The sequence below is a fragment of the Chryseobacterium sp. GTID13 genome, assembly GCF_056172655.1.
In genome coordinates, this window is the sequence record NZ_JAOCMB010000002.1 from 576,716 (window position 1) to 634,386 (window position 57,671).

48 protein-coding genes and 8 pseudogenes (2 of these 56 running past the window's edge) are annotated in these 57,671 nt (G+C 38.8%); 22 read left to right on the forward strand and 34 right to left on the reverse strand.

The window, feature by feature from the left end:
* From sufD to N4G44_RS02940, 6 genes are all read right to left on the reverse strand, one after another.
* Window positions 1–129 carry the start of a Fe-S cluster assembly protein SufD gene (sufD, locus tag N4G44_RS02915; protein ID WP_474925039.1) on the reverse strand. The gene continues 1,179 nt to the left of window position 1, outside the view, so only the first 129 of its 1,308 coding nucleotides appear in the window; it begins with the start codon at window positions 127–129; its stop codon lies beyond the left edge, outside the window.
* A gap of 113 nt (window positions 130–242) precedes the next feature.
* On the reverse strand, window positions 243–986 hold the full coding sequence (gene sufC, locus N4G44_RS02920; protein ID WP_474924552.1) for a Fe-S cluster assembly ATPase SufC: 744 nt from the start codon (window positions 984–986) through the stop codon (window positions 243–245).
* A gap of 2 nt (window positions 987–988) precedes the next feature.
* Complete coding sequence (locus N4G44_RS02925) at window positions 989–1,510, reverse strand: GNAT family N-acetyltransferase (protein ID WP_474924553.1); 522 nt, start codon at window positions 1,508–1,510, stop codon at window positions 989–991.
* A gap of 13 nt (window positions 1,511–1,523) precedes the next feature.
* On the reverse strand, window positions 1,524–2,972 hold the full coding sequence (sufB, locus tag N4G44_RS02930; protein WP_474924554.1) for a Fe-S cluster assembly protein SufB: 1,449 nt from the start codon (window positions 2,970–2,972) through the stop codon (window positions 1,524–1,526).
* A gap of 35 nt (window positions 2,973–3,007) precedes the next feature.
* Window positions 3,008–3,373, reverse strand: coding sequence for a four helix bundle protein (locus tag N4G44_RS02935; RefSeq protein WP_474924555.1), 366 nt, complete (start codon window positions 3,371–3,373; stop codon window positions 3,008–3,010).
* Between the two features lie 40 nt (window positions 3,374–3,413).
* A complete protein-coding gene (locus N4G44_RS02940; protein ID WP_040993267.1) occupies window positions 3,414–3,743 on the reverse strand; it encodes a HesB/IscA family protein in 330 nt (109 codons plus the stop codon).
* Window positions 3,744–3,956: 213 nt separating this feature from the next.
* Between N4G44_RS02940 and N4G44_RS02945 the strand changes: the two genes are divergently transcribed.
* The 3 genes from N4G44_RS02945 (at window position 3,957) to N4G44_RS02955 (ending at window position 5,745) form a co-directional block, all read left to right on the forward strand.
* Window positions 3,957–4,223, forward strand: a complete 267-nt coding sequence (locus N4G44_RS02945; RefSeq protein WP_474924556.1) for a hypothetical protein — start codon at window positions 3,957–3,959, stop codon at window positions 4,221–4,223.
* Window positions 4,224–4,290: 67 nt separating this feature from the next.
* Window positions 4,291–4,884, forward strand: a complete 594-nt coding sequence (locus N4G44_RS02950; RefSeq protein ID WP_474924557.1) for a GLPGLI family protein — start codon at window positions 4,291–4,293, stop codon at window positions 4,882–4,884.
* 9 nt (window positions 4,885–4,893) lie between these two features.
* Window positions 4,894–5,745 (forward strand): GLPGLI family protein, encoded by an 852-nt coding sequence (locus tag N4G44_RS02955; RefSeq protein WP_474924558.1) that lies wholly within the window; start codon window positions 4,894–4,896, stop codon window positions 5,743–5,745.
* Window positions 5,746–5,795: 50 nt separating this feature from the next.
* Here N4G44_RS02955 and ypfJ read toward each other — a convergent pair whose 3' ends face one another.
* Complete coding sequence (gene ypfJ / locus N4G44_RS02960; protein ID WP_474924559.1) at window positions 5,796–6,653, reverse strand: KPN_02809 family neutral zinc metallopeptidase; 858 nt, start codon at window positions 6,651–6,653, stop codon at window positions 5,796–5,798.
* A gap of 77 nt (window positions 6,654–6,730) precedes the next feature.
* Between ypfJ and N4G44_RS02965 the strand changes: the two genes are divergently transcribed.
* From N4G44_RS02965 to N4G44_RS02975, 3 genes are read left to right on the forward strand one after another with little or no spacing between them, the layout of a single operon-like run.
* On the forward strand, window positions 6,731–7,051 hold the full coding sequence (locus tag N4G44_RS02965; protein WP_474924560.1) for a hypothetical protein: 321 nt from the start codon (window positions 6,731–6,733) through the stop codon (window positions 7,049–7,051).
* Window positions 7,051–7,377 carry a hypothetical protein gene (locus N4G44_RS02970; RefSeq protein WP_474924561.1) on the forward strand — a complete coding sequence of 109 codons (327 nt, stop codon included), beginning with the start codon at window positions 7,051–7,053 and terminating at the stop codon, window positions 7,375–7,377. The genes N4G44_RS02965 and N4G44_RS02970 overlap by 1 nt, the downstream gene beginning before the upstream one ends.
* A 3-nt stretch (window positions 7,378–7,380) precedes the next feature.
* On the forward strand, window positions 7,381–8,508 hold the full coding sequence (locus N4G44_RS02975; RefSeq protein WP_474924562.1) for a glutathionylspermidine synthase family protein: 1,128 nt from the start codon (window positions 7,381–7,383) through the stop codon (window positions 8,506–8,508).
* Here the strand turns inward: N4G44_RS02975 and N4G44_RS02980 are convergent.
* From N4G44_RS02980 to N4G44_RS03035, 12 genes and pseudogenes are all read right to left on the reverse strand, one after another.
* Window positions 8,498–10,575, reverse strand: a pseudogene (locus tag N4G44_RS02980) (LTA synthase family protein). The gene N4G44_RS02975 and the pseudogene N4G44_RS02980 sit on opposite strands and share 11 nt — an antisense overlap.
* A gap of 184 nt (window positions 10,576–10,759) precedes the next feature.
* A complete protein-coding gene (ribH, locus tag N4G44_RS02985; protein ID WP_474924563.1) occupies window positions 10,760–11,275 on the reverse strand; it encodes a 6,7-dimethyl-8-ribityllumazine synthase in 516 nt (171 codons plus the stop codon).
* A 3-nt stretch (window positions 11,276–11,278) separates the two neighbouring features.
* Window positions 11,279–11,986 (reverse strand): YfgM family protein, encoded by a 708-nt coding sequence (locus N4G44_RS02990; protein ID WP_040993274.1) that lies wholly within the window; start codon window positions 11,984–11,986, stop codon window positions 11,279–11,281.
* Window positions 11,987–12,229: 243 nt separating this feature from the next.
* Complete coding sequence (locus tag N4G44_RS02995; protein WP_474924564.1) at window positions 12,230–12,766, reverse strand: adenine phosphoribosyltransferase; 537 nt, start codon at window positions 12,764–12,766, stop codon at window positions 12,230–12,232.
* The gene (locus N4G44_RS03000) at window positions 12,766–13,965 is read right to left on the reverse strand and encodes a hypothetical protein (protein ID WP_474924565.1); all 1,200 of its coding nucleotides are present in this window, start codon (window positions 13,963–13,965) and stop codon (window positions 12,766–12,768) included. The genes N4G44_RS02995 and N4G44_RS03000 overlap by 1 nt, the downstream gene beginning before the upstream one ends.
* A 123-nt stretch (window positions 13,966–14,088) precedes the next feature.
* A complete protein-coding gene (locus tag N4G44_RS03005; protein WP_474924566.1) occupies window positions 14,089–15,108 on the reverse strand; it encodes a hypothetical protein in 1,020 nt (339 codons plus the stop codon).
* 157 nt (window positions 15,109–15,265) lie between these two features.
* Window positions 15,266–16,597: a hypothetical protein gene (locus N4G44_RS03010; RefSeq protein WP_040993278.1), complete on the reverse strand. Its 1,332-nt coding sequence runs from the start codon at window positions 16,595–16,597 to the stop codon at window positions 15,266–15,268.
* A gap of 8 nt (window positions 16,598–16,605) precedes the next feature.
* On the reverse strand, window positions 16,606–17,322 hold the full coding sequence (locus N4G44_RS03015; protein WP_040993279.1) for a c-type cytochrome: 717 nt from the start codon (window positions 17,320–17,322) through the stop codon (window positions 16,606–16,608).
* Window positions 17,315–17,836 carry a DUF3341 domain-containing protein gene (locus N4G44_RS03020; protein WP_048501389.1) on the reverse strand — a complete coding sequence of 174 codons (522 nt, stop codon included), beginning with the start codon at window positions 17,834–17,836 and terminating at the stop codon, window positions 17,315–17,317. Before N4G44_RS03020 ends, N4G44_RS03015 begins: the two co-directional genes overlap by 8 nt.
* Window positions 17,823–19,220, reverse strand: a complete 1,398-nt coding sequence (gene nrfD, locus N4G44_RS03025; RefSeq protein ID WP_048501388.1) for an NrfD/PsrC family molybdoenzyme membrane anchor subunit — start codon at window positions 19,218–19,220, stop codon at window positions 17,823–17,825. The genes N4G44_RS03020 and nrfD overlap by 14 nt, the downstream gene beginning before the upstream one ends.
* Before the next feature lie 25 nt (window positions 19,221–19,245).
* A pseudogene (locus N4G44_RS03030) lies at window positions 19,246–22,304 on the reverse strand (TAT-variant-translocated molybdopterin oxidoreductase).
* A gap of 23 nt (window positions 22,305–22,327) precedes the next feature.
* Window positions 22,328–23,692, reverse strand: coding sequence for a c-type cytochrome (locus N4G44_RS03035; RefSeq protein ID WP_474924567.1), 1,365 nt, complete (start codon window positions 23,690–23,692; stop codon window positions 22,328–22,330).
* Window positions 23,693–23,874: 182 nt separating this feature from the next.
* Here N4G44_RS03035 and N4G44_RS03040 point away from each other — a divergent pair, with 182 nt between their 5' ends.
* Window positions 23,875–24,423 (forward strand): SPOR domain-containing protein, encoded by a 549-nt coding sequence (locus N4G44_RS03040; RefSeq protein ID WP_474924568.1) that lies wholly within the window; start codon window positions 23,875–23,877, stop codon window positions 24,421–24,423.
* Window positions 24,424–24,472: 49 nt separating this feature from the next.
* Here N4G44_RS03040 and N4G44_RS03045 read toward each other — a convergent pair whose 3' ends face one another.
* The 5 genes and pseudogenes from N4G44_RS03045 to N4G44_RS03065 form a co-directional block, all read right to left on the reverse strand.
* Window positions 24,473–25,750 carry a DUF6080 domain-containing protein gene (locus tag N4G44_RS03045; RefSeq protein WP_474924569.1) on the reverse strand — a complete coding sequence of 426 codons (1,278 nt, stop codon included), beginning with the start codon at window positions 25,748–25,750 and terminating at the stop codon, window positions 24,473–24,475.
* A 75-nt stretch (window positions 25,751–25,825) separates the two neighbouring features.
* On the reverse strand, window positions 25,826–27,367 hold the full coding sequence (locus tag N4G44_RS03050; protein ID WP_474924570.1) for a protein adenylyltransferase SelO: 1,542 nt from the start codon (window positions 27,365–27,367) through the stop codon (window positions 25,826–25,828).
* A gap of 75 nt (window positions 27,368–27,442) precedes the next feature.
* A complete protein-coding gene (locus tag N4G44_RS03055; RefSeq protein ID WP_474924571.1) occupies window positions 27,443–29,821 on the reverse strand; it encodes a penicillin-binding protein 1A in 2,379 nt (792 codons plus the stop codon).
* A 6-nt stretch (window positions 29,822–29,827) separates the two neighbouring features.
* Window positions 29,828–30,292: a gliding motility lipoprotein GldH gene (locus tag N4G44_RS03060; protein ID WP_040993286.1), complete on the reverse strand. Its 465-nt coding sequence runs from the start codon at window positions 30,290–30,292 to the stop codon at window positions 29,828–29,830.
* Window positions 30,285–31,687 (reverse strand): annotated as a pseudogene (locus N4G44_RS03065) (PSP1 domain-containing protein). Before N4G44_RS03065 ends, N4G44_RS03060 begins: the two are co-directional and overlap by 8 nt.
* Window positions 31,688–31,964: 277 nt before the next feature.
* Between N4G44_RS03065 and N4G44_RS03070 the strand changes: the two are divergent.
* The 6 genes and pseudogenes from N4G44_RS03070 to N4G44_RS03095 all read left to right on the forward strand — a co-directional run bounded on the left by N4G44_RS03070 (window position 31,965) and on the right by N4G44_RS03095 (window position 38,758).
* Window positions 31,965–33,202, forward strand: a pseudogene (locus N4G44_RS03070) (OmpP1/FadL family transporter).
* Window positions 33,203–33,211: 9 nt separating this feature from the next.
* Complete coding sequence (locus tag N4G44_RS03075) at window positions 33,212–34,774, forward strand: SGNH/GDSL hydrolase family protein (RefSeq protein WP_474924572.1); 1,563 nt, start codon at window positions 33,212–33,214, stop codon at window positions 34,772–34,774.
* 85 nt (window positions 34,775–34,859) lie between these two features.
* The gene (locus N4G44_RS03080; RefSeq protein WP_040993290.1) at window positions 34,860–35,798 is read left to right on the forward strand and encodes a ribose-phosphate pyrophosphokinase; all 939 of its coding nucleotides are present in this window, start codon (window positions 34,860–34,862) and stop codon (window positions 35,796–35,798) included.
* Between the two features lie 55 nt (window positions 35,799–35,853).
* Window positions 35,854–36,507 (forward strand): 50S ribosomal protein L25/general stress protein Ctc, encoded by a 654-nt coding sequence (locus N4G44_RS03085; RefSeq protein ID WP_474924573.1) that lies wholly within the window; start codon window positions 35,854–35,856, stop codon window positions 36,505–36,507.
* Between the two features lie 212 nt (window positions 36,508–36,719).
* Window positions 36,720–37,940, forward strand: coding sequence for a cysteine desulfurase (locus tag N4G44_RS03090; RefSeq protein WP_474924574.1), 1,221 nt, complete (start codon window positions 36,720–36,722; stop codon window positions 37,938–37,940).
* 185 nt (window positions 37,941–38,125) lie between these two features.
* Window positions 38,126–38,758 carry an NAD(P)H-dependent oxidoreductase gene (locus tag N4G44_RS03095; protein ID WP_474924575.1) on the forward strand — a complete coding sequence of 211 codons (633 nt, stop codon included), beginning with the start codon at window positions 38,126–38,128 and terminating at the stop codon, window positions 38,756–38,758.
* A 169-nt stretch (window positions 38,759–38,927) separates the two neighbouring features.
* Here N4G44_RS03095 and hemE read toward each other — a convergent pair whose 3' ends face one another.
* From hemE to hemA, 8 genes and pseudogenes are all read right to left on the reverse strand, one after another.
* Window positions 38,928–39,959, reverse strand: coding sequence for a uroporphyrinogen decarboxylase (gene hemE / locus N4G44_RS03100; RefSeq protein ID WP_474924576.1), 1,032 nt, complete (start codon window positions 39,957–39,959; stop codon window positions 38,928–38,930).
* Window positions 39,960–40,025: 66 nt separating this feature from the next.
* A complete protein-coding gene (locus N4G44_RS03105; protein WP_474924577.1) occupies window positions 40,026–40,151 on the reverse strand; it encodes a hypothetical protein in 126 nt (41 codons plus the stop codon).
* A 5-nt stretch (window positions 40,152–40,156) separates the two neighbouring features.
* Window positions 40,157–40,696: a uroporphyrinogen-III synthase gene (locus N4G44_RS03110; protein ID WP_474924578.1), complete on the reverse strand. Its 540-nt coding sequence runs from the start codon at window positions 40,694–40,696 to the stop codon at window positions 40,157–40,159.
* Window positions 40,697–40,700: 4 nt separating this feature from the next.
* Window positions 40,701–41,108: a peptidoglycan recognition protein family protein gene (locus N4G44_RS03115; RefSeq protein ID WP_474925041.1), complete on the reverse strand. Its 408-nt coding sequence runs from the start codon at window positions 41,106–41,108 to the stop codon at window positions 40,701–40,703.
* On the reverse strand, window positions 41,084–41,356 hold the full coding sequence (locus N4G44_RS03120) for a hypothetical protein (protein WP_474924579.1): 273 nt from the start codon (window positions 41,354–41,356) through the stop codon (window positions 41,084–41,086). The genes N4G44_RS03115 and N4G44_RS03120 overlap by 25 nt, the downstream gene beginning before the upstream one ends.
* Before the next feature lie 6 nt (window positions 41,357–41,362).
* Entirely contained in the window at window positions 41,363–41,953 is a 591-nt protein-coding gene (locus N4G44_RS03125) for a DUF1287 domain-containing protein (protein WP_474924580.1), read from the reverse strand.
* A 32-nt stretch (window positions 41,954–41,985) separates the two neighbouring features.
* Complete coding sequence (gene hemC / locus N4G44_RS03130; protein ID WP_474924581.1) at window positions 41,986–42,894, reverse strand: hydroxymethylbilane synthase; 909 nt, start codon at window positions 42,892–42,894, stop codon at window positions 41,986–41,988.
* A pseudogene (gene hemA, locus N4G44_RS03135) lies at window positions 42,881–44,154 on the reverse strand (glutamyl-tRNA reductase). The gene hemC and the pseudogene hemA overlap by 14 nt, the downstream one beginning before the upstream one ends.
* A 353-nt stretch (window positions 44,155–44,507) precedes the next feature.
* On the opposite strand from hemA, the gene N4G44_RS03140 reads away from it, so the two are divergent.
* The 6 genes and pseudogenes from N4G44_RS03140 to N4G44_RS03165 all read left to right on the forward strand — a co-directional run bounded on the left by N4G44_RS03140 (window position 44,508) and on the right by N4G44_RS03165 (window position 50,766).
* Complete coding sequence (locus tag N4G44_RS03140) at window positions 44,508–45,533, forward strand: rod shape-determining protein (protein ID WP_034700899.1); 1,026 nt, start codon at window positions 44,508–44,510, stop codon at window positions 45,531–45,533.
* A 28-nt stretch (window positions 45,534–45,561) separates the two neighbouring features.
* Window positions 45,562–46,416: a rod shape-determining protein MreC gene (gene mreC, locus N4G44_RS03145; RefSeq protein ID WP_474924582.1), complete on the forward strand. Its 855-nt coding sequence runs from the start codon at window positions 45,562–45,564 to the stop codon at window positions 46,414–46,416.
* A complete protein-coding gene (locus N4G44_RS03150; RefSeq protein WP_040993300.1) occupies window positions 46,409–46,915 on the forward strand; it encodes a hypothetical protein in 507 nt (168 codons plus the stop codon). The genes mreC and N4G44_RS03150 overlap by 8 nt, the downstream gene beginning before the upstream one ends.
* Window positions 46,912–48,939, forward strand: a pseudogene (locus tag N4G44_RS03155) (penicillin-binding transpeptidase domain-containing protein). The gene N4G44_RS03150 and the pseudogene N4G44_RS03155 overlap by 4 nt, the downstream one beginning before the upstream one ends.
* Complete coding sequence (rodA, locus tag N4G44_RS03160; protein WP_474924583.1) at window positions 48,914–50,143, forward strand: rod shape-determining protein RodA; 1,230 nt, start codon at window positions 48,914–48,916, stop codon at window positions 50,141–50,143. Before N4G44_RS03155 ends, rodA begins: the two are co-directional and overlap by 26 nt.
* Window positions 50,144–50,193: 50 nt before the next feature.
* A complete protein-coding gene (locus tag N4G44_RS03165; protein WP_474924584.1) occupies window positions 50,194–50,766 on the forward strand; it encodes a pentapeptide repeat-containing protein in 573 nt (190 codons plus the stop codon).
* 223 nt (window positions 50,767–50,989) lie between these two features.
* On the opposite strand, the gene N4G44_RS03170 is transcribed toward N4G44_RS03165, so the two are convergent.
* On the reverse strand, window positions 50,990–51,700 hold the full coding sequence (locus tag N4G44_RS03170; protein WP_474924585.1) for a C40 family peptidase: 711 nt from the start codon (window positions 51,698–51,700) through the stop codon (window positions 50,990–50,992).
* Between the two features lie 338 nt (window positions 51,701–52,038).
* Window positions 52,039–54,234 carry a glutamine synthetase III family protein gene (locus N4G44_RS03175; protein WP_040993305.1) on the reverse strand — a complete coding sequence of 732 codons (2,196 nt, stop codon included), beginning with the start codon at window positions 54,232–54,234 and terminating at the stop codon, window positions 52,039–52,041.
* A gap of 292 nt (window positions 54,235–54,526) precedes the next feature.
* Here N4G44_RS03175 and N4G44_RS03180 point away from each other — a divergent pair.
* The 3 genes and pseudogenes from N4G44_RS03180 to N4G44_RS03190 form a co-directional block, all read left to right on the forward strand.
* A pseudogene (locus N4G44_RS03180) lies at window positions 54,527–56,216 on the forward strand (DUF6909 family protein).
* A gap of 199 nt (window positions 56,217–56,415) precedes the next feature.
* Window positions 56,416–56,895: a DUF1572 domain-containing protein gene (locus N4G44_RS03185; protein ID WP_474924586.1), complete on the forward strand. Its 480-nt coding sequence runs from the start codon at window positions 56,416–56,418 to the stop codon at window positions 56,893–56,895.
* A 155-nt stretch (window positions 56,896–57,050) separates the two neighbouring features.
* Window positions 57,051–57,671: pseudogene (locus N4G44_RS03190) on the forward strand (M1 family metallopeptidase) (it continues 1,217 nt past the right edge of the window).

Here is a 57,671-nt window from a genome sequence, read left to right on the forward strand (position 1 = left end):
TTTTTTTGTCGGAAAACCTAAGTTTTCGAACTTTTGAAGAGCAGCTTTTCTATCTCCATCCAGAAACCTGTGACGAAGACTCTCCAAAAATTCACCGTGATTGTCAATAATCTGATCGTATAAAGCCATTACTGATATTTCGGCCATCACACCTTATTTTATATATTTAAAAATACTAATTTACTGCGGGTTTTCCGCATTTTCAGAAGGATTGATAAAATTCCTGCTGAAAGGGTTTCTTCTTAGTTAAGAAGCCAGTCGTAACCTTTTTCTTCAAGCTCTAAAGCAAGAGATTTATCACCGGTTTTGATGATTTTCCCATTAGCAAGAACGTGAACGAAGTCAGGCTGGATATAGTTAAGCAATCTCTGATAGTGAGTGATCAGAAGAACTGCATTTCCTTCATTTTTGAAAGCATTTACACCATCTGCAACGATTCTCAACGCATCAATGTCCAATCCTGAATCGGTTTCATCAAGAATAGCCAGCTTAGGATTAAGCATCATCATCTGGAATATTTCGTTTCTTTTCTTCTCACCTCCGGAGAAACCTTCGTTCAGTGATCTTGAAAGGAAATCCTTTTTTATACCTAACTGCTCAGATTTTTCACGGATAAGGCCCAGCATTTCTTTTGCCGGCATATCTTCCAAACCGTTTGCTTTTCTTGTTTCGTTTAAAGCAGCTTTAATGAAGTTGGTTACAGAAACACCGGGAATTTCCACAGGATACTGGAAAGAAAGAAAAATTCCTTTATGTGCTCTTTCTTCAGGAGCATCCTCAACGATATTTTCTCCTCCGAAAATAATTTCTCCGTCTGTAACTTCGTAATCTTCTTTTCCTGCAATTACAGAAGAAAGTGTAGATTTTCCAGCTCCGTTAGGACCCATGATGGCATGAACTTCCCCAGGTTTTATTTCAAGATTAATCCCTTTTAAAATTTCTGCGCCATCTTCAATTCTGGCGTGTAGGTTTTTTATTTCTAACATTTTTATTTGCTAAACAAATTATTTTTTTGAATTCTATATACTAAACTTTCAGGCTGACCGGGTACGTCATTAAGAGTCCCGATTTGCGTCATACCTGCCTTTTCCAAAACTTTAACAGAAGCTATATTATCCGGGCGGATCACTCCAAATATCTCTTCTTTATTAAGATCATTAAATCCGAAATCTACAGCCTTTTTCGTGAATTCTGTTGCATATCCTTTTCCCCATGCTTCCACTGCAAAGCGGTAACCAAGATTTAATTTTTCTTCTTCTCCATATTTTTTATAGCTCAGACCTCCGAAACCTACAATGCTTTCATCTTCTTTCGCTATAATGGTCCACGCCCCGAAATGGTGCTGATCCCAGTGTTCCTGCATTCTTTTGAATGTATCTTCAGCTTTTTCAAAGCTCATCGGGCCACCGGGGTTGTACAGATTAGTCTCAGGATCTTTATTAATCTCAAAAAATCTTTCGAAATCTTCTTTTTCGGTTTTTCTTAAAATTAATCTTTCTGTGACTTCCATACGTAATTTATAATTATCCTACAGATCCTTCCAGAGATATCTCTAGTAATTTCTGGGCTTCAATGGCAAATTCCATAGGAAGTTTGTTCAATACTTCCTTGCTGAATCCGTTCACAATCAATGCGATAGCTCTTTCAGTGTCAATCCCTCTCTGGTTGCAGTAGAAGATCTGATCTTCACCGATTTTTGAGGTCGTGGCCTCATGTTCCAGTTGTGCGGTAGGATCTTTAATCTCAATATAAGGGAAGGTGTGTGCACCACATTCATTACCCATCAGCAGGGAGTCACACTGTGAAAAGTTTCTCGCTCCTTTTGCAGAAGGCATCACTTTTACCTGTCCTCTGTATGAATTCTGAGATTTACCTGCAGAAATACCTTTTGAAATGATCGTGGATTTGGTATTTTTTCCAATATGGATCATTTTGGTTCCCGTATCTGCATATTGGTGATTATTAGTCACGGCAATAGAGTAGAATTCACCAATAGAATTATCTCCTTTCAGGATACATGAAGGATATTTCCACGTTACGGCAGAACCTGTTTCCACCTGCGTCCATGAGATTTTTGCATTTCTTTCGCAAAGTCCTCTTTTTGTTACAAAGTTGAATACCCCTCCTTTTCCTTCTTCATTTCCAGGGTACCAGTTTTGAACGGTAGAATATTTGATTTCTGCATCTTCCATTGCAATCAGTTCCACTACTGCAGCATGAAGCTGGTTTTCATCTCTTGACGGAGCCGTACAGCCTTCAAGATAAGAAACGTAGCTTCCTTCATCTGCAATAACAAGAGTTCTTTCGAACTGGCCTGTTCCTGCCTGGTTGATACGGAAATAGGTTGAAAGCTCCATCGGGCATTTTACCCCTTTCGGAATATAGCAGAAACTTCCGTCAGAGAAAACTGCGGAATTTAGTGCTGAATAAAAATTATCCCCTCTTGGAACAACTTTTCCTAAGTATTTTCTTACTAAATCAGGATGATTTTTAATCGCTTCAGAAATGGAACAGAAAATAATTCCTTTTTCCATCAAGGTTTCCTGAAACGTAGTCTTTACAGAAACCGAATCTATAACAATATCTACAGCAACTCCTGAAAGTCTTTTCTGCTCTTCGATATTGATTCCCAGTTTCTCAAAAGTTTTTAAAAGCTCAGGATCTACCTGATCCAGGCTTTCTAATTCCGGCTTGGCTTTTGGAGCTGCATAATAACGGATAGCCTGAAAGTCAGGTTTTTCGTATTTAATGTTGGCCCAGGTAGGTTCTGTCATTTTCAGCCAGATCCTGAACGATTCCAAACGCCATTCCGTCATCCATTCGGGCTCCTCTTTTTTCGCGGAGATCGCACGGACGATATCTTCATTCAGGCCGGTTGGAAAGTCTTCATAATCGATCTTCGTTTCCCACCCGAATTCATATTTTTTATTTTCTAGATCGACTCTTAGATCGTCTTCAGTGTATTTTGACATTAATTAAATAATTAAAAAATTAAATGATTAAAAAATTAGTTCTTTCTTATATCGGTTTTCGAGAGATAATCAATAAACTTAGATAGTTGCTTCGAAACTAATTTACAATCATCAATTAAATTTTGCGTATCCTCTTCATGTAATACAGAGCAAAGGTGTAACATATTTCTTACTTCGGCACAGCTTCCTTTAGAATACTTCAGAAATCTAATGAATTGTGCATTGCTGTTGTACTCACTGCCTTCCGCAATGTTATTTGAAATTGATAAAACTGCTCTTTTGATTTGGTTACTCAATTCAAACTCTTTTTTATACTTGTCTTGGTTTAAAAGATTAAAAATATTGGTTGTAAGTTTAATAGCTAATTGATAAACTTCAAATTTTTCGAATTCAATAGCCATTCACTAATTTTTTAATATATAATCTTTAATCTTTTAATGCTTACAAGCTAAAGCTCTCTCCACACCCGCATGTTCTGGATGCATTAGGATTGTTAAAAACAAATCCTTTTCCATTTAATCCTCCTGAATATTCAAGAGTAGTTCCTGCTAAATAGAGGATAGATTTTTTATCAACAACAATTTTTACATTATTGTCTTCAAAAAGCTGATCAGTATCTGTTTTTAGGTTGTCAAACTTTAAAACATACTCTAAACCAGAGCATCCTCCGCTTTTTACCCCCACTCTTATATAATCTTCAGCAGGGTTGAAGCCTTCCTCTGTCATCAGTTGGATGGCTTTTGCCTTTGCTTGGTCTGATACTTTTATCATTGTATTTATTTAGAATGATTTAATGATGCAAAAATACGAACTAATTTCCGCAATCTCAAATTGATGGTGTCTATTTTCACGATTTTAAATGCCAGCGCGATTCCGGGTGTTAAAAATTAGCCAATATTATGTTTTTGCAAACATGAAGATTGTGTTTTGATTTAACTTTGAATCATATTTTTTATCCTAATGAAACAACCACAAGGAATCATAATGAAGAAAAAATTAGCTGCCTTTTTTTCGCTGCTTTTAGTAATCATCGTTAACGGACAGACCGTAAGATATGTTTATGACACTGCAGTGAATCCTGATTCTATCAATCTGGTGAGCCTTAAGCATGAAAGAACGTTTCTCGATGTAAAAGGAGATAAGTCTTTGTTTATCAGTGAGAACAAGCTGATAAAAGATTCTTTGTTCACAGCTTTCAGGGCGGAAGATAAAGAAGACCACAAAAAAAGGAGAAAGATTTTAAAAGTCTGAACGTAAAGAAAGACCTTGAACCTGCTTTTTTGAAAATTATATTGTTAAAGATATTCCCGGACAAAAAGTGTATTATTACGATAAAGTGGCCGGCAGGGAGATTTTCTATCAGGAAGACAGGCCCTTGAAATGGGAAATTACAGACATTAAAGAAAATCAGAACGGTTATCCTGCTCAGAAGGCTGTTACGAATTTTGGCGGAAGGGTCTGGACAGCCTGGTTCACGAAAGACATCAATGTTTCCGACGGACCATACAAGTTTTCCGGGCTTCCCGGACTGATTGTAAAGCTGGAAGATGAAAATGGTGACTATAAATTTGATCTCGTTAAAAAAATTAAGATTCAGAATGCTTTTGAAAAACCTAACGATCCTAATGCAAAGCAAAGTACAAGAGTGGCTTTCAATGGAGATCAAGCGGCATTGATGCTCGAAGCGGGTAAAAACCGGAGACTGCCGGATGGAAATGCAAAAGGAGGAATGAATTTCGGAAATGGCGGGCATGGCAGAATACGAGGCGGAGGAATGGGCAGAATGGGTGGAGAGAAAGGAATGCATCAGGGCATGGGTAATGATGTTGGAAATTTTCCCATGCGTGATACGGCTCCCGGAAATAGTTCTTTAAGAAATAATGAAAGTCAAAATCCAATTGAATTAAAATAAAATCCAAAAATGAAAAAATTAGGAATTCTTGCTTTGGCGTTGTTTATGCAGCATATTTCTGCGCAAAGCAATCGTTTTGTGTATCAGGTAACTATGAAGCCGGATGCAGAAAACAAAAACGATATTAAAACTGAAAATGCCTATTTAGATATTTCCGCTGAAAAGTCTCTTTTTTATTCTGAAAACAGGTATAAAAGGGATTCTATTCTACAGAAAGCGTTTCAGGGCGGCGGGGGAAGAGGCTCTATCAGTAGGGAACAGATGGAAGGCGTGAGAACCAACATCAACTATTCCGTTGAAAAGGATAAAGCCAGCCAGAAAACAATCTTTAAGGACAGGATTGGCAGGGATCTTTATTCTTACGAGGAAGACCGTCCCCTGAACTGGAAAATGTCTTCTGAAACCACAAAGATAGGCGAGTATAAAGTTCAAAAAGCAACCACAGATTTTGCCGGAAGACAATGGACTGCTTGGTTCACAACTGATCTGCCTTATCAGGACGGACCATATAAATTTGGAGGCCTTCCGGGACTGATCGTGAAGGTGGAAGATGATAAAGGGGACTATTCTTTTGATTTAATGAAGAATTACAAAATCCCTGAAATGGCAACACTGAATCAGTTTGGAAATACTTTAAAGGTAAAAAGAGCAGATTACTTAAAGCAGCAGGCTAAATTCAGAACAGATCCGATGTCATTCATGCAGAACAGTGGCGGTGGAGGCGGAGGCTTTCCTGCAGCACCAAGATCCGGCGGCGGGGGAAGAGGTGAAAACCAGAATCCTGCTGATATGAGAAAACGAATGGAGGAACGGGTAAAAGAGGAAGTCAAGAAAAACAGCAACCCGATTGAACTGCAATAAAAAATAAACCCTGAAGAATTCTTCAGGGTTTTTAATTGTATGTAAAAGATTTATTTTAAAAGCTGGTTGAAAGTATCTCCCTGCTTAATATCTCCGGTATTGTAACCTTTCATAAACCATTCTTTACGCTGTGCAGAAGAACCATGGGTAAAGCTTTCCTGATTGACATAGCCCTGGGATCTTTTTTGAATATTATCATCCCCTACAGCTTCAGCTGCTTCAATGGCAGACTCAATATCGCCCGGCTCCAGGATATGTTCTCTGTTATCAGTCTGCTTAGCCCAAACTCCTGCATAGAAATCGGCCTGTAATTCTGTAGCCACTGAAACTCTGTTCAGATCTGCTTCGGAATATCTTCCGCTTCTTCTTAAGGCATCTACTTTCTGGGTAGTTCCTAAAAGAGTCTGCACGTGGTGGCCCATTTCGTGAGCCATGACGTAAGCTATGGAGAATTCTGTCACCTTTGCTCCAAATCGCTGCTGCAATTCTTTGAAAAAGCTCATATCCATATATACCTTTTGATCCGCAGGACAGTAAAAAGGTCCCATTGCGGCTTCAGCGGTTCCGCAGCCTGATTGTGTAGTGCTTTCAAACAGAACGACTACAGCAGGTTGGTATTGCATGCCGTTTTCAGCAAAAATTTTGGTCCACGTCTGCTCATTCTCAGCAGTGACCATCTTTACAAATTCGCGGATTTGAAGCTCATTAGCACTTAATTCTCTCTGTTCGGTGGGAGTAGAACTGCCGCCTCCGGAAGAAAGCAAAGAAGAAGGATCACCTCCTAAAAAGAATATAATTGCGGCGATAATCAGGGTTCCCAAACCACCTCCTACAATTGCGCCACCGCCACCTCCGCCAGTTCCACGCCTGTCGTCTACGTTGTCGCTTCTATCGTCTGTCCATTTCATAAATAAATTTTTTTGCTTTGTAAATTTAAAATAATATCATTACTAAATGACTACTTTTGTGAAAAATTACGACTTACGTGAAAAAAATTAAACTTTCCCTTTTATTAATTGGAGTATTGGCTTTTACAGCCTGTGAAAAAGAAAAAGAAGATGCTGTGAACAGTGTGGACAAGAGCGGTTCTGTTGAAACAGAACTTTCCGTTGAACATTTGGATACTGCAGATATTCTTATTACCAAACACAAAATCTGGAAAGATAAAAAGCTTTTCAAAGAAATCGTTAAAAAAGATACTATTCCGAGTTTGGGAGATACCCTTGTAGGAGGAGAGGACAATGATGGCAATGAGCATATTGCCAAAACAAAAAAGGACTACGAATTTTTTATAACGGTACAATAATGAAAAAGTCCAGCTCTATAAAATTACTTTTCGTAACAGGGGTATTAGCAGCTTGTTCCCAGGAAAAGCCTAAGGATCAGAATGAAAAGAAAGTGTATATGAGGTCTGATACTACGGCTTCCTATACAAGAACTCATGGTTTTATGACAGGACTTCTGCTGTATCATGCATTCAGACCATATGGTGCCTATAGCTACGGATCTTATCAGAAGGCCGGCTATTACAGTGATGCGATAAGTTCCAAGTCCAATATCGGAAGAAATAATTTCAAAGGAAACGTTGTAAGGGGACAGCTGGGAAGAAGCGGTTTCAGTGCATCATCATAAATTATGGAAAGAATTCAGTCACAATTCAGGAAAAACTGGCAGCATAAACTTGAAAATCTGGGTTTCGGATATCACTCTCTTGACGGGCTTTATTGGGATGAAAGTCATTATTACCAGTTCAGCACAGAAGAAATTGATAAGATAGAAAGTGCCACTGCCGAACTATGGCAGATGTGCCTGGAAGCGATAGACTATATTATTACAAAAAACCTTTGGGATAAGTTCAGTATTCCTGAATGGTTCCGCAATTATATTATCACAAGCTGGGAAGAAGATCATCCTTCGATCTATGGAAGGTTTGATTTTGGTTTTGACGGCAAGAATTTGAAATTGCTTGAATTTAATGCAGATACCCCAACTTCACTTTATGAAGGTTCGGTTATCCAATGGTACTGGCTTCAGGAGCTGTTTCCCTATAAAGATCAGTTCAATTCAATTCATGAGAAACTGGTAGGTTACTGGAAACATCTTAAGAATTATATGAATCCGCATCATATTTATTTTGCATCCCTTACCAATATTGAAGATGTTACCAATGTGGAATATATGCGTGACTGTGCTTCACAGGCGGGATTTGATACGGAATTTATTCCTGTTCAGGATATTGGCTGGGCAGAGGATATTTCTGAATTTATAGCCGGAGACCGTTCTATCATGGAATATATTTTCAAGCTTTATCCTTATGAATGGATTCTTGCGGACGGTTTTGGAGAAAAGCTGGTGAAAAACGGTTTCAGATCCCAGTGGATCGAGCCAGCCTGGAAAATCCTTCTTTCTTCAAAAGCTATTCTGCCGGTACTTTGGGAAATGTATCCCAATCATCCTTATTTGCTGGAGTCTTATTTTGAACCGCGTCACCTGAAAGATTTTGCCAAAAAACCTATTTATTCAAGGGAAGGCGCGAACGTAATCCTGCACAAAAATAATCTGCCTGTTGAGGAGAATGATGGTGTATATGGCAAAGAAGGCTTTATTTACCAGCAATTATTTGATCTTCCCAATTTTGACGGGAATTATCCTGTTGTTGGCAGTTGGGTGATAGGGCAGGAACCTGCCGGTATCGGCATCAGGGAAAGCGTTCACCTGATCACCAATAACGAAAGCCGTTTTGTACCTCATCTTATCGGTTAAGCTTCTTTTCTTTAAGCCAGAATGACGTGGACTGATAGGCAGAAATAGCATCATTGACTAATTTTTGTTCTGGATTTTTGATCAGTTTTTCATCGTAATACAGTTTGAATTCAGGAGCAAGACTGCTGGGTTCAAGTTGTAAAGAATATTGTTTTACCTTTTTAACAGGCGAAATAATCGTTAAGTGTCCGTCCTTTACCAAACCAAGGTCCTGGTAAGTGGCAATATAGGCTTTAGGCTGGAATTCTTTTTGAAGACATCCTGGCCGAGGAATTTAGATTGATAATTGAAATTCAGCAGTCCGAAAAGCGTTGGCATTATATCGATCTGGGACATAAGCTTGTCAAACTTCTGAGGCTCAATAAAGCCTTCCGAGAATATCATTGCAGGAATTCTGTATTTATCCATAGGAAGTTCTGTTTTTCCTGCGCTGGATGCACAGTGGTCTGCGATGATCACAAAGACTGTATTTTTGTACCAATCCTGTTTTTTAGCCATTTCAAAAAACATTCTGAGTGAATAGTCTGTGTATTTTACCCCTCCGTCACGGGATTTTGCTGTTCCGGGAATGTCAATCCTTCCATCAGGATAAGTGAAGGGCCTGTGATTGGAAACGGTCATCCAGTGATTGAAGAAAGGTTTTCCGGATTTGGCTTCAGCATTCATGGTCTGGATCGCTTTTTTGGCCATATCTTCATCAGCAACGCCCCAAACATTGGCAAAAGTGATTTCTTCAGGTTTAAAATTATTCCTGTCGACAATATCATAACCATTTCCGGCAAAAAAGTCCTGCATATTATCGAAATAGCTGTAACCTCCGTACAGGAATTTCACATTATACCCTTTGGACCTGAATACGCTTCCTGTTGTGAATTTATTTTTGTTGTCGTCTCTTTTAATAACACTTTCTCCGGCAGTAGGAGGAATGCAGAGGGTAAGTGCTTCCAGTCCTCTTACGGTTCTGTTTCCGGTAGCATACAGGTTGGTGAACATCATTGAGCGGTCTGCAAGGCTATCCAGGAAAGGAGTAATCTTTAAAGTGCCTCCGTAATGTTCCATAAAATCTGCAGATAAGCTTTCTATGGAGATCAAAACTACATTTTTCTTAAGCTCAGGCTGCTCTGAAACCACATTTCTCGGTAATGAAGGATCTGAATACTGGCTTAAAAAGTTCTTTTCTGCCTCTTTCTGTGCAATTTGAGGATAAAACTGGAAGTAATCGAGCTCATTGTGAGTAAAGGCCCAGTAGAATTTTGGAAGTCCATTATTTTCAATCTCATCAGCAAAAACATTGTCTGAACGGATTTGCATTAATGAAGATACTCCCAGGATACTGAGGCTGACCATCACAATAAAAGTTCCCAACAATACCATTTTTTGTTTAAAATTAGGCAGTTCCAGAAGCTCATCTTTGGTTTTTTTATAGATGAACCATGTGATGGCTAGCGTCACAATAAGAATGGCAGAAAACAGTGGGACAACCGGATAGCTTTCCATGATGTTTCCTATGACCTCGTTGGTGTATATTAAATAATCTACTGCGATGAAGTTATAACGTACTCCGAATTCATTATAGAAAAAGTACTCACTTACAGCATTAAAGATAATCAGGAGAACATATAGAAATAGTGTAGTGAAATACAGTATGTTGCGGATCTTAATTCTTTTTGAAGGAAGGAAAAGCATCAGGCCGAAGAAAAGGGTTTTTATTCCCACAAAAGCCAAAGCTATTTCGGAGACAGAACCTCCGTACTGATTGAAAATGTTATTCGGAACGAGTAGAATGTAAAGGAAAAACAGGATTAAAGCTCCAAAGATTATGTAGCCATAAGGCTTTTTATATTTGGAATTTGATAGAAACAGGAAATAAACGGCCAATAATGTACTGGCTATAGTAAAAACGAATATATCATTCAGTAAACCAATGGCCAGGACTTTTATCACTTCAAAAAATCCGAAACTGGCTGTCGTAATAGGGTGGAAAAGAAATACAATCCGTATGATTAACGAGATGATAAGATAAAAAATCCCTAAATACAAGAATGGTTTTATTTTACTTGGAAGCATACGTAATGGACAAATTAATTTTCACAAAGATAGTTTTTTATATAACTTTTAGTGAAAAAAAGTGGAAGCATACCATTTCTTATGATTCTTTTAAATTATTAATGATGAAGCAACCTGATTAAATGTTCCAACAAAAAAGGACTATTAAAAAATAGTCCTGTATACTGTTAAAGTGCATTAAAGATTATTGTCCGAAGCCAATATTGCCTTTTTTGTCAGAAAGTTTTCTTTTGAAATCGATCATTCTCAGAGCTGTCACGGCTGCTTCAACGCCTTTATTCCCTAAATCCCCGCCGCTTCTTGCGATAGACTGTTCTTTGTTGTCATCCGTTAGTACACAGAAAATAGTAGGGGTGTCTGTAAGAACATTACAGTCTTTGATTCCCTGCGCTACTCCGGCACTTACAAAGTCGAAATGAGGAGTTTCGCCACGGATAATACACCCGATGGCAATTACTGCGTCATATTTTCTTTCTTTGCACAGCTGCATGCTGGCATAAGTAAGTTCAAAAGCGCCCGGAACCGGGAAAAGTTTAATGTTTTCTGGTTTTACTCCTTCTTTTTCAAGAATTTCCAAAGCTGCATCACGAAGATTGTAAGTTACAAAATCATTCCACTCAGAAAAAACAATGCCGATAGAAAAATCTTCGGCATTGGTTATATGAAGTGGCTTGTAATCGGAAAGATTAACTGTTGCCATTATTTAAAAATATTTAGTCATTTCAATATAAGAATCAGACATTCCGTTGTCGTAGTCCTGATATTTCTCGTCAATTGCAGAGAAGTATTTCTTAGCTTCCGCATTTTTCTTTAATCCTAATGCTAAAATACCTGCTTTTCTTGTGAAATAGTAAGTAGTATAAGGATCATCAGAAGCAGTTGATGCTTTGTCCAGTAAAGATAAAGCTTCATCATTTTGGTTAAGACCTGATTTAGCATCTGCCATAGCACCGTATTTCAATGCCATTAATGTTTTGTTAGCAGATGAAAATTTGTCCAAAAGATCGTAAGCTTCCTGGAATTTTCCAGCTTTGAATTTTAATAAACCTGCATTGTAAGCAGAAAGTTCACCAACCTTTGTGTTTGAATATTCGTTATATGTTCCTAAAAAACCTGGATTTGCTGCAGAATTTCCTCCCAAAGCTTCTTTGTCTTTCCCTTCGGTCTGGTTTTTTTGAGCAGCAAGGAAACTTTTTACAGCTTCAACATTCTGAGGAGCTACTACAAATTGTTTGTAAGCAAAGAATCCTAAAACACCTAAAACCAATACCCCAAATACAATACCCAATTGCTTTGAATATTTTTCAAGGAATCTTTCAGTGTTTAATGCCTCTCTGTCAAGGTCTTTAAAGAACTCAACCGTTTCTTTACCTTCTTGCTCGTTCTGAGCATTCTTTCCCAATTTTGCCATAAATTCTTAAAAATTGAACTGCAAATTTAATTGTTTCTGAATGATTTACAAAATACTTTGTGAGTATTATTAATGAAATGTTGTGAATTGTTGACCGGGTACGGTGAATTTATTAAAAAGGATGCTTCGGCTCCGCTCAGCATGACATTTCTAATATTATAATCTTATTTTAAAATGGATAAAAAAGATGGCTTTAAAGATGTCATGCTGAGCGGAGCCGAAGCATTTTTATATTCTTTAGAATTAAAATTCTAAAATATGGTAAATCTCTGCATTGAATTTTTTCAGTTTTTCATCTCCGTTCAAACCTTTCAGGCCAATAAGAAAACTGAATTGTGAAACGGTTGCCCCTTGTTTTTCCACAAGTTTTGCCGCAGCTTCTGTAGTTCCGCCTGTTGCCAGCAAATCGTCATGGATCAGAATTCTCTGTCCCGGCTTTATCTGCCCTTCACGGGTTTCTATGACAGCACTTCCATATTCCAGATCATAATTTTCTGAAATAATGGGTGGCGGGAGTTTTCCTGCTTTTCTGATTAAAATGAATGGAACTTCAAGTGCTACCGCAATGGCAATTCCAAAGAGGTAGCCTCTGCTTTCAATTCCGCATACGGCATCTACTTTTCCCTTGCTGAAAGTAACGAGGTCTGCAATGACTTCTTCATATAGCTTTGGGTTCAGGAAAATGGGTGAAATATCCTTAAACTGAATTCCCGGGATAGGAAAGTCAGGAACATTTTCAATGGTTTCTTCCAGTTTTTTAATCAGTTCTTGTGAAGCCATTATGGGTTGATTTTATAGCTGGAAATTTTCCAATCTCCGTTTACATTTTTAAGTCCGAAAGTAACCTTTAAAGAAGTAGTTTTTCCGTTCTTGTCTGTTACATCATAGGTTGCATTTACACTGGCTCCATTGGCCGTTGTTCCGTTGGTTGTAATGTTTTTTACACTTACATTTTTCACCGATCCGAAGCCTGAAGTAGGATTGGAGAATGATTCATAGCTTCCCCAGCTTGGATTGCTGGAAGCATCATATGCTGCCTTAAGGTTTTGTGAACTTACGCTGCTTAAGAATTTACTTACTGTATTTTTAGGGTCTGCTGCCGGCTGTTTTGGGGCGGCAGGAGTAGTTGCAGCAGCGTTTGGATCTGCAGGTGTTGTTGGAGCAGCTGTAGGATTATTAGGGTCAATTACAGCATTAGGATCCTGCGTAACAGCTGTTGAATCAGTTTTAGGTGCAGCAGGTACTTTTAAAGCTGATGCATTTACATCAAGTCCGATTTTGGACATTTTGAATGTCTTAGCTGTGGTTTTTACTGAAACGGTGATATCAATTTTTCCATCTACCACTTTAGCGGCAGGAATTGAAGAGAATTTTAAATTGAATCCTTTAAAGTTATTATCCTGCATAAGGTTTTTAGCTGTAGAAAGCTTTACTCCGTTGCTGAACACTTCTAAAGTAGCTTCCAGACCGGCTCCTGTAAATGATACAGGGTTCCCTGCAGTATCTACAAGCCTTGGTACCACCTGAATAGCTGTAGGTGCTCCGGTGCCGTCATCGCCGGTAGGTCTGGTGATAATGCTTAATGAATTTGCTTTTACATCATTAGGGTCGGTTTCTTTAGCCTTATCATCGCCGAAGATATTCATCTCTCCAAGAGAAGGAGGAGCTGTACTGGCCCATTCAATTCCGTTTTTCTGTGCCACTTCATCAGCCATGGCAAGGATTTCAGGAACTTTTTTCCCGTCAATCAGCTTTCCAAGGGCTTTCAGTTCTTCCACATCGCCGTCTGCTTCTACCCCAAACGTCTTTAGAATGTAAAGCGCTTCGTTGAACTTGATCTGTTTAATGGTTGAAAGGCTGGAAGTCATGTCATTGATACTTGACTGCAGCGTTTTAGTATTCGTAGCATCTACATGATCCTTCTTGCATGCCGTAAAAAGCAACAGACTGAAAACAAGTAGAAAAGAAAACTTTTTCATTTTAATTGGGTTTGCTACAAATTTAATAAAACCTTTATTAATAGTAAGTTTTTATTTCTCTTTTGTTCGGGATAAAAATTATTTATAGGATAAGGCTAAGCTTCTGTTAGTCCGGAAACACCGTTAATTTCCGGCTTTGTTTTGCTGTTCTTTCAGATCATCTTTAAAAAATGAACTGAAAATGGTCTGCATATTGGGGAAAGAAGATTCCTGCCAGTATTTTGTTTTGTAATTGCTGTTGTCTTTGTCAAATTTTACTTTTTCTAAATCGTCATCGTTACTGAAATTAAGTTCTGTAGGATAAAAGTTATTGTAGAGGATGATCTGGTTATAATCCGGCTCACTTTTATGTTTGAGTTTTACAAAAGCAACCTCATTATATTCAAGGAAGTCTTTCAGGGTTTTTTCTGAATTTTTTTCGAAAGACATATTCAGGATAGTACGGATATCAAAAAACCTGAAGCCAAATAAAGAAAACTCTTTCTCCTGAAGGGCAGCCCCTGATACTTCGATTTGGTCCCTGCTAGCTCCTTTTAGTTCTTTGATGGTATTTCTTTTGGTTTTATATTCTTCCGGATTTCCAACATTTTTTAGTTTGGGAAGCTGTAAAGAAGTGCCGTAATCCCATGTTGAGGTCTGCTTTTTCTCATTTTTGATTTCTAATCTGAAAACCCGGTATTGCTCAACGTTGGTACTTTTCAGCTTTTTGGTTTTATTATCAAAAACATAAGAAACTATTCCGTCCGTGTAGCCGTTTAGCTTATTGTTTACCGTTACATACGCGTTAAAATTCCCTTTGATGATAATGTATTTTGCCGGTTTGGTATTCCTGATGACCACGGTTTCTATTTCTTTAACCTGATCATTAATTTTAATGATATCCTGGTTAAGCTCCGAATAGGAGAGAAGGGCAACGGGAAAATTATTGTATACCAGCTGGAATTTTTCCTTGGAAGGAGATAGTGCCTGCTTATCAATTTTGCCGTCAATATCGGAAAAAGCGAGAATGCTTCCGTCATTCCCAAATACAGAAACTTTAGGTAAAGGTTTGTTCGTTTGCTCGGAAACAAAAGTTATGCTTTGTGCCGGAATAAAATTTAGTAGGAAAACAAACAGGAGGCTGATAAGATAATTTCTTTTCATATTATTATTTTTTGATTAAAATAATTCACGGGGTCTCATTATAAAGACACAGAAAACTGAAAATGGTTGCCTGAAGAATTTATAATATTCACTTATCTGCACAAAAAAAGACTGATCATTACAATCAGTCTTTTTATTTTATATCTGTTATAAGTCCTTAGAAAGGATACTCATAAATTTCAGATTCGTGTAAGAATGGGTTTCCTGTAGGAATAAGCTTCAGTTTAGATAAAGCAGTTAATACAGTAAACATAAATAATCCTGCTACGAATAGAACAGCTCCTGCAATTAACAGGAATACTTCAGGCGTTTTCCAGTAAGGTCCTACCGTTCCCGGCATAACCATATTGAAGTAATCTAAAAGGTGACCTAAGATAACTACTACAGCCATTGTTGTTACTACTTTGTAGTTTCTCTTGATGCTGCTGCTTACTAATACCAATAAAGGTAATAAGAAGTTGATGATCAACATCGGTAAGAATGTAGGTCCGTAGTGCTGGAATCTTCCAAAGAAGTAGTTAACCTCTTCCGGAACGTTCGCGTACCAGTAAAGCATGAACTGTGCAAACCATGTATACGTCCAAAGCATACTTGTAGCGAAAAGGAATACTCCTAAATCGTGTAAGTGGTTATCATTGAACTGAGGTAAGAAACCGTTTTTCTTCAGGTAAACACTTAGAAGGATGATCACAGCGATACCACTTGAAAGGCAGCTAACCATTGAATACCAGATATACATTGTAGAATACCAGTGAGGGTCAATAGACATCAACCAGTCCCAAGCCCATGCAGCAGAAGCAAATCCAAAGAATGCAATATATCCTACCGCCCATCTGTAAAGCATCTGATAATCTACTTTAGATTTGGTCTCGTCTACTTTTTTAGACTGAGCTTTAAGTTTCCATGCGAAGAAAGAAGCGCCGATCACATAGATCAAAGTTCTGATCGCATAGAAAGGAATATTTAAGAATCTTTTCTTTTCGAAAAGGATCACATCAAAGTGTGCAGAGTTAGGATCTGTCAATTCAGGATCCATCCAGTGGAATAAGTGGCCATTGTGAGTGATATTCAATATCATCAGAATAACCAGGATTGCACCACCATATGGGATATAAGAAGCAATGGCTTCCATTACTCTTGTAATAATAATAGGCCAACCTGCGTGGGCAGCGTGCTGAATACAGTAAAAGAATAATACAGCACAGCTAATTCCAAAGAAAAATACTGCTACAAAGTGCAGCGATGCCAGTGGCTGGTTGTGAACCTGAAGTTCTGCATGCTCTAAATGAGCTGCATGGTCCTGAGGTCCTACCATTTCACTGGAGTGTGTAGGGGCAGTATGACCGGAAGCGTGAACCGCTTCCATCATGTGCTCTATTTTTTCAGTGGAAAGTCCTTTATTCATAAAGAAACCGATAGCAAATAGAACTAAACCTACAACAAGAAGGATTATAGAAGTTGATTTTAATTTTGGTGAAAAACTATACATTTCTTTTCTTATTTTTTAGTTTCGGTAGTAGTCTCTTTTGCATCTGCGGCCGGTGCTGGTGTAGCAGCTGCCGTTGTAGCTGCTGCAGGTGCTGCCGCTGCTTTTTTAAAGGCACTCATTACATACATTGCTACTCTCCATCTGTCACCAGCGTTAAGCTGTCCAGCATAAGATCCCATTGCATTTCTACCGTTAGTTAATACATAATGAACAGATCCTACAGTAATCTCTCTGTCAGCATAGTTTGGTACACCAGAGAAAGCTCCGCTCTGTACAATCGGACCTTGCCCATCACCACCAGTTCCGTGACATGCGGCACAAGTGTGGTCAAACAAGATTTTCCCTCTTTCAATATCTTTGGCAGCATTCGCTGGGTTAAGAGGTGATGTTGTCATTGTTTTAGAAGCGTCATAACCAGCGTTATATTCATCTACATTTTTAGGCAGAAGGCTTTCTTCAAAGATTCCGTCTTTATTCTGAGCAACTGATCCTTCTACCGGAGCAAGACCTGTTGCAAAACTATTTTTAACGAAAGCAGGAATTTCATTTTCATGATCAGAGTATGCATCCTGAGCTTTCATCAATGGATCGTAGGCTACCGGAAAGTACATATCAGGGAAATATACCAATGGTGTATTTTCTTTTGGTCCGCAAGAATTAAGTAAAACCGTTGTTAAACCTAAAACAGCTGTAATTTTTAATACATTCTTTTTCATTTTAAGCATCTTTAACAGTTATTTCTTCAACTCCGGTTTCAATCAGCAACTGTTTTACAGACTCTACGTCATCAGTTACAAATTCCATCATGAATTTATCATCAGTAGTTCTTGGATCAGGATTCTGAGCCGGAGCTCCAGGATACATTTTGTTTCTAACAAGGAAAGTCAATGACATCATGTGAGCTGCGCAGAATACCATTAATTCAAACATTGGAACTACGAATGCAGGCATGTTGTGTGCCCAGTCAAAAGCAGGTTTACCACCAATGTTTTGAGGCCAGTCGTGATTCATCACATACCAGGTTACAGTAGCACCAATGGTAACTCCGTAAAGGGCGTAGATGAATGCGGCATCAGAAATTCTAGTTTTCTTTAACCCTAAAGCTTTATCAAGTCCGTGAACCGGGAATGGAGTATAAACTTCGTTTATTGCAATCCCTTTATCGTTGAATGCTTTAACGCCGTTCATTAAATCGTCGTCGTCAGCATAAAGTCCGTATACAATTTTAGTGGTGCTCATCTCCTTCTTTTGCTTTATAAGTTTCACCTGAAATTTTCAGAATCGATTTTAATTCAGCCTGTGCAATTACAGGGAACGTTCTTGCGTATAATAAGAATAATACAGAGAAGAATCCGATAGTTCCTAAGTATACACCCACATCAATGATGGTTGGTTTAAACATAGTCCAAGATCCAGGTAAGTAGTCTCTTGAAAGGTTGATAACGATGATATCGAAACGCTCAAACCACATACCGATGTTGATGATCAATGCAACGATGAAAGTCCAGATAATATTCGTTCTCAATCTCTTGAACCAGAATGAAGCAGGAATTACAAGGTTACAGATGATCAATGACCAGAATGCCCACCAGTAAGGTCCTACGGCAGCACCCGGAGAAAGATATGTAAAGTCTTCAAATCTCGAACCTGAGTACCATCCGATGAAGTATTCAGTAGCATAAGCCACAGTTACCATACCTCCTGTAAGGATGATTACGATGTTCATGATTTCGATGTGATACATAGTGATGTATTCTTCAAGGTGACAAACTTTTCTTGCTACAAGCAATAGGGTCTGTACCATTGCAAATCCTGAGAAGATCGCACCGGCAACGAAGTAAGGAGGGTAGATTGTAGAGTGCCATCCTTTAATAACCGAAGTTGCGAAGTCAAAAGATACGGTAGTGTGTACCGAGAATACAAGTGGAGTAGCCAAACCTGCAAGAACCAAAGAAAGTTCTTCGAATCTCTGCCAGTGTTTTGCTTTACCACCCCATCCGAATGCAAGGAATGTATAAATTTTTCTAGTCCAAGGAGTTTTAGCTCTATCTCTGATCATTGCAAAGTCAGGGATTAGTCCCATGAACCAGAATACTGTTGATACCGAGAAATACGTAGAGATTGCAAATACGTCCCAAAGTAGAGGAGAGTTGAAGTTCCCCCAAAGAGAACCGAACTGGTTTGGTAAAGGGAATACCCAATATCCTACCCAAACTCTACCCATGTGGATTACAGGGAAGATGGCTGCCTGTACAACCGCAAAGATCGTCATCGCCTCTGCAGATCTGTTTACAGACATTCTCCAACGCTGTCTAAATAATAATAATACTGCGGAGATTAGGGTCCCGGCGTGACCGATACCTACCCACCATACGAAGTTGGTAATATCCCAACCCCAGTTAATAGTTCTGTTAAGCCCCCATGCTCCAATACCTGTTCCGATAGTATAAGCGATACAGCCAAATCCGTAGATGAATAGAACTAAGGCTGCATATAGTGAAATCCACCATAGTTTACCTGCTCTTTCTTCGATAGGTCGTGCAATATCTTCTGTGATATCGTGATAAGTTTTGTGACCAATAATTAGAGGTTCCCTTATCGGAGCTTCGTAATGTCCTGACATTTTTTACCTATTTATTATTTAAACTTTATTTTTCTACTCTGTTTCTTACTTTAGTATGATAGAACACGTTTGGTTTTGTTCCGATCTCTTCCAGTAAGTAATATCTTCTGTTAGATGCATACTGCTCTCTGATTGAAGAATCTTTATCATTCATGTCTCCAAATGTCAATGATCCTGTAGAACAAGCTTTAGAACAAGCTGTCTGGAATTCTCCATCCTTCACTTTTCTTCCTTCTTTCTTAGCCTCAAGAATAGTATTCTGAGTCATTTGGATACACATTGAACATTTCTCCATTACCCCTCTAGTTCTTACAACTACATCCGGGTTAAGTACCATTCTACCTAAATCATTGTTCATGTTGAAATCGAACTTATCATTCAGGTTATAAGTAAACCAGTTGAAACGTCTTACTTTGTACGGACAGTTGTTTGCACAATATCTTGTACCGATACATCTGTTGTAAGCCATGTGGTTCTGACCTTGCTTACCGTGTGAAGTAGCCGCTACCGGACATACAGTTTCACAAGGAGCGTGGTTACAGTGCTGGCACATTACCGGCTGGAAGATCACATCCGGATTGTCTGCAGGGTGGTTTAATGCACCTCCGTCTCCGAATGCTGTACCGTACAATTCCGGTACTGCCATTCCTTCTTTCAATCCTTCGTATACTTCTACTTTCTGTCTTGAAGAATAGTAACGGTCAATTCTTAACCAATACATATCTCTTGACATTCTGATTTCTTTCTTACCTACAACAGGAACGTTGTTTTCTGCCTGACAAGCAATGATACATGCTCCACAACCTGTACAAGAGTTCAGGTCAACAGAAAGGTTGAAGTGAGGTCCGTCCGTATCATCGAAAGCATCCCAAAGGTCAATCTTTCTTGCAGGAAGGGCTCCACTGATGGTGTGGTACTCCAAAGGCTTGTTCCATCCTTTGTGTTCATCATCAAATGCAACGTTTAAGAATTCTGCCAAAGGAACTTCTTTAGCGATTTCGTAACGTCCCATCAGGGTATTTTGTAACTGGATACCGGCGAATTCGTGATCTTCTCCTGTTTTTTCGATTTTAACTCCTGAAACAACTAAGTTAGAACCGTCAAATAAAGGATAAGCGTTCACTCCGGTATCGGCAGTAGCTCCTGAATCTTTTTTACCGTATCCAAGCGCAAGACCTACAGATCCTTCTGCCTGTCCCGGCTGGATGAATACAGGAACATCTTTTATTGTTACTCCGTTTACAGTAAGGTTTACGATAGAACCGTCCAGCTGCATTCTTGCATTAAGATCGTTATCGATAGCAAACTTTTCTGCATCTTTTGGAGAAATAGTCAGATAGTTATCCCAAGACATTCTTGTGATAGGATCCGGTAATTCCTGAAGCCAAGGGTTGTTGGCCTGGGTACCGTCACCCATTGAAGGCTTGGTGTATAATACCAATTCTAATTCTGAAGGCTTGAAGCTTCCTAATTCAGCAATAGCCTGAGTTGCATTACCTCCTGCATATGACAGTGAAGTTGCATTGCTTGAAGTAGTGAAACCGTTATATAAAGCTTTGTTAAAAGAAGTACCTCCTAAAATAGAAGCTGCACTCGCTTTCAGATAATCATAATAATTGTTGGCAGCATTGTTTTTACCATTCTTCCAAACCAATAGGGATTCTTCGATCTGTCTTGATTTGTAGATTTTCTGGATGGTAGGCTGCATTAATGAATAGGCTCCTGTCTGAGGTTCAATATCACCCCAAGACTCTAACCAGTTAGCTACAGGAATTACAGCTTTCGCTGCTTTGTACATTTCATTTTTCTTATCAGCTACAGCTACTACACAAGCAACTTTAGCTAAAGATTTTTTGAAATCTTCTCCTTTCGGGTGAGAGTAGATAGGGTCTACATTGTTTGCGATCAATACGCCAACCTGACCTGCATTTACCCATCCTAAGAATTCCTCGTATCTTGCTTTATCAAATTCTTTAAGGAAGTTAGCTTTACCTGTGAAAGCTACTGATCCTAATTTTTGGTTGATTAAGTGTGCCAAAACCTGTGCTCCTTTGGAACCGTCAGCAAAAACAACAGCTTTGCTGCCTTTTGCTTTAAGTTCAGCTGCAATTTCAGAAGCGGTTTTATCAGAAGTACCTCCTCCTACGATTGCGTTGTAAACTTCAACTAAAGTTTTGTTTACTGCACTTGGCTTTAATCTGTATCTTGAGTCAGCATTAGCACCTGTTAATGACATGTTGGATTCCACCTGAATGTGTCTCAACATGTTTGCTCCTGGCTTTCTTGCTGCTGCGTAAGATGTTTCTAAGCTTGCCGCGTTGTAATCTCCTAAGAAATCTGCCTGGAAAGAAACTACCAATTCTGAACCTTTAAGGTCGTAAACCGGTAATGCTCTCTGTCCGAATACTTCCTGAGCTGCATCTAAAGCTGCAGAGTGAGGATAAGCATCATACGTTACAAGTTCAGCAGTAGGGTATTTAGCTTTGAATTCTGCAAATAGCTTTTTGAAAGTAGGGGAAGGTAAAGAGTGTGACAAAAGCACGATTTTTTTACCTGCTGCATTGGCATCTGCCAGACCTTTAAGAACAAAACTGTCTACTTTATCGAAAGTTTCGTCTTTACCATCTAGTTTAGGCTGCTTTACTTTATCGTTATCATAAAGAGAAAGTACACTTGCCTGAGCTCTTGCGTTCGTTTTTCCCAAGTCACCTGCTGTAGGGTTTGGTTCTATTTTGATAGGTCTTCCTTCACGGGTCTTTACTAAAACGCTGGCGAAGTCGAATCCGTCAAAATATGTTGAAGCGTAATAGTTCGGAACCCCGGAATAATGTCATGTGGTTTTACCACATAAGGAATCGTTTTGATTACCGGTGCTTCACAGGCAGCTAATGTTACTGCTGCCGTAGAGAATCCTAATATTTTTAAGAAATCTCTTCTTGAAGTACTGGATCCGTTCTGTTCAGCATCTCCAAGGAAATCTTCTACCGGAATTTCTTCCTGAAACTCTTTCTGAGCCAGCTTGTTGTTCAAAGCCGGATCTTTAAGTTCATGAATACTTCTAAATTGTATTTTGTTTGAAGCCATTTATACTTCTAATTTTTTAGTTATTAATAATGACATTTACCACACTCAAGACCTCCAATTGCATCTACAGTGATCTTACCGCCATCCTTAGGATATTGTTTTTTCAACTTGTCATGTAGATTCTTGAAGTATTCTTTATTATAACCGTTGTTCATATCAACCTCAGTAGTTCTGTGGCACTCGATACACCATCCCATCGTGAAGTCATTAGCCATCTGAACAACATTCATTGTATCAATTTTTCCGTGACAAGCTTTACATACAACATCAATTTTGTTGTTAGGATTCTTTTTGTTGAAAGAATTGATGATGGCTTGCTCCCCAGCAATTACGTGCTGAGAGTGGTTGAAGTACACGAAGTCTGGCATGTTGTGGATTCTGGTCCATTCAACCGGCTGTGTTTTTCCAGTGTACTGCTGTTTTGCAGGATCCCAGCCAGTAGCTGCGTAGATCTTCTGGATTTCACCGTCGTAGAATGCTTTATCTTTTCCTGGCTCCATGTAGTGATCTGCATTGTACTCAGAAATAGTTCTGTGACAGTTCATACACACGTTCATGGAAGGTATTTCGGATACTTTTCCGTATTTGGCACTGGAGTGACATAGCTGACAGTCGATTTTCTGTTCTCCAGCGTGAATTTTGTGAGAGAAGTAGATAGGCTGTTCCGGCTTATATCCTTTGTAAACCCCGATCCACATGATCCAGTTCCAAACTCCATAAGCGGCAAGAAGGGCAAGGATACCCAGGATTGCTTTACCTACATAATGGTATTTCTCATAGATTTCACTGAAAGACTTCACTCTTGTTTCGTTCAGTCCTGCAAGGTCTTCAGACTGGCCTAATTTAACCAATTGTCTCAGTTTAATTAAGATCCAAACCAATAAACCTGCTATTGCAATAAGTGAAATGATTACAACGCTTGTTGTGGTATTGTTTGCCGGTGCTACTGATGTTGCCCCTACACCTGTAGTTGCTTTATCGTCAGTTTTGGCTGGCTCGGGAGCCGGAGGATTAGTTGTAAAAGCTAAAATGTCGTCGATGTCCTTATCGGTAAGGTTCGGAAACTGCAACATTTCAGTTTTATTAAACTTTTCAAAAATCTCATTGGCGTATTTGTCCCCAGAAGCTCTAAGAGCTTTGTTGTCTTTGATCCACTTGTGAAGCCAATCTTTGTCTACACCTCCTTCTGTCTTTACTCGTTCTACAACCCCTTTCAAAGGAGGTCCTATTACTTGTTTGTCCAGCGCGTGACATGCAGTACAATTCGCTTTGAAAAGTTTTTCGCCGTTTTTAGGATCGCCGTCTTGCCCGTAAATTGAAGCACTGGTTGATAGCAATAAGCCTATCGCGATCAACGTTTGTTTATAATGCTTTCTCCAACTAATCATTTAAATTATCTTATGTTAGTAAAATATTGAACCAATCAATTCCGCAAAAATAATATTTTTAACAGGAATTTAACGGTATATGGAAAAGGGAAAATATCATTTAAGTTTAATTTGTATTGATTCTAAATAGTGTTGTTTGGTATAATTTTTTAATTTGTATAAATTTGCGGAAACAAGTTTAAATGAGAAATTTAATCAAAATATTTTCAATATTATCGTTATTTGGGTTTTATCGTATTGAAGCCCAGCAGGTTGTTCAAAGGGATACTCTTTCGGGAACGGAGCTTATTATGACTATGGACCCTAAAGTAAGTGCTGCTTTGGAAGGAATTGAAGGGAAATGCTCCAAAACAACCGGTGGTAATTCGGTAAGAGAAAATAATACGGACAGTGGAATTGTGAGTGCACCAAAACCTCCGAAGATCTATGTTCCGAGCAGGGAACTTACGAATGCGGAAATCTGTCGTAAAAATCCAAGGATTTTAGGGTTTAAGATCCAGATCACAACGGTGAAAAGCAATGAGGAGGCTAATGAGGTGAAATCTTACTTCAGAAAAAGATTCCCGAACCTGAAGGTGGAAACGGATGCTTCTTTAAGACCTAATTACAAAATTCTTGCAGGAAGCTACTTTACAAAACAGAGCGCTGCTTCTGACCTTTCCAAAATAAGAGAATACTTTAAATCTGCGATCGCTGTACAGTACAGGATTTTCTGTTCTGAAGCGAAATAAGGATTTAGACAAAATATAAAAGCAAAGCTGAGAATTTTCTCAGCTTTTTTTATTGATAGTAATTTTCCAGAAACTGGAAAAAATCCGACATTCTGAAAAGGTTATTAGCCAATAAAAAGACAAATAAAATGCCAGTCATTATCATCAGAAATGTAAAAGTTCCCGGTTTTGACCTGTAGGCGTAAAACAGCCATCCTAAAAGAATCGGATATACAAAAACAAAGTGGCCTCCATAAATGTACGAGGTATGAAGTCCGAACCTCATCACACAATGAATCACAATGTCAATCAGAAATGAAATCGCAATAATCTGCACCAGCCTGTTCCTGAAGTTTTTCAAATAACTCCACAAAATCAGGATTAACAGTATGATAACAAAAGCGTAGCAAAAAGCAGATGAATAAGGCTCCATGAGAAGACCCTTGAAATCAAATCCTTTCATATTATGCTTATCCGTTGTCATAAAGCTCGGAAACAAAATACTGCCTCCGAAAAAATAAGAAAGCATCATGTCCCAGTCGGGAATTGATTCCACATTCGAGAATTTTTCATACTGCTGGTTGGTCTTTGAGAAGATATTTTCATATTTGAAATCGATCCGGAGCAGATAGAGAAACACAAAGCAGGCTGTGGTAAGCACGACGCGGAAAACAGCATTTCCCAATTTTTTCCAGCTTCTGAAAAGGTCTTTTTCAAATAATACAGGCATAAAAACTTTACTCAGGTTGGTGATGGTAATGCCTCCAATGGAGATTCCGGCAAGGACTAAAGCGGATCCCGGTATTTTTTCATTCTTTTTAAGCTTTACGGCTGCGTAGTAATTGTAAATACTGAGCAAAAGAAGGGTGTAAGTAAAATTTTCCGGAGTAAAAGAAAGGATAACAGGAGTAGAAAACGTTCCAAAAAACAAAACAAGCAATACAGCAACTTTCAACGGCAGTTGTATGATGTTTCTGAGGTATTTGAAAATCTGTAAAATACATAAACTTATTGCCATATTACTCAACCATGCAAGAGTAAGCCTAAATGTAGCATCCATTTTCCCGCCTGACATAAAAAGTGAAAACTCTCTGATCCAGTTGAAAAAATAATAGGCGAGAGGATGTCTTTCAAAACTTCCGCCGGACATTACGATGGCTTTATTGTCAAAACTGAAATAGGCATCCCAGGGAATCCGGATGTCGAAAATGATGCGGTAATGAAGTGCTATATAGGTGCCTAATGTTCCGTAAGAAATCAGAAATAACAGAAAGACAGCAAGTTCTGTATAGGAAGCCGGAAACAGCTGCTTTAAAAGGGCTATAAGTTTTGCTTTAATTAAAGACACGGTTAATTTTTTACAAAAATAGAATAAAAAAACTCACCGGATCCGATGAGTTTAATATTATCATATTCTTAATTGCTATGAGCTGCAGGATAAGGTAGAGCATCCGGTGGTATCATCATAGGTTGAAGGGCGTTTTGCCGAAAACTCAGGAAATAACTCTTCATAAGGATTTTCTAAGGCACGGGTAAGCTTTTCAAGCATTTCAGTTTTCCCGACGTTGATTTCTTCTATACATTGATAGAGAAGATAATTCCTCAGTGTAAATTTCGGATTGGCATGTTTCATCAGGGATAACGATTCTTCCTTTGAAATGGTATTGGACGATAATCTGGCATCATAGCTTTTCACAAAATCTTCCAGCTTTCTTAACTTCTCTTCGTTTAATACGGAATAGGAAATGTTTTCAAAAAGACTTCTGATGTCACTGTTTTCATTTAATTTTTCCAACCGATTGAAAAATAAAGTATAATCCAGATGGAGTTCCTGCATTAATCCCTGCCAGTTGGTAAAAAATTCTTCATCACTCTCTCTGAGTTCATCAAAACCGAATTTTTTGCAGAGCATTTTGTCATGAGCTTCCCAGAAGTAGGTCCCGTAATGATTTAATGTATCCTCTAAAAATTTTTCATCTTTAATAAGCGGATGAAGGGCATTCGCAAGCTGCCAAAGGTTCCACTGGGAAATCTGGCCCTGTTTTCCGAAGGCATATCTTCTTCCGGGAAGGTCAGTGGTATTCGGGGTGAAGTTCAGATCATACTCATCCATCATTGAATAAGGACCGTAATCGATAGTTAAGCCTAAAACGGACATATTATCGGTATTCATAACCCCATGAACAAATCCTATGCGGAACCATTCAACCATAAGATCTGCTGTTCTGGTGCATATATTTTTAAAAAAGTCTTTGTATTTCTGATCGCCGTCCGAAGTGATTTCGGGATAGTAGTTTTCGATGGTAAAATCTGAGAGGTCCTGCAACGTATTGTATTCTCTCTGGGCAGACATCAGTTCGAAGTGCCCGAAACGTAAAAAGCTTTCAGCGGTGCGGATTACCACGGCACCTTTCTCCAGCTGCGGATTTCCGTTATACATCATATCTCTTACCACATCTTCACCGGTAAAGGCAAGGCTTAAAGCTCTGGTAGTAGGAACTCCCAGGTGATACATGGCCTCACTCATCAGGTATTCACGTACAGAAGATCTCAGTACGGCTCTTCCGTCTGCATGCCTGGAATAAGGAGTTGCTCCAGCGCCTTTCCATTGGATTTCTGTTTTTTTTCCGTCTTTGCTGATGATTTCTCCGGCAAGGATGGCTCTTCCGTCTCCGAGCTGTCCTGCCCAGTTTCCAAACTGGTGGCCGGCATAGGCGGTGGCATAGGTCTTTATATTTTCAGGGAGGTGGTTTCCTACGAGAAAATCCAAGTCTTTTTCTTCATATTTTCCCAGTCCTATCTCTTCAGACAGGGATTCATTAAAGGCAATAAGTTTTGGTCCGTCAAAACCTGCCGGCTTTACAGTTGCAAATAAAACTTTTGGGGTATTTCTCTGCATGGTGTTACCGGAGAGGTCTCCCGGAAATATATCGGTAAAAGGTTGTGTGATCTGTTCAATATTCATAGGTCAAAGGTATTAATTATAAAAGAAAAGACCTTTCAGATTGTTGAAAGGTCTTGTGTATTTGTAAAAGAGAATTTATTTATTGAAATCTACCTCATCACCGGAGTGAAGATTTTCATTAACATTTTCTTCTTTTTTCTCTGTATTATGTTTAGGCGTTGGATCTACCGGCCTTGGATTTTTAATCTCGTCAATAGTCTGAAGTCCTCCGTCGTCTCCATATCCTTCGCCGAGGCCTTTCAGGTTGGAACATCCGTCTTTCCAGTCGGAAGGTCTGGTGAACTTATCATCAGGAGTAATTCCCAGAGATTTGTCTGCCCATACTTTCTTCATGAAGATAGCCCAGATCGGTAATGCCATTTTCGCACCCTGACCTTCACCGGTTCCGAAGAAGTGCGTGGCTCTGTCTTCCCATCCTACCCAGGCTCCTGTTGCCAGTTTTGGAGTGATTCCCATAAACCAACCGTCGGAGTTGTTCTGTGTAGTACCTGTTTTACCTGCAATTTCCACTGCTTTTGAAATTCCTTTTCTTCCAAGTTCTCCTGAAGCGGTACCGAATTGTGCCACACCTTTCATCAATTCAATCATGGTGTAGGCGTACATTGGGTTCATTACTTCTTTCGGCTCTACATTTACTTCTTTGATCACTCTTCCGTTGGCATCTTCAATTCTCCAGATCATTTCCGGTCTGTTGTAGTTTCCATAGTTGGCGAAAGTACTGTAGGCACCTAGCATTTCATAGATGGTAATATCTGATGAACCTAAAGCAATGGTATTGTTTCTAGGGATATCTTCTGTTACTCCCAGATCTCTTGCGGTCTGGATAACGGCATCTACCCCTGTCATTTCAATAAGACGTGCTGCTACCGGGTTCTGAGAGTGTGCCAGTGCATCTTTCAAGGTCAGCATTCCGCCTCTTCCCGGAACATGCCATCCTTTGTGGTCGTAAGTTCCGTTAGAAACAGTTGAACATGGTGTCATACCCAGTTTCATAATTGCTGTAGCATAAACGAAAGGCTTGAATGTAGATCCTACCTGTCTTTTACCCTGCTTGATGTGGTCGTACTGGAAATGCTGCCAGTCTATACCACCTACCCATGCTTTGATCTCTCCACTTCCAGGAACCATAGACATTAAGCCTGCCTGTGCAATCTGTTTGTGGTATCTGATGGAGTCCCAAGGTGACATTTCAACCTCTTCTTCACCAGCCCATGTAAAGCGGGAAGTTTTGATAGGCTTATGGAATTCCAGTAAAATAGAATCTTCAGAAACTCCTGCGGCTTTCAGTTGTTTGTAACGGCCGGTTCTCTTCATCGCCTGGGTCATTACACTGTTCACCTGTTTGTCTGTCAGATAGTAGAAAGGTCTGTTTTTTCTGCCTCTCTGCTCGGCATCAAATCTTTTCTGAAGATCTGTTAAGTGTTCCTTGATTGCTTCTTCTGCATATTTCTGCATTTTGGAATCAAGGGTTACATATATTTTTAATCCGTCTTTGTAAAGATTAAGTTTCTTTCCGGTTTCTTTTTCATAGCCTTCAAGATACTTGTCGATTTCTTTTCTTAAATAGAATTTATAGTAAGCGGAGTAATCGTCATTGATGTTTTTGATCGGATGATAATCTACTTCAACAGGTGTGCTGATGGCTTTATCATAAGTGGCCTGATCTATATAACCTGTTTCAAGCATTTGCTGTAAAACAACGTCTCTTCTTCTTTTTGCACGTTCCGGGTTTCTCATCGGGTTATTGGCAATCGGAGCTTCCAGCATGGCTACAAAAACCGCTGCTTCAGGAAGAGTAAGCTGGGAAGTTGTTTTATTAAAATAAATTTTGGAGGCCATTTCAATACCGTTCGCATTATAGGTAAAATCGAACTTATTGAAATAGAGCGTAATAATTTCTTCTTTTGTATATCGCTTTTCAAGGCTTACTGCCACAGACCATTCTTTCAGTTTCTGAATAACCCTTTTGATCGGGTTTTTGGATGGTTCTTTGGTAAATAATAATTTAGCCAGCTGCTGCGTAATGGTAGAACCTCCACCTCTGTCACCTCCATATCTGACCGCTCTTAAAATAGATTTTAAATCGATTCCGGAGTGTTCCTTAAAACGCTCATCTTCCTTTGCCTGTAAAGCATAGATAAGATAAGGAGGTAGCTGTTTGTAAGTGATGGGCTGCGTTTTTTCCTTTTCAAATTTTCCCAGTAAAACACCGTCGGATGAAATGATTTCAGAAGCAACATAGATATCAGGATTCTCAAGCTCTTTTACATCCGGCATTTCTCCAAGAAATCCCTGGGAAACAGCAAAGAAAAGTCCTGAAATACCTAAAATTACTGCAATAAGCCCGATCCAGATGAATCTGACCCATTTTTTCCAAGAGGTATCTTTCTTTTTTTTGGGAGGAAGGGGGAAGGTTTTTCCCTTGTTTCCTGCATTTTGTCTGTTGTCTTCCATTTATGGTTACGGTTTAGCCGTTTCTACTTTTACTCCAACGTCTTCAATTCCCGGAAGGTTATCGTTCCTCATTGCCTGGATAAGGCTGATTTCATATTTTCCTTTTCCCGGAAATTTATAGTTCATTTTATACTGAAATAATGCTTCCTTCGTATCACCAAAACCTGTACCAAGCCATTCTCCGTTTGGTTTTGCTAGAACATAGTTCAGGGTATCTGTTTCCTTCTTTTTGTTCTGGAGATTGGTGAAGTTGACAATAAATCTTATATTACTGTAAGGATAAGTGTTGTTATTTCTTACAACAAATATAATATTTTTAGGATTCTGCGGATCTGAAACTTCAAGATTAAATTTTTGCTCGCTTTTCTTGTTCCATTTGTTGTTCACGGAATTCATAATAACATTCTCTCCTGAGGAAGAATGACAGCTAAAGAAAAGAATAAGAGGTAATAATCCTAAAATTTTACGCATTTTTATCTTTTTTTGGAGGATATTTCTTTTTGAAATTTTTCTTGTTTGGATTCTGCTGTTTTTTTCAGGATCAGAAGAAGTCTCTGTTTTTTCCGTCTGTGCTTTTGGCTGCGGCTTAGGTTGTTGCCTTTGCTGCTGTCTTTGCTGATTTCCGGAATTGGCATTAGGATTTTCTGATCTCTCTGGTCTTTCTGACCTTTCGGGTCTTTCCTGTCTGTTCTTCTTTGGACCCTGTCCTTGTTGTCCCTGAGCTTGCCCGTTGTTGTTCGGTCTGTTTTGGTTTCTGTTCCGGTTGTTTCCTCTGTTCTTCTTTTCGAATCGGTCCACATTGTTTTCCTGGATTAGGTCAATAGTGTGTACAGGGATATCGGGCTGCTTAAGATCTTCTAAAGGAAGGATTTTCTCGCCTCTTTTATTTTTGGCGATTAACTTCTTAACAAGGTCAATATCAAAATCATACCATGCCATAGAACTATCTACATAAGCAAACCACATTTTCTTTTTGAAAACGTCTATTTTAATACAGAATGCTCTTCCTTTCTCTGTGTCCAGAGTGGTTGAAGAAGAAGGGAAGTTACTTAATGCATCAAGGTAACTGTCCAGTTCATAATTAAGGCAGCATTTCAGTTTACCGCATTGTCCTGCAAGTTTTTGAGGGTTAATGCTTAGCTGCTGGTATCTTGCAACATTCGTGTTGACGGATCTGAAATCTGTAAGCCATGTGGAACAGCAGAGTTCTCTTCCGCATGAGCCAATTCCGCCTACTTTTGCAGCCTCCTGTCTGAACCCGATCTGTTTCATGTCGATCTTTGTTCTGAAAGCGCCTGCGTATTCTTTAATTAACTGTCTGAAATCCACTCGGTTATCAGCCGTGTAATAAAAGGTAATCTTTGAAGCATCACCCTGATATTCTACATCAGTGACCTTCATTTCAAGGCCTATTCTGTGAGCGATCTTTCTTGCTTCAAGCTTTACGCTGTCTTCTTTTTTACGGGCTTCCTGCCAGACTTCAAGGTCTTTCTGGTTAGCCTGTCTGTATATTTTGAGTATAGATTCTTCAGGAAATTTTTTCTTTTTCATCTGAATCTTTACTAATTCTCCGGTGAGGCTTACAACGCCTACATCGTGTCCCGGGCTTGATTCTACTGTTACTACGCTACCTATATGTAAAGGGATATTGTTTACGTTTTTATAAAACGATTTTCTGTCATTTTTAAATCTAACTTCCACGATATCGCACCTGTTTGATGCGGGATTGTTGATGTTAGAAAGCCAGTCAAAAACACTTAATTTATAACTATTACCACAGGTATTTACATTTTCACAGCCACTCGCGGTTTTTTTCGGTCCGCATGAATGGGCAGAATCGCCGGATGTTTTGCATCCACAACTCATATAACTATTTTTTATAATCTTGCAAATTTATGTAAATTTATCTTTATGCAATTCTAAAATACTTAAATATTCAATATCGTTATTGTTTAACATTAAACGTGAAAAATATATTGAATGCCAAAAGATGATAAGTTCCTATAGTATATGGATTTAAGCGGATATATTTCAAAGTGCTATTTTAAACATAATTTTCTTTTGGGATATTGTTTAAAATATTAAGAAATATTAACAGACGTATTCAAAATAATTTTATATTTGGGTTATATAATAATAGTCTATGAAAAAAATATTAGTATCAACTGCTTTATTGGCGGGTGTTTTATCTTATGCAGGAGGCTTCAGGGTATCTCTGCAGGGAGTGAAACAATTGGCAATGGCGCATACTAGTGCTCATGCCGAAGATGCAAGTGTGGCATTCTTTAACCCGGCGGGTATGTCATTCATTCCTTCAAAACTGAGTATAGTGGCAGGAGGGTTTGGTGCAAGTAATAAAGTTACTTTTCAAAATCTGAATACTTTGCAGAGTACGGAAACGGATAATCCTATGGGGACTCCGATATATGCTGCGGTAGCTTATAAGCCTATAGAGAATTTATCTGTTGGTTTCAGTTTTACAACTCCTTTCGGAAGTACCATTCAGTGGCCAAATGACTGGGAAGGGAAAGAAATGGTACAGAAACTGGAGCTTAAAAGCTTTTATTTTCAGCCGATGGTATCTGTGAAGCTGGCTCCATGGGTGTCTTTCGGGGCAAGCTATATTTATGCTAAAGGTAAAGTAGACTGGGATAAAGCGGTAACACAGTTTGGCGGTGAATTAAATATTAAAGATGAGAAGGCAAGCGGACACGGTTACGGATTCGGTTTCTATTTCAGACCAGATCCGAAATTAGATGTAAGTATTGCTTACCGTTCACCTCTGGATATGAAAGCTAAAAAGGAACAGCTACATTTAAGTTCCCGTCTGCAGCTATTTATCCTTTGTTAGGACTGGATCCAAGCACAGGACAGGATAAATTTACGGCAACCCTTCCATTGGTAGAAGAATATACAATCGGTTTAACCTATAAAGTGACTCCAAAATGGTTGATTTCAGCTGATTTCAACTATCACGGATGGGAAAGATACAGCAAGCTGACTTTAGATTTCGCCAATGCTCCTGTCGGGAATCAGGCAGATCCTACTGTGTTGGTAGCGCCTAAAAACTTCAGAAATTCCAAAACATTCAGATTGGGAACCCAGTATGCGTTTACAGACATGATCTTTGGACGTCTGGGGGCTTACTATGACGAATCTCCTTATACTGATGATCATTTCATCCCGGAAACTCCATCATTCAATACCTATGTAATTACCGGAGGTCTTGGCTTTAAACTAAAACAGTTCGGAGTTGATATAGCAGGAGGATATGCACTTCCTCAGGCCAGAGATGTAAATAATGCCAATCTTGGATTTTACGGACAGGCAAAAGCCAGAGCATTCTACTTTGGTTTAGGTTTATCGTACAACCCTTTTTAATTGAAGACTATGAAAAAAATTATAATATCAACACTTGCAGTTTCTGCACTTCTTTTTACAACAAGTTGTGAGACTGATTTCGATACTGATGTAAAGGATGTCCAGGTAACCAGTGGAGAAGCAAACTTCTCAAAATATATTTCTTTAGGAAACTCCCTGACCTCCGGATACAGAGACGGAGCGCTTTACAGCAGCGGGCAGAACGAGTCTTATCCAAGTATCATCGCAGCTCAGATGCAGCTTGCAGGCGGTGGGGCATTTAAACAGCCTTTGATGCCGAATGATGTAGGAGGATTTATAGGATTGCCTGGTTTTCCGGGTAAATTAACTCTTCAGGTAGCGGCAAACGGAAGCTTAAGTCCTGTGGCAAGCGCTCCTGCTGCTGCATTGGATAATGTGGCTGCCGGTGGACCTTACCAGAATATGGGAGTTCCGGGAGCAAAGTCTTTCCACCTGATTGCACCAGGATACGGAAGTGCGGCTAACCTTGCATTAGGAGCTGCCAATCCATATTTTGTGAGATTTGCCTCTTCTACAACAGCGAGTGTTTTAGATGATGCAAAAGCCCAAAAAGCTACATTCTTTTCTCTTTGGATTGGTAATAACGATGTATTGTCTTATGCTACCAACGGAGGAACCAATTCTCAGACGGTAGGAGGTGTTACTACGTATACTCCCGCAGTTGTACAGACTAATAATGTAAATCCATTGACTTATAGATCAAATGATATTTCTGATCCTAACCTTGTAGCAGGATCTATTAAAAATGTATTGGATGGTCTTAAAAGCGTAGGAACCACAAAAGGGGTTATTGCCAATATTCCTTATGTTACTTCAATTCCTTTCTTTACAACAGTTCCTTACAATCCTTTAACGCCTACAACTTTAGGAGCAAACTTAGCAACACTTAATGCCAGTTTGTACGGGCCGTTGAAGCAGGCGCTTACTGCTTTTGGGGCCGGAGACAGAATTAACCTGCTTTCTTCTACTTCTGCAAATCCTGTTTTAATAAAAGATGTTGCTCTTGCCGATTTATCAGCACAGCTTACCGCTGCATTGACACCTTCTTTGGGAGCGCCGACAGCAGCAGCATTTGGACAAATCTTTGGACAGGCAAGACAGGCTACATCAGAAGATTATATCCTTTTGACGACAAGTTCTTTAATCGGAACCACTGCACCTGGAGCACCGGCTCCTGTAAATGTTTACGGAATCTCTTATCCATTACAAAACCAGCATGTATTGACAAAAACAGAAGCAGGTTATGTGAAAACTGCTGTAGATGCTTATAACAATTCTATAAAATCACTTGCTGATTCTTATGGGCTTGCTTTTGTAAACAGTAATACTAAAATGGTTGAGCTTAACGGAAAGTCAGGAATCATCTATGACGGGGTAAGATATACAGCCAAATTTGTAACGGGCGGAGCTTTCTCTCTTGATGGTGTTCACCTTACAGGAAGAGGTTATGCGGTTATTGCCAATGAATTTATCAAATCTATTAATGAAAAGTATCACTCTACTTTACCACAGGTAGATATTAACAAATATTCAGGAGTGAAATTCCCGTAATAATACAGGAAAATAAAAACTTAGAAACCACAAGAGCAATTCTTGTGGTTTTTTTTTAAATTTGCAAAATCTTTAAAAAGTAAAAATGGCAGATCAGTTAAGTTATCTATTTTGTACAAGAACCAGTAAGGACTTGGCAGAAAAAATTGCCCAACATTATGGGAAAGAGTTAGGGAAAATCAACTTTCAGGAGTTCAGCGACGGGGAATTCGAGCCTGTTCTGGATGAGTCGGTAAGAGGAGGAAGAGTTTTCTTAATCGGGTCTACCTTCCCGCCAGCAGACAATCTTTTAGAGCTTCTATTGATGATTGATGCAGCAAAAAGAGCTTCCGCAAAAAGCATTACCGTTGTAATTCCTTATTTCGGACTTGCAAGACAGGACAGAAAAGACAAGCCGAGAGCTCCGATAGGTGCCAAACTGGTAGCTAATTTGTTAACTGCTGCAGGAGCAACAAGAATAATGACGATGGATCTTCATGCAGACCAGATTCAGGGATTCTTCGAAATTCCGGTAGACCACCTGTATGCATCTACCATTTTTGTAGATCATATCAAGTCTCTTAATTTAGATAACCTTACCATTGCTTCTCCGGACATGGGAGGTGCAAAAAGAGCAAAAAACTATGCAGGCCACTTAAGTGCTGAAGTAGTAATTGCTTACAAAGAAAGAAAAAAGGCAAACGTTGTAGAAGAAATGTTCCTGATCGGGGATGTGGTAGGCAAAAATGTAATCCTTATTGATGATATGATCGATACGGCGGGTACGCTTTGTAAAGCTGCAGAAATCCTGATGGAAAAAGGAGCAAAATCAGTAAGAGCAATGGCAACGCACGGAGTGCTTTCAGGAAAGGCTTACGAGAATATTGAAAACTCCAAGCTATTGGAAGTTATTGTAACTGACTCAATTCCTGTTAAAAATAATTTGTCAAGTAAAATAAAAGTGCTATCTTGCGCCCCGTTATTTGCGGACGTTATGAAGATGGTTCATGAGCATCAATCAATTAGCAGTAAGTTTGTTATTTAATTGATTTTTAGTAGTTTGCAAAATTAAACTGAACAATTTTTTAAATTTTTTATAAATGAAATCTATTACAATTCAAGGTACAAAAAGAGAAAGCGTGGGCAAAAAGTCGACAAAAGCTTTACGTGATGCTGAATTAGTTCCTTGTGTTGTTTATGGAGGTGAGACGCCTTTAAACTTCTCTGCTGAAGAGAAAGCTTTCAAAGGTTTAGTATACACTCCTGAAGCACACACGGTATCTATTGAGCTAGATGGGAAAACAGTTCCTGCTGTTCTTCAGGATATTCAGTTCCACCCGATTACAGACAAAATTCTACACGTAGACTTCTACCAGTTATCTGATGATAAGCCAGTAATTATGGAAGTTCCTGTAAGAATTACCGGACGTTCTAAAGGTGTTGTAGCTGGTGGTGTTTTACGTCAGTCTTTCAGAAAACTAAAAGTAAAAGCGATTCCTGCAAACTTGCCGGATGAAATCGTTGTAGATGTTACTCCTTTAAGAATTGGTAACAAGCTTTATGTTGGAAGTATCAAAACTGAAGGATATTCTTTCGTTCACCCTGACAATGCAGTTGTAGTGGCTGTTAAGATGTCTAGAAATGCAATGAAAGGTGGTGCAGCAGCAGAAGAAGAGGAAGATGAAGAAGCTGCAGAAGAAGTGGCAACACAATCTCCTGACGTTCCTACAACAGAAGAAAAATCTGCAGAATAATATTTGTTTATTCACAAATAATATAAAACCTGTCAATTTATTGGCAGGTTTTTTTATTGTTTTAGCCCAAAAGGCAAAATAGTGAAATTGCTTAGCTGTTTTGCCATTTCGCCCTTTCACCTTTTTACTTTTTACCTTTCACTCATTCTCAGAAAAAAGCCGTAAATTTGAAGTGTTCTAAATAAGAGCGATCTAATTTAAAAATTTAATAAATGTTTGACATTCAGGAAATAAGAAGTCAGTTTACGATATTAAACCGCGAAGTGAATGGTAAACCTCTGGTTTACTTAGATAATGCAGCAACATCTCAGAAACCGGATTCTGTACTAAAGGTCTGGAATGAATATTATACGGAACTTAATGCCAATGTTCACAGAGGAATCCATACATTAAGCCAGCTGGCTACTGAAGAAATGGAGCTTTCAAGAAGAAAGATTCAGAAATTCATTAATGCCAGGCATGATTTTGAAGTTATTTTTACAAAAGGAACTACAGAAGGTCTGAACCTCATCGCCTATATTTTAACACAGAAGCTTAAAAAAGACGATGAAATCATTATTTCCTATCTGGAACATCACTCTAATATTGTTCCGTGGCAATTGCTTTGTGAAAGAACCGGAGCGAAGCTCAGAGTTATCCCTATTGATGAAAACGGCATTCTTCAGCTGGACTATCTGGATGAATTTTTAAGTGAAAAGACAAAAATAGTTTCTGTAAACCAGGTTTCCAATGCATTGGGCATTGTGAATCCTATTGAAGAGATCATTGCCAGAACGAGAAAAAACTCGGATGCTTATATTGTCATTGATGGGGCACAGTCTGCTCCCCATTTTGAAATCGACGTACAGAAGATGGATTGCGATTTCTTTGTGTTTTCCGGTCATAAAATGTATGCACCGATGGGAACAGGAATTCTTTACGGAAAGCAGGCAATTCTGGAAGAGCTTCCGCCATTTCATGGAGGAGGAGAAATGATTGCAACATGTTCTTTTGATGGGACAACCTATGCAGGACTTCCTTTTAAATATGAAGCAGGAACCCCTAATGTAGGAGGGAATATTGCGCTGGGTGCTGCTGTTGACTTTATTGAAAAAACCGGCAGGCAGAATATTCAGAATCACGAAAATTCATTATTGGAGTATGCACAGAGAAAGCTTTTAGAGTTGGAAAATATAAAAATCTATGGCGAAAAGGCCAAAAGAACAGGGGTAGTTTCCTTTAACCTTGAAGGCGTCGGGATTTCCTCCGATGTAGGGATGATTCTTGATAAAATGGGGATTGCCGTAAGAACCGGACATCACTGTACACAGCCTATTATGGACTTTTTCAATATAGCCGGAACTGTAAGGGCAAGTTTTGCAGTCTATAATACTTTCGAAGAAATTGATAAACTCGTGGAAGGGGTAAAGAAAGCCCAGAAAATGCTCGGGTAATAAAATTTAAAAAAAGCAGCTGATCTGATCAGCTGCTTTTTTATTGGGGCATTCTAAGGAAATAGTATCAGTTGTAATCAATTCGTAAACCAGGTAAATTGATTCTTCCAATCTTTGAAATAGTAATTTTTGTGGTATGGCGTTCCGTTTCTTGATTTAATTTTGTCTGGTCTAAATTTAATTTTATGGATTTAATTGAAAAACTGAACTGGAGATTTGCCACCAAGGCAATGAACGGTCAGAAAGTACCACAGGAAAAAGTGGATAAAATATTAGAAGCCGCAAGACTGGCACCTACGTCCAGTGGGCTTCAGCCATTTGAGATCATTGTGATCACCAATCAGGAGGTAAAAGAACAGATTAAGCCTCATGCATGGAACCAGCCGCAGATTACAGACTGCTCGCACCTTCTGGTATTTGCTGCCTGGGACAATTATACGGAGGAGAGGATCAACAGTATGTTTGATCTTACCAACGAGATCAGAGGCTTTAAAAACGAAGGTTGGGAAAACTACAGACAGATGTTGCTGGGAACCTACCCGCAGAGATCTGCTCAGGAAAACTTTACCCATGCGGCCAAACAGGCTTACATTTCATTTGGTGCAGCCATTATCGCAGCAGCTTTTGAAGAGGTGGATTCTACACCAATGGAAGGCTTTTCTCCTGAAGCTGTAGATGAGGTTCTGAATCTGAAAGAAAAAGGACTGAAGAGCGTGTTACTGCTGCCAATCGGTTACAGAGATGCATCCAATGACTGGCTGGTTAACCTTACGAAAGTGAGAAAGCCTAAAGAAGCTTTTATTACCGAAGTGAACTAATTACTAATTTTTCTCATAAGAAAACCCCTTCAAGAGCAATTGAAGGGGTTTTTATTATTTTAAATGAAATCTCAGATTTTCAAAACTTATGTGATCTTCTTATTTACAAAATATTTAAACTTCAAATAACTTAAGTGTTAAAAATTTTTGTTCCTTTTGTGATTAGAAACTAGTTATTCGGCTTCCAGTCCACAACCGCTCTGATAAATGCTTCTGCATTTTCAACAGGAATATTGGGTAAAATTCCGTGCCCAAGATTGGCAATGTATCTGTCCTTTCCGAAACGGTTAATCATCTCGGTTACCATCTTCTTGATCGTTTCCGGCGTAGAATGTAGTCTTGCAGGGTCAAAGTTCCCCTGAAGCGTCATTGTATGATTCGTTAACGTTCTTGCGAATTCCGGGGTGATGGTCCAGTCAACACCTAAAGCTGAAGCTTTGGACATCGTCATGTCTTCCAGGGCAAACCAGCATCCTTTTCCAAACACCACAACATGGGTAAGAGGACTTAGAGCCTCAACGATCTGATTGATATACTGCCAGGAGAATTCCTGATAGTCTGCAGGAGAAAGCATTCCTCCCCAAGAATCGAAAACCTGAACGGCAGAAACGCCTTTTTCAACTTTTCTCTTTAAATAAGCAATCGTAGTATCCGTAATCTTCTGAAGAAGTAAATGAGCAGCTTCCGGCTGCTGGAAACAGAAAGATTTTGCAATATCAAAAGCCTTGCTTCCTTTTCCTTCTATACAGTAGCACAGGATCGTCCATGGAGAACCGGCAAAACCGATTAACGGAATTTCGTTATCTAATTTAATTAATGTAAGCTCAATAGCATCAAAAACATATCCTAAAGTATCATTCACATTAGGAACCACAACATTCTGAACCTGTTCCATCGTTCTGATCGGATTATCCAGCCACGGTCCTACATTTTCCTTCATTTTGAAATCGATTCCCATAGCCTGGGGAACTACCAGAATGTCAGAAAACAGGATCGCTGCATCCAGAGGAAATCTGCGGATAGGCTGTACGGTGATTTCGGAAGCCAGTTCCGGGGTCTGACATCTTGTAAAGAAGTCATACTGATCCCGAAGGGCAATGAATTCCGGCAGGTATCTTCCGGCCTGTCTCATCATCCATACCGGTGGTCTTTCAACAGTTTCTCCGCGGAGAGCTTTTAAATATAAGTCGTTTTTAATCATAATTTATTTAAACTAATACAGCCGTTCCCGGCATTCATTATTTTTACCAGCCAGGCTTGCAGCTGTTTAAAGTTCCTTTTTTATCAACCCGAAAATAGACGCCAGATTATTTTCTTCTGAGGTGAAAATTTCTTCTGTAGTGTACTTTCTCAGTTCGCCCGAGGTAGTTTCACCGATGGAAAAAATCTTCATTCCTTCTAAAGAGTTGAGTTTTGCAAAACTACGAACTCCGCTTGGACTAAAAAAACTGCAGCATGATATTTTTCAGGTACGGAAGGGTAGAGTTCTTTCGTTTTGTAAACCGTGATCTTTTTATAGCTGATATTTTGTAAAGGAAGCTCGTTGTCCAGAACATCTATGGCAAGATTGCCACAAAAGTGAAGAAACTGTTCGTGCTGGCAGTTTCCGATGATGAATCTTGAAAGTGTTTCGGCATTTTTCAGAACTTTGAATGTCCCGAAACCGTGTTTTCTCAGTTCCCGTTTCGTTTTTTCACCAACGCAGTATATTTTGTTGTAGTTTTTTGCTGTAAAATCTTCGTTTGGCTTAAACTGATTTTTAAAAAAAGCATTCACTCCATTGACGCTGGTGAAGATCAGGGAGTAATTTTTTAAATCAAAAGCAGCGGTTTGTATAGGTTCTGTTCTGATCACCTCAATGCATTCAGCCGAAATATCCGGTCCAAGTTCTTTGGATAACAGGGTGGCGTCTATCGTTTTGGTAAACAGAATCTTCATTCAGCTAAGGTTTATCTTTTAAATTTAAATCGGTGACCAGCAGTCTTACTTTTTTCATAAAATCTTTTCCCGGATCCTCTTTTACGGTAAAATAATCCGGATCAGCCTCTTTCCAAAGCTTTGAACCTCTGAAAGCACCATATTCCGAATGGCCTATCAGATACTCAATCTTGTATTTTTTAGTTAAATACCTCACCAGCTGGGCATTGGCTAAAACCTGCTTTTCCGTAAGCGGCTGGCTTTTGCTTCCTATATTCTCAATGCCGATGGCACAATAATTAAGGCCTATGGTATGCCTGGCAAACAGGTTAGGCTCCATGAGCTGGTAAACCGTACCGTCCCTGTCTACAATAAACTGTGAGGAAACATTTAAAGTACTTTGCTTCTTTAAAGTATTCCGGGCAGATTCCAGATGCGTCCTGTTAAAGTATTTATAATTCGTTTCAACATTTCCCCTGCGGTATAATGCAGAACGATTATCTTAGGTGAAATGGTTGGCGAATTTTGTACCATATTATAATGGCTTTTAAGATAGTCCAGGCTTAAATTTATTCTTTCCCGGGAATAATCAATTGGCTTACTGATTATCTTTAATTCATTGGATTGGGCTTTTGTAAAGCATGCCATCAATACCAATAAAGCACAGATCATGTTTTTCATAGCAACTTATTTCGGGTATTGATAATGTCCTGTAATGGTATATTTGAAAAGACAGTCCTCCAGAACTTGTCCGCCTCCTATGTTATGAACCACCATGAATCTTTTTCCGTCCGCAGATTTTTTATTGACTACAATCCCAATGTGCGTAAGGTTGCCGGGAAGAATCCAGGTAACAATATCTCCGGGAACATACAAGGCTGGATTGGTCTCAGTAGATTTTACTTTTCCAAATTTAGAAAAAAAGACCGCGAGGTTGGGAACCCTTCTGTGATCAATATTGGTGTCCGGTTTTTTCAGTCCCCATGTTTTCGGATACTTTGAAAAATTTTTCACCATATCTTCATGCACTTCTTTCTGCAGGTCAATTCCAAGTTTTCTATATGCTCTTATGATGACATCTGTACAAACCCCTTTGTCAGCAGGAACATCTCCATTAGGATATTTAATAACAAAATAAGTCGGATCGTACCTGATGGTATGATCAACTATGCTTAAAGCAGAACTGGAAAGTTGAAGCGCAAATTTATTCTGTGCATTGGCAATGAATACACAAAACAGGAATACGAATAAAAAAAGGATTTTTTCATTGTTCTGCACTTGAAATTAAGGTATGAGTCGTTTAAAAATTCTTAGTAAGAGTTTTTAATCTCAGTCATCAGTTCTTTTCCTCCGTTTTCAAGAACAATCTTGGCAAACTTTTCACCGAAGTTTTCGGTTTCGTTGTATTCAAAATTCTCGTCGGTGGCAATGCAGTTTTTACCATCCAGGGAACAAAGAGCAGCTTTGAAACGGATCTGGTTTTCAATGATTTCTGCATAAGCTCCGATCGGGGCAGTACATCCGCCCTCAAGTGTGCTTAGAAAATTTCTTTCAATCTCTACACAGATCTGGGTCTTCTTATGGTTAATCTGACCTAAAATCTCATTGATTTCCGTTTTGTCCGAATGCCCTGCAACGGCAATTACTCCCTGGGAAGCTGCCGGAATCATCAGTGGAAGCATTTCATAATCAATATCCATCTTCATTCTTTTGATTCCTGCAAGAGACAGGATCGTGGCATCAAAATCTCCCTCTTCAAGTTTTTGAAGACGGGTCTGGATATTTCCGCGGATATCAGAAAACTCGGCGTGAGGATAGTTTTTTAACCAGAATGCTCTTCTTCTGAGGCTGCTGGTGGCCAGTTTCAGTTCGTGGAATTCTTTATTTCGGGCAGATTCCTTTCTTATTAATACATCCTGAGGAAAATCTCTTTCCAGATAGGCAATGATCTCAATATTTTGTGGAAGCTGTGTGGGTACATCTTTTAGTGAGTGTACGGCAATGTCAATCTCGTCATTCAGTAAGGCTACATCAAGGTCTCTTGTAAAAACCCCGGTGATTCCCAAAGAATAAAGCGGTTGATTCAGGTTCTTATCGCCGGAAGAGACGATAGGAACAATTTCCGTTAAATAATTACGGTTTTGAAGGTGCCTCGCAACCTCTCTTGCCTGCCAAAGTGCCAATGCGGAATTTCTTGTTCCGATTCTAATGCTTTTCATTGAATTCGTTGTTTGGTTGTTCAACTAATATTTCGTGCATTAATTTACTAATTTCTTCGGCTTTTAAAGGATTGTCGATGATAAATTTTGCAAAACGGTTGGTGATTTTCTGGATCATTTTGTCAGAAAGCTCCATGTCCGTGATGTTTATGTATTTATTTTTTTTGTAAAAATTATGCATTTCATTGCGTTCCATGTTTTTCAGAACTGCTTTGAAATGGTGGATATTGGGTGCCAGCTTTCTCTTTTTTCCCATTCCAGGAACTCTTTCATCAGATCTTTGATGATTTTTTCAGCTTTTGGAATTTCTTTTTCACGCTGCTGAATGGTTTCCTGAATTTGTTTTGAAAGCTCATCCACATCAATCAGCGTTACATTTTCATTCTCTGTAACGTTCTTTTCAACGTTATGCGGAATGGAAAGGTCTATTACCAGCGTTTCCTTTCCGTTCGGGAAATGGGATTTGTTGATGATAGGATGTTTGGCGCCTGTTGCAACAATCAGGATGTCTGTATTTTTTAATTCCTGGTCAAAATCGGTATAATCAACATGAGGAATATTGTATTTCTGGGAAATCTTTTCAGCTTTCTCCTGAGTTCTGTTGGCAATTTTTATTTTAGGCTGATAAACGTGTTTTACCAGATTTTCAACTGTATTCTGGCCAATTTCACCTACTCCCAAAAGAAGGATGTTCTTTTCGGTGATTCTTTTCTGGCTGTTTAAAATATAGTGAACCGCAGCATAAGACACGGAAGCGGCACCGTTGGAAATTCCCGTTTCATTCTTAATCCTTTTTGAAATCTGGATGGCGGCATTAATGGCTCTTTCCAGGTAAGGATTGGAATTCTGTCTCTCTTTCTTAAAACGGCTGTATGCTTTTTTGATCTGTCCGATGATCTCAAAATCCCCTATGATCTGACTTTCAAGTCCGGCAGCCACCCTGAACAGATGGATAAGCGCTTCTTCTTTGGTCAGTATATTCGCAAACTGAAGAAAATCAGTAAGCTGAACTCCGATTGTTTTGCAGTATTCTTCCGCTACAAGAAGATAATTCGGTGAAGTGGTATAAATCTCGGTTCTGTTACAAGTGGAAACCACAAATGCATCCCCTAAATCCACACTATGGATTCTTGAGACAAAATTTTTGATGTTATCGTCAAAGAATGCAAATTTCCCTCTCGTTTCTACATCTGCCTTTTCGTAGCTAATGGAAAGTACAGCAAAATTTGATGTCTGATGAATGTTGGAATACTGTAACATAAGCAGTGGCAAATTTACGTTTTTTTTCATTAACCTTCCTCTGATAATGTATATGATAATTATCGTGAAAAACTATGGTCAGCAGTAAATAACCTGATGCTGAGAAAGTAAATCGAGCAAAGATATTATAGGATTATCTGCTTTCTCAGCTTTCTTTCCGCTTTTAGTTTTTCAACTATTCGTTATTGTGCGCTCCGTTAATTTTAGTTTAAATCAGGCTTCGTAAATGATTAAAGCAAAAGTTAATAAACAATTGTGAATTTTAATAAAATTTTAACCAAATTATGTGCATGTTAAATTTCTTTAGTAGTGTTAAATTTATATCTTTGTAAACTTAAAATCAGGAGAAAAATATGAGTTTATTCGATATGTTTACGCAAGAAATTGCGATAGACCTTGGTACTGCCAACACCCTAATCATCCATAATAATAAAATTGTTATAGATCAGCCGTCAATTGTTGCAATTGAGCGTTCTACGGGTAGGCCAATTGCCGTCGGTGAGCAGGCTAAGCATATGCAGGGTAAAACTCATGAGGATATCAAGACAATCCGTCCGCTGAAAGATGGGGTTATTGCAGATTTTCATGCTTCTGAGCACATGATCAAGGAGTTTATCAAAAAAATTCCCGGAATTAAAGGGAGATTTATTCAGCCTGCGTTAAGAATTGTTATCTGTATTCCTTCAGGGATTACTGAAGTGGAAAAAAGAGCGGTAAGAGATTCTGCTCAGAAAGTTAATGCAAAAGAAGTAAGGCTTATCTACGAGCCAATGGCTGCAGCGATAGGTGTAGGAATTGATGTTCAGAAACCAGAAGGAAATATGATCATCGACATAGGTGGAGGTACTACGGAAATTGCTGTAGTAGCTTTAGGAGGTATCGTGTGCGACAAATCTGTGAAAATTGCAGGAGACGTATTTACCAACGATATCGCTTATTACCTTAGAACTCATCATAACCTGTATATTGGGGAGAGAACTGCTGAAAGAATCAAAATTGAAGTAGGTTCCGCAGTGGAAGACCTTGATGTAGATATTGAAGATATCCCGGTACAGGGTAGAGACCTTATTACAGGGAAGCCAAAAGAAATTATGGTAGGATATAAGGAAATTGCACGTGCACTGGATAAATCCATTATCAGAATTGAAGATGCCGTAATGGAAACGCTTTCTCTTACACCACCGGAACTGGCTGCTGATATTTACAAAACAGGTATCTATCTTGCCGGAGGAGGTGCTTTACTAAGAGGCCTTGCGGACAGACTGCACAAAAAGACAGGTCTTCCTGTATTTGTTGCAGAAGATCCGTTGAGAGCTGTAGTTCGCGGAACAGGTATTGCCCTTAAGAATATGGATAAATTCAATTTCTTAATTAAATAATTTTAACTTTTTACGACTATATATCTGAATGGGATTTTTGCTGAGATTATTTTCGAAGAATGCTCTTTTTGTCTTCTTTATATTCCTGCAGATTATTGCTCTGGTTCTGATATTCTCTAAAAACGCCATGCAGAAATCATGGGTTGCGGGCCAATCGGCTGCGCTGAACTCATGGATTTCCGGCTATATTGACGAGGGGGTTTCCTATCTGAAGCTAAAACAGATCAATGAAGATCTGGTAGCACAGAACAAATCCCTGATGACACAGCTGTATGGTAAAGAAGGAGCAAAAAATCCCGTATTCAGAAAAGTTCATGATACATTAGGCGGTGGCCAGATCTATACTTTTGTAGATGGTGAAATTGTATTTAACAGTATCAACAGAAGAAATAATTACTTTACGATCAACCGTGGCCGCAGAGACGGTGTTTTCCCTCAGATGGGCGTTATGGCGCCTAGAGGTATCGCAGGAATTGTAATCAATTCTACAGACAGCTACGCCTTGGTGCAGTCTGTTCTGAGCGTTAATAAAATCAGGATCAATGCTTCACTGAAAAATTCCGGATATTTCGGAACTTTAACGTGGAACGGTGATAATTCCAGGGTAATGCATCTTGCCGACATTCCGAAATATGTGGCCCTTAAGGTGGGAGATACCGTTGTAACGGACGGGAAATCAGCTATTTTCCCTAAAGGAGTGATGATCGGTACCATCGCGGGATATTCCGTAGATAATAAAACAGGTTTCTGGGATATTTCAGTGGAATTGAGTGAGAAAATGGGTGCCCTAAGCAAGGTATATGTTGTGAAAAACCTTAAAAAAGCTGAAGTACAGAGAATTCAGGATACATTACAGACCGTCATAAAAAAAGAAAATGATTAGCAGGACCTTATTTACCGATATATTGATCATGATCTTCCTGGTTGCGTTACAGATTTTTGTACTCAACAGGATTACCATTTTCGGGAAATATACGCCGGTTCTTTATCCGGTGTTTGTCATGTTTTACCCATTTTTCAGAAATAAATTTCAGTTTTTGGCTTTAAGCTTTCTAATAGGACTTTCTGTAGACGCATTCCTTTATTCATGGGGTATCAATGCTTTTGCAACCACCCTTATTGCTTATTTCAGAACGTTGATTTTCAGAACCTCTACAGATACTTCCACAGATTTTTTCTCTTTTCAGTCCCTACAGTGGGCGCAGTTTTTGCTGTTTCTGTTTTCAAGTATCTTCCTGCATCAGCTTTTAGTGCAGTACATCGAATTTTTTAAATTTAGCCGTTTTTTTGAAATATTACTTAATGTAGTGATCACAAGTATAATTTCCTTTATATTTATAGTGATTTACGCATTAATATTTAAAATCAAACAAAAAGTTTGAACACACGTTATTTAAAAATCTTTTCTGCCCTTGTTGTCATCGCTCTTATTTTTGTAGCGAGGCTTTCTTATTTACAGCTGTTTACAGACCGTTATGCTTTAAATGCAGCCAATACCTCCATTAAAATTGAATACGTCATCCCGCAGAGAGGAGTTGTTTTCGACAGAAACGGAAAAATTCTGGTAGGAAACCAGCCTGCCTATGAAATATCATTTACCCAGGCTTTAATGAAACCTGATTTTGATACCATTGGGTTCTGTAACCTTATGCAGATCAGTAAAGCTGATTTTATCAAGAGGATTGAAATCATTAAAAAAGAAAAATACTATTCCAAGCTGACTCCTATGACTTTTTTAAAGGACCTCAGCAGGGAAGATATTGCCAGGGTACAGGAGATTATTTTCAAATATCCGGCATTCAGTATTGTTTCCAGACCTCAGCGTCAGTATGAAGTGGCAACTTCCGGTAACCTTTTGGGATATACCAGTGAAGTGAATGAAAGAGAAATTAAAAAAGATTCCACCTATTACCTTCCCGGTGACTTCATCGGAAAAACCGGTGTTGAAAAATCCTATGAAAAGGACCTTCGGGGGATAAAAGGGATGAAATACATCCAGAAGGATATCAAACTCCGAAATATAGGATCCTATAAAAACGGATCTCTGGATAAAGATGTTGTAACCGGTAAGGATATTACGTTAACCATTGATTATGACCTTCAGAGAATTGCTGAAGAAATGCTGGTTAATAAGCATGGGGCAATCGTTGCCATTGACCCGAATAACGGAGAAATTCTGACCTTGGCAACAGGTCCGGATATTGATCCGAATTTATTTACGGGACCTAACAAATCGAAGAACCTTTACGCACTGTCAAAGGATACGTTGTACGAAAATAAGCCAACATTTGACAGATCTGTTCAGGCAGCTTATCCTCCGGGCTCAACCTTCAAACTACTTACCGCCCTTGCAGGAATGCAGATGGGAGTGATGGATGAAAATACGGTTTTCCCTTGTGGAGGAGGCTTTTTCTATAAAGGGTTAAGAATTAAAGGACACGGCGGTGCCGACCCTCTTATCCCGGCGATCCAGGTTTCCAGTAACTGTTATTTCTCCCATGCATTTATTGCCATCATGAATAAGTATCCGGGTGACCCTTCCAGAGGAGTTAATGAATGGAAAAAATCATGAGCAGCTTTGGAGTAGGGGAATACCTGAATAATGATATTGCCGTAGGTTCACCGGGAAGAATCCCTACAGGTGAGTTCTACGAAAAAAGAAGCGGAAAGAAAAACTGGAGCTCCGACTATACCATGAACGGATCTATCTTTAACGGAATGGGGCAGGGAGATGTTCTGGTGACACCTCTTCAGCTGGCCAATTATGTGGCTGCCATTGCTAATAAAGGCTGGTTCTATACTCCTCATATCGTAAAATCCATTGATGGTAAACCTAATCCCGATCCGAGATTTAAAACAAAACATAAAACCCTTGTAGATCCTAAGCACTTCGAACCTGTACTCAAAGGTATGGAAGCTGTGGTGTTGAGAGGTACTGCAAGAAGCCTGAAGTCCAACGATTTTACCCAGCTTGCCAAAACAGGTACAGCCCAGGTTCCTCAAGGAAAAGATAACTCGATCTTTGTATTGATCGCTCCTGCAGACAAACCTAGAATTGTAGTGGCTGCAGTAATGGAGCATGCCGGATTTGGAGCAACATGGGCAGGTCCTGCCTGTACTGTGATCGCTGAAAAGTATATCACCGGAGATCTGAAAAGAGAAAATCTGTACAAGAAAATGACGGGTGCCAGCTTCATGCCTGAGTACAAAAGACAATGGATTGCAGATTTAAAACGTAAAGGACTCTACAAAGACCCTGCAGCAGATTCTGTAAAGCTTAAAAGAAAGCAGGACAGCCTGAACTTTATCAAAGAGCAGAAAGTGAAGCTGCAGAAAAAAATAGAAGAAGAAACAAAGAATAACACTAAAAAGGTAAAGAAATGAAGTGGGCAGAAGGAATAGATAAACTAGGTCTTGGACTGTATTTCCTGCTGTGCATTTTTGCCATTGCAAATATTTACAGTGTTGATCAGAAACTGGGAGAAAAACAATTGATTTTCTTCTGTATATCTCTATTTGTAGGACTTGTTATATTTGTAGGAAGAAGTAAATTCTTTGAGAATATGTCGGGGATAATCTACATTGGAGGAGTTTTACTGTTGATCGGATTGTTTCCGTTCGGGAAAGAAATCCTGGGGCAGAAAAACTGGTACAAATTCGGAAGCTTTACGATGCAGCCCGTTGAGTTTGCAAAGATCGGAACAGCTTTGATGCTGGCCAATTATGTTTCCGGGCCTGATTTCAATCTCAAAGTTAAAAAATCACTCTGGACAGCCCTTGCTATTATCGGGATTCCGGCTATAGTCGTTCTGGCGATTCCGGATGTAGGTTCTATGCTTGTATTTATAGCATTCTTTATTGCTTTATACAGGGAAGGTCTGAGCGGTCTTCTGTTTGGGGTGGGCTTTATTTTTGCCGCTGTCTTTCTGATTTCGCTGGCTGTACCTCCTTTGTATGTGGCCTTAGCGGTTCTTCTTATTGCCGGTGTTTTGATCGCTATGAATTACCACAGAATGTCCTGGGATGTTATTTCCATTTCAGGAATTGCAGGATCAATTCTTCTGCTTTGCGGATTGGCTTTCGGTTCACCTTATATTTTGGAAAAACTTCCCAAGCACCAGAGAGAAAGGATTGAGGTTCTTTACAAGGGAGAAAAAGCATTCAGAGATACTTCCGGGTATAATTTATTATATTCAAAAACGGCCATTGGTTCCGGCGGACTCTTAGGAAAAGGATACCGTGAGGGATCTGTAACGCAAGGGAAATTCGTTCCGGAGCAGGAAACCGATTATATTTTCTGTACTGTGGGTGAAGAATGGGGATTTGTAGGAAGTGCAATATTGGTCCTATGCTATATGATCTTCATCGGACGGATCTATTATCTCGCAGAACAGCAGAAATCAACTTTTAACAGGGTATTTGGATATTGCTTTGCTTCCATCCTGATGATGCACTTTACGATCAATTTAGGGATGGTTATGGGGCTTTTCCCTACCGTTGGTATTCCGTTGCCTTATTTCAGTTATGGAGGAAGCTCGTTGCTTGCCTTTTCTATGATGACCTTTATTTTCTTTAAACTGAATTATTCGGATAAGAACAGTTTGGTATAATAAATTTAAAATCTCATTATCCTTCAGCGAAAAAACATTTCATTAATCATATGAAAGAAGCATATACTGTAGATCAAACTTTTGAAAATACAGACTTCTCCGGACTCCTGAAAGGCGAATACGAAAACTGTATATTCAGAAATTGTAATTTTGAATACGCTGATCTTTCAGGCTTCACTTTCACGGACTGCGAATTTTCAGGATGCAACCTGAGTATGGTCCAACTGATCAAAACTGCATTTCACGAAGTTATTTTTAAGGAATGTAAAATGTTTGGTCTCCAATTCGGCGATTGTAACCCGTTTGGGCTTTCCTTTATCTTTGACGGATGTTTACTCAACAATTCAGTATTCTATAAAACCTCAGCAAAAAAGACCCGGTTTAAAAATTCCAAATTAATTGAGACTGATTTTTCTGAATCCGACTTATCCGGCTCCTCGTTTTCAGGCTGTGATCTTTCGGGAGCTATTTTCGACCATACCAACCTTGAAAAAGCAGATTTCAGGACTTCCTTCAATTATTCCATAGATCCTGCCGTAAATCGGCTTAAAAAGGCTAAATTTTCCCTTTCGGAAGTCCATGGACTTCTTTATCAACTGGATATCGAAATAGACAGGGATTAGAAATAATAAGTTTACATTTATTATAAAACCTATCATTCACTTTTCTGTCTTCCACCATTCCCCTTCTCCGAAGGGGTGGATTTTTGCAGAGCAAAAAGACGGGGTAGTCAAAACATGTTGGCTTCGAAAGCTTCAGCCAACGAGTCGTCAATCATCAGCATTAAACAAATAAAAAAGCCATCAGATTTCTGATGGCTTCATTATTTAAATCAATTATTTAAAATTAAAAACTTGTCGCTGCGGATGGAGTAGAAGATGCAAGATTATTATAAGCATCTCCGTTCTCGTTGATTACTCTTTTTGCAAACCTGAATTTAGGTCCCCAGTAAGAATCATTCAGCGATGAGATCATTACCCCTTTTGAAGTGGCTGCGTGGATGAATTTAATTTCACCGTCTTCAGTAACACTTTCTACGATACCTACGTGAGAGATTCTTCTTCCGTGTGAAAAGAAAATCAAATCTCCCTTCTGAAGCTCCCTTTTATCAATGCTTTCACCCTCCTGAGCCTGAGAAGCTGCTACTCTTGGTAAGCTAAGCCCTGCTGCTGCCCCGAATACGGAAAGAACGAAAGCTGAACAATCAATACCTCTTCTTGTCATTCCTCCGTATCTGTATGGAGTTCCAAGGTATGTTTCAGCTTCTGTAAGGATATTATCGATCGTTTTATTGTATTTGACTGCTTTTGCAATCTCAGAATTTTTAATAGCTTTTTTCGCGTTGGCGATAGATGCGGCCTTCTCTGCTAGAAAGGAATCAATAAGTCTTTGCTTATCCTGTTCCATTTTCTTAGTATCTATAGAAGCTAGTTTGGCATCTGTTTTGTATTCTTTAGTGTAAGTTGCTGGTTGTGAAACTACATAATTTGTAGCACATGATTGAACTGAAACGGTAGACACTAAAGCAACTAAATAAAACAAAACTCTTTTCTTCATATATATTTGATTATCCGTGTTAAAAGGAATATTTATTTTTCAAAAGCATTACAAAAGTAGAAATTCCGAGCAAAAGACCCCTGATATGATTATTGTCAGGTTCTTTATTTAACACATTTTAACATATTATTTCAGTATGTTAAAGAAAAACAAACCGCAACCGCCTATTTTTGGTGAGTATGCGGTTTTTTTTATTAAGATTCTTTAACATAATAAATCGTTTTTCCTTTATTAATCGGATTCCGTGATTTAAAACTCTACTTTTCACTGCTGTTAATAAACCAAAAAAACTCCCCGGAAAACCGGAGAGTTTAAACTAATATGGAACTTTACAGATGTTATTTTGTAAATAACATTTCTCTATATTTAGTCATTGGCCAAAGTTCATCATCAACCATCATTTCAAGATCATCAGAAGCTTCCCTGATGCCATCGAATAAAGGTTTTACTTTGTTGCAGTATGCTTCTGCCTGCTTTTGACTATCAGATACAGCTTTCGCTGCTTCTCTTGCTTTAATAAGGTCTTCTACCCCTAATTTAATCTTGGAAACATTTTCGGAAATATTAGTGATCAAGCTCATTTGCTCTTTCGCTAATGTTTTGAATTCTTTGTCTCCGAATATTTCTTTAAGACCTTTTACATTCTCGATCAATCTGTTCTGATAATTTAATGCAGAAGGAATGATATGGTTTCTTGCGATATCGCTCAATACTCTTGCTTCAATATCAATAACGGTAGAATATTTTTCAAGTTTGATTTCGTTTCTTGCCTCAACCTCTCTGTGGGTAAATACTCCGATTTCTTCATAAAGATCAAGGAATTTTTTATCCATTTCCTGCTTAAGAGCTTCCGGAGTGGTTTTTAAGTTGTTCAAACCTCTCTTTTTAGCTTCTTTTGCCCAGTCGTCTGAATATCCGTCACCTTCAAACATAATGTTTTTACACTGTTTGATGTATTCTCTTAACACATTAAAGATGGCTTCGTCTTTTTTAAGGCCTGTTTCAATTAAAGCATCAACTTCTTTTTTGAAATCGTTTAATTGTTTTGCAGCGATGGTGTTCATTACAGTCATAGACTCTGCACAGTTGGCAGAAGATCCTACTGCTCTGATCTCAAATTTATTTCCTGTAAATGCAAATGGAGAAGTTCTGTTTCTGTCAGTGTTATCCAACAAAATTTCAGGAATTTTTCCAACTACATTTAGTTTTAGATCGGTTTTTTCGTCCGGAGAAAGCTTTCCTTCCGTTACTTTTTCAAGCTCTTCCAATACTCTGAACAGCTGGCTTCCGATGAATACGGAGATAATGGCCGGCGGAGCTTCATTGGCACCTAATCTGTGGTCGTTGCTTGCAGATGCGATACTTGCTCTTAGAAGGTCGGCATATTCATATACAGCCTTAATGGTGTTAACAAAGAATGTTAAGAACTGTAAGTTTTTCTTAGGGTTTTTTCCCGGGCTTAATAAGTTTTCCCCTGTATCAGTCGCTAAAGACCAGTTGTTGTGCTTTCCGCTTCCGTTTACGCCTGCAAATGGCTTTTCGTGGAATAAGATATGGAAGTGATGCTTGTGAGCGATTCTTGCCATGATGTCCATCAACAAAGAGTTGTGATCCACAGCAACGTTTACTTCTTCAAACATTGGAGCAAGCTCAAACTGGTTCGGTGCAACCTCATTATGTCTTGTTGTTACCGGAATTCCCAGTTTCATACATTCGATCTCCAGCTCTTTCATGAAGTTCATTACCCTTGTAGGAATAGAACCGAAATAGTGGTCATCTAACTGCTGTCCTTTTGCAGGAGAGTGTCCCAATAAAGTTTTTCCTGTTAAAACAAGGTCCGGACGTGACTGGTATAATGCAGAGTCAACCAAAAAATATTCCTGCTCCCATCCCAGAGTAGGCGTTACTTTCGTTACATTTTTGTCAAAATACTGCATAACGTTGGTTGCAGCTTCATCCACAGCGTTCAAAGCTCTTAAAAGAGGTGCCTTATAATCTAAAGTTTCTCCGGTATAAGAAATGAAGATGGAAGGAATACATAAAGTAGTTCCCATGATGAAAGCCGGAGAGGTAGGATCCCATGCTGTATAACCTCTTGCCTCGAAAGTATTTCTGATACCTCCGTTCGGGAAAGAAGAAGCATCAGGCTCCTGCTGGATCAGCAAATTCCCACTGAATCTTTCAATGGCTCTTCCTCCTTCAATCGGAGTAAAGAAAGAATCATGCTTTTCTGCAGTAGTTCCTGTTAATGGCTGGAACCAGTGAGTATAGTGGGTTACTCCTTTGCTCATTGCCCAGTCTTTCATAGCAACAGCTACCTGGTCTGCAATGTGTCTCTGGATTTTAGTACCTTTTTTCATCGCATCCAAAATAGACTGGAATGCTTCTTTGGTTAAATATTCTCTCATGGTCTCTTCTGAGAAAACATTCTGACAGAATAATTCTGACAATTTTCCAGGTACTTCAATAGAATTATCTTTTCTGAAGTCCTTAAATGGTAAAGTTTCTAACGCTTTGAATCTTAAAGTTGACATAATAAGGTTAATTTTTACAGGGCAAATTTACGAAAAAATGAATTGAAAATAAAATACCCCTGATTTTTTTAGGGGTGTCTTTTAATTTGTTCAAAAATCAAACAATGATTTAATTTTTTATAAGGGGGGTATTAGGTTGGTGGAAATGAAAAAATATCCCTTTAATACTGTCATGAATACATTTTACACAAAACCGTTTACAATTCCTAAAGATACAAATTTAAACTGCTTGTTAAAAGATACTTAAAATAAGTTGAGCGGAGATTTTGTATATTTGTGTGAAATTTATTTTATGACAAATTCTAGAGCTAGAGAAACAACGGAAGCAATTGAAAGATTGTATATTTCTATGAGACACCTCTTTTACAGAGGTTTTTTTAAACCTGCCGGTGTTTCAGGAGAAAGTATCAGAAGTTTGTTGAAGACGATCAATCCAGAGATTTATGGTACCATGAATATTCCCAACAAAATGGAATTGAATGGTTTGATGTATGTTTTAGACAGACTTCCGGAAGGAATTGAGGAATGTGCTTTTATTCATCTTACATCAGATGAGGGTTTTGATAAAGGAAGTTTCGAACCTATTGTACCTAAAAAGAGAAGAAGAAACTGTTACAGGATAGACGAACACCAGATGAATATTGAAGTTCTTTTGGGACGTTCTGAAATTTATGACATTCTTACTCACTTAACCTTTTTATTTATAGAAGCGGATAAAGTAAGGAATCTGGCTTTCATTCAGGATGAAAACTGGAAGCCGACACGTGCTTTTAAAATTATTGAAGAAGTAGTAAAAGGTGAAAAAAATTCAGCAGAAAAGAAAAAGAGGTTGCTTTGATCCATTTATCTTCTTTAATAGGAAGAACTTTTGAAGAAACCCTGAACGCTTATAATTCTTTCGGGGACGATAATAATCCTGACCGTTTATTCAAGATCATCTACAACTTAGGTAAAGTAAGTTTAGAAGATGCAAAGCAAACGAGAGAAAGAGAAATTCATTTCAGTGCTATATTAAAGGAAAGAGTAGGGCATCACTATTTTGGTGAAAAATGGGCCAACAAAGTGAAAGAAGTTTTATTTGAAAACGATCTTCACATGAGACCTCTGCATATTATTTCTGCAAACATGCACTCCGTGAAAAATATGCTGTACGGAAATGATGCCTTAAAGAGAAAAGACCACAAAGAAGTAGACTATAAACTTTACGGAGATATTTCCGATAAAAAAGAGCTTCGTGATAAAGTTTCCAAATATGCTTTGGAAGAAGGCATGATTTATATTAATGATAAGAGCGGAAGTAATATTGATGTTCAGATCATTGATTTAAGCAAAACAGATCTTAAAAATACCCCGTTCAGTGGTATAAAATATAGCGGCGATGATGTTATCATGGTTTTCGACTATGCTTTCGGAGAGCAGGCCTATGAAGTAATGGACGAGTTGCTGAGACCTTACGAACATAAGGGGAAGTTTATATGATGAAGGTAAAATCTGTTTCCATCATGGGGAAAGCAGGAATTCTTGCCGGAGGAAAAGGAGATATTATGATCCCTACCTCCCATATCTTTGAAGGAACCGCAGACAATTATCCATTTGAAAATGCTTTGAAGCTTGAAGACTTTAAAGATAACGAGTTAAAAGCTTTTGAAGGCCCGATGATTACCGTTTTAGGAACATCACTTCAAAACAGGGATATCCTTTCTTATTTCATGAACACTTCCTGGAAAGCCATTGGTCTTGAAATGGAAGGAGCACATTACCAGAAAGCGATTCAGGTAGCTTCCAAGATCAGACACCACATTTCACCGGATCTGTTCGTGATGTATGCTTACTATGCTTCGGATAATCCTTTGGAAACAGGAAGTACACTTTCTTCAGGAGGTTTGGGGCTTACAGGAGTAAAACCTACCTATCTGATCACTCTGAGAATCCTTGAAAAGATTTTACAGAGCGGAAAGAAAGAAATTCCGGCCAAAAAATAATTTTTAAATTATAAAGAATATAATCCTTCAAGGTTTTTAAAACTTTGAAGGTTTTTTTTGCCCCGAATACCCGAATTTTCACAAATACTTATTTATATAGAATAATGTAGATGTCAATTAAAATTTGTGTATTCGTGGCAAAACAATCTACATCAAAATCAACGGGAGAAAAAATATTATCTTTAAGAAAATTAAAACAATGAGCTCACCATCACAATTAGCCAAAAGATTCAGAGAAGTTATACTTGACGGTTTATGGATTGCCAATACCAATTTTAAAGACCAGCTTTCAGATGTAACCTGGGAGCAGGCAATAACGAAAGTAGATTCTTTAAATACCATCGCCATGCTTACATTTCATATAGATTATTATATAGCAGGAATCGTCAATGTATTGGAAGGCGGCGCTCTCGAGATAAAAGACAAGTTCAGTTTCGATCTTCCGCCCATTGAATCTGCAGAACAATGGGAAGAGCTTTTAAATAAACTATGGACGGATGCAGAAAAATTTGCCGTTTTAGTTGAAGAGCTCCCTGACGATAAGCTGAATGAGGTTTTTGTAGATGAAAAATATGGTACTTATCTCAGAAACATCGATGGAATGATTGAACACAGCTATTATCATTTAGGACAGATTACTTTGATCAAAAAACTATTGAAGTCAAATTTAAAACAATGATCCGGCGCACAAAAAATAGTATCTCAAAAAAATACTTTTAACAACAAGAATTAAAATCCATCTAAACTACTAATATACCACAGAAACCCTTCAGAATAACTCCACATTTGAAGGTTTTATATAAATTACCTACCTTTAAAAAAAATAAATTTTAAATGAGAAAATCGGCTGCAATCCTTTTTGCGTTTATCATTTCACAATTTCAGGCTCAGCAGGGAGCTTATTATCAGCAGGCTGCGAAATACAAGATGGACATTGATGTTAATGCTGAAAAATTTACCTACCAGGGAAACCAGACTTTAGAATATACCAACAACTCGCCGGATGTGCTGAATGTGGTGTATTTTCATCTTTACTGGAATGCCTTTAAGCCTAATTCAATGATGGATCAGAGAGTGGCCGGCCAGGGAAAAAACGGAGATTCCAGATTACAGAAAGATGGGGTTTCAAGATTGGCTTCCATTCCGAAAGATCAGGAAGGTGCCCAAAATATCCATTGGATCAAACAGAATGGGAAGGATCTGAAGTTTGAGATTCAGGAAACTATCATGAAAGTGTATCTGGCAGAACCTATTCAACCTAATTCCACAACGACCTTTACCATGGACTGGGATGCTGTGATACCTCAGCAGATCAGACGAAGCGGAAGGAACAATAAGGAAGGAGTGGATATGACCATGACGCAATGGTACCCGAAAATTGCAGAATACGATTATGACGGCTGGGCGACATTCGATTATATCGGAAGAGAGTTTCATGCGCCGTTCTCGGATTTT

Excerpts from the sequence above, each read along its gene's own strand:
- sufC (WP_474924552.1), bottom strand. The coding sequence starts at position 986 with ATGTTAGAAATAAAAAACCTACACGCCAGAATTGAAGATGGCGCAGAA.
- N4G44_RS02925 (WP_474924553.1), bottom strand. The coding sequence starts at position 1,510 with ATGGAAGTCACAGAAAGATTAATTTTAAGAAAAACCGAAAAAGAAGAT.
- sufB (WP_474924554.1), bottom strand. The coding sequence starts at position 2,972 with ATGTCAAAATACACTGAAGACGATCTAAGAGTCGATCTAGAAAATAAA.
- N4G44_RS02935 (WP_474924555.1), bottom strand. The coding sequence starts at position 3,373 with ATGGCTATTGAATTCGAAAAATTTGAAGTTTATCAATTAGCTATTAAA.
- N4G44_RS02940 (WP_040993267.1), bottom strand. The coding sequence starts at position 3,743 with ATGATAAAAGTATCAGACCAAGCAAAGGCAAAAGCCATCCAACTGATG.
- N4G44_RS02945 (WP_474924556.1), top strand. The coding sequence starts at position 3,957 with ATGAAGAAAAAATTAGCTGCCTTTTTTTCGCTGCTTTTAGTAATCATC.
- N4G44_RS02955 (WP_474924558.1), top strand. The coding sequence starts at position 4,894 with ATGAAAAAATTAGGAATTCTTGCTTTGGCGTTGTTTATGCAGCATATT.
- ypfJ (WP_474924559.1), bottom strand. The coding sequence starts at position 6,653 with ATGAAATGGACAGACGATAGAAGCGACAACGTAGACGACAGGCGTGGA.
- N4G44_RS02970 (WP_474924561.1), top strand. The coding sequence starts at position 7,051 with ATGAAAAAGTCCAGCTCTATAAAATTACTTTTCGTAACAGGGGTATTA.
- N4G44_RS02975 (WP_474924562.1), top strand. The coding sequence starts at position 7,381 with ATGGAAAGAATTCAGTCACAATTCAGGAAAAACTGGCAGCATAAACTT.
- ribH (WP_474924563.1), bottom strand. The coding sequence starts at position 11,275 with ATGGCAACAGTTAATCTTTCCGATTACAAGCCACTTCATATAACCAAT.
- N4G44_RS02990 (WP_040993274.1), bottom strand. The coding sequence starts at position 11,986 with ATGGCAAAATTGGGAAAGAATGCTCAGAACGAGCAAGAAGGTAAAGAA.
- N4G44_RS02995 (WP_474924564.1), bottom strand. The coding sequence starts at position 12,766 with ATGGCTTCACAAGAACTGATTAAAAAACTGGAAGAAACCATTGAAAAT.
- N4G44_RS03000 (WP_474924565.1), bottom strand. The coding sequence starts at position 13,965 with ATGAAAAAGTTTTCTTTTCTACTTGTTTTCAGTCTGTTGCTTTTTACG.
- N4G44_RS03005 (WP_474924566.1), bottom strand. The coding sequence starts at position 15,108 with ATGAAAAGAAATTATCTTATCAGCCTCCTGTTTGTTTTCCTACTAAAT.
- N4G44_RS03010 (WP_040993278.1), bottom strand. The coding sequence starts at position 16,597 with ATGTATAGTTTTTCACCAAAATTAAAATCAACTTCTATAATCCTTCTT.
- N4G44_RS03015 (WP_040993279.1), bottom strand. The coding sequence starts at position 17,322 with ATGCTTAAAATGAAAAAGAATGTATTAAAAATTACAGCTGTTTTAGGT.
- N4G44_RS03020 (WP_048501389.1), bottom strand. The coding sequence starts at position 17,836 with ATGAGCACCACTAAAATTGTATACGGACTTTATGCTGACGACGACGAT.
- nrfD (WP_048501388.1), bottom strand. The coding sequence starts at position 19,220 with ATGTCAGGACATTACGAAGCTCCGATAAGGGAACCTCTAATTATTGGT.
- N4G44_RS03035 (WP_474924567.1), bottom strand. The coding sequence starts at position 23,692 with ATGATTAGTTGGAGAAAGCATTATAAACAAACGTTGATCGCGATAGGC.
- N4G44_RS03040 (WP_474924568.1), top strand. The coding sequence starts at position 23,875 with ATGAGAAATTTAATCAAAATATTTTCAATATTATCGTTATTTGGGTTT.
- N4G44_RS03050 (WP_474924570.1), bottom strand. The coding sequence starts at position 27,367 with ATGAATATTGAACAGATCACACAACCTTTTACCGATATATTTCCGGGA.
- N4G44_RS03055 (WP_474924571.1), bottom strand. The coding sequence starts at position 29,821 with ATGGAAGACAACAGACAAAATGCAGGAAACAAGGGAAAAACCTTCCCC.
- N4G44_RS03060 (WP_040993286.1), bottom strand. The coding sequence starts at position 30,292 with ATGCGTAAAATTTTAGGATTATTACCTCTTATTCTTTTCTTTAGCTGT.
- N4G44_RS03075 (WP_474924572.1), top strand. The coding sequence starts at position 33,212 with ATGAAAAAAATTATAATATCAACACTTGCAGTTTCTGCACTTCTTTTT.
- N4G44_RS03080 (WP_040993290.1), top strand. The coding sequence starts at position 34,860 with ATGGCAGATCAGTTAAGTTATCTATTTTGTACAAGAACCAGTAAGGAC.
- N4G44_RS03085 (WP_474924573.1), top strand. The coding sequence starts at position 35,854 with ATGAAATCTATTACAATTCAAGGTACAAAAAGAGAAAGCGTGGGCAAA.
- N4G44_RS03090 (WP_474924574.1), top strand. The coding sequence starts at position 36,720 with ATGTTTGACATTCAGGAAATAAGAAGTCAGTTTACGATATTAAACCGC.
- N4G44_RS03095 (WP_474924575.1), top strand. The coding sequence starts at position 38,126 with ATGGATTTAATTGAAAAACTGAACTGGAGATTTGCCACCAAGGCAATG.
- hemE (WP_474924576.1), bottom strand. The coding sequence starts at position 39,959 with ATGATTAAAAACGACTTATATTTAAAAGCTCTCCGCGGAGAAACTGTT.
- N4G44_RS03105 (WP_474924577.1), bottom strand. The coding sequence starts at position 40,151 with ATGAAGATTTTTTCCATCGGTGAAACTACCTCGGGCGAACTGAGAAAG.
- N4G44_RS03110 (WP_474924578.1), bottom strand. The coding sequence starts at position 40,696 with ATGAAGATTCTGTTTACCAAAACGATAGACGCCACCCTGTTATCCAAA.
- N4G44_RS03120 (WP_474924579.1), bottom strand. The coding sequence starts at position 41,356 with ATGAAAAACATGATCTGTGCTTTATTGGTATTGATGGCATGCTTTACA.
- hemC (WP_474924581.1), bottom strand. The coding sequence starts at position 42,894 with ATGAAAAGCATTAGAATCGGAACAAGAAATTCCGCATTGGCACTTTGG.
- N4G44_RS03140 (WP_034700899.1), top strand. The coding sequence starts at position 44,508 with ATGAGTTTATTCGATATGTTTACGCAAGAAATTGCGATAGACCTTGGT.
- mreC (WP_474924582.1), top strand. The coding sequence starts at position 45,562 with ATGGGATTTTTGCTGAGATTATTTTCGAAGAATGCTCTTTTTGTCTTC.
- N4G44_RS03150 (WP_040993300.1), top strand. The coding sequence starts at position 46,409 with ATGATTAGCAGGACCTTATTTACCGATATATTGATCATGATCTTCCTG.
- rodA (WP_474924583.1), top strand. The coding sequence starts at position 48,914 with ATGAAGTGGGCAGAAGGAATAGATAAACTAGGTCTTGGACTGTATTTC.
- N4G44_RS03165 (WP_474924584.1), top strand. The coding sequence starts at position 50,194 with ATGAAAGAAGCATATACTGTAGATCAAACTTTTGAAAATACAGACTTC.
- N4G44_RS03170 (WP_474924585.1), bottom strand. The coding sequence starts at position 51,700 with ATGAAGAAAAGAGTTTTGTTTTATTTAGTTGCTTTAGTGTCTACCGTT.
- N4G44_RS03175 (WP_040993305.1), bottom strand. The coding sequence starts at position 54,234 with ATGTCAACTTTAAGATTCAAAGCGTTAGAAACTTTACCATTTAAGGAC.
- N4G44_RS03185 (WP_474924586.1), top strand. The coding sequence starts at position 56,416 with ATGAGCTCACCATCACAATTAGCCAAAAGATTCAGAGAAGTTATACTT.